Here is a 57,671-nt window from a genome sequence, read left to right as displayed (position 1 = left end):
CGCAGCAGGTAGAGGCCCCACGCCAGGGTGACCGGAACCAGCGCAATCCCGGCGCGCGATCCGGTCAGCACGGCACCGAGCACCAGCACGAAGCTGATGATGACCAGCGCGCCAAGCGCTGCGCGGCTCTTCGCGGCAGCAGCGCTCCAGCCCGCCAGCAACGCAAGAATGGCGATCAGCAACACATCGACCTGCGCGTTGCGGTTGGCCTGAAAGCCAAACAGCACCCCAGGTTCCCCGCTGCTGTAGAATTGCAGCGGCCCTTCGCCGCCGCCCGCCAGCTGTCCGGCCCCCACCGCCACCGACAACAAGCCGAAGCCCGCAATCACGCGCAGCAACAACTGACGGTCGCGCGCGCCCAGCGTGGCGACCACCAGCACGACCACAAACGGCGGCAACAATGACAATACGGCATCCAGCGTCCGCTGCGGTGCCACAGTCCAGGGCCGCCACGCAGTATCCTGACCAACCAGCGCCAACGCCTCACGCAGGGATTCGCGCCCGGGAAGCGCTTGCCAGACCGCAGGCGGCAACGGGATCAATTGCAGCAGCGGGATCGCCGCGATCAGCCCCAGAACCAGCCAAACCTTGCGGCCCACCGGCAGGCTGTCCGCACCGCGCAGCGCAAGCCAGCCGAACAATGTCACCGCCGCCAGCAACTGGCAGAGCAGTTCGCTCAACGGGGCCGGCGTTCCGCCGCCGCCCAGCACCAGCATCGAAAAGACGAAGCCGACTGCGAGCACACGCCCGTTCCGAACGCGCGTTGCACTGGTGGAATGTTGGTGAAGGATCATCATACTCCGGACAAAAAAAAGGCCCGCGCCAAAGACGGGGCCTTTTTGTATTCTTAGTGCAGTAACAACGTGCGATCAGCCGTTGCTGCTGCTCCCCAGAGCGATGGCGATCCCAATCATCGCACCGGCGCCGAGCAGGATCGGAAGCGCGCTTTCGCCTTCGCCGTCGCCCTGGCCAGCACCGTAGCAAGCACGGTCCTGCTTCAGGGTGGCGACCACGTCGTTGCCCTTGACTTCGGTCTTGCACGCATCGGCTTCAGCCGCAGCGGCAACAGCCACACCTTCGACCGCTACGGTCGGAAGGGCGGCAGCGGAGCGAGTTTCGCCCGTAGCGGCAACACCGGCGCTAACCAGCCCAGCCGCAGCAAGCACTGCAAAAAATTGTCCAGCCACAAGAATTCTCCAAATCAGAAATGCAAGAGGTAGTTAACACACGCAAGCGCATCTAGTAAAGCGCTGTTGGCATTCCGATTGTAGGAATACGACATGATCCGCGTTTTTTCGCTGCGTTGCAGCAAAATCGGGCCGAAGATGCGCCTTTTACGGCCATCGGGTCAGATCGATACCGACAATCCGCCCGCCATGGCGCACTATGCCGAATCGGCGTGAAACGGGGCAATCAGTATGCCCGATCGTGGATCACCACGCGCAATGTCCGCAGGATGATGGCCAGATCGCGCAGGATCGACCAGCCTGCCTGATATTCCAGATCAGCCTGCAAACGCTGGGTCAAATCCGCCTCCTGCTCCGTCGCACCGCGAAATCCGCGGATCTGGGCCAGCCCCGTCAGGCCCGGTTTCAGGGCATGGCGGTGCGCGTACCGCGAATCGATTTCATAAAACAACCGATCTCCGGCTTGCGAGGCCAACGCATGGGGGCGTGGGCCGACGAGGCTCATCTCGCCCTTCAGCACGTTGAACAGCTGGGGCAGCTCATCAATGCTGGTTTTGCGAAGAAAAGCCCCAAAACGGGTGATTCTGTCATCGTCGCGGCGGGTCGATTGTGCGCCCGCAGCATCGCTTGCGGCCACCCGCATCGACCGGAACTTGTAGATCCAGAAGAACTGGTTGTTCCGCCCCACCCGGCGCTGCAGAAACAACGCCGGTCCGCCGTCCTGGAAGTGGATCAGCGCCGCGATCACCAGCATCGGCAGCCCCAGCACGATCACCGCTGGCACGGTGAGCGCCAGATCAAACAGCCGCTTGAGCACGCGCGAGCGCAGGCCAAGCGGACCGGACGACACCACCACCGAACTGATCCCGTCGAGTCGGCTGGTGCCAATGATCCCCAGCGTCTCCACTTCATTGTCGACGATCTCGCCGCGCATATGCCCGCCCTTGAGCACCAGCGCCCACAAGTGACGCCGTTCTGGCGGGCAACTGACCACGACCCGGTCCATGTTCCGGATCAACTGGGCAATGCGGTTCAGCGCATGCGGATCTTCGGACGAAGGCACGATTGCGGCCTGGGCTGCATTGATCCGCAGGGCATTGGGCGCATCGAGCGGCGGTCCGCCATCGTCGATCAGCAACAGATTCTCGGCGCGCGGGCCAACCATGCTGCGGATGCGCGACTGGAGATTGACCCGCCCCCAGACGATCATGAACGCGGCGGCCAGGCAGCCCAGCCCGAACCCGGCGCGCGACACCAGCAAGCTGGAGCGCGTCAGGAACAGCAGCACGATCAACGCCAGCACTGCCAGTCCCAGCGCCGCGACCACGCGCTGCAAGCCATAGCTGCCGTTCACCAGGGCGGGAACGGAATAGGTGCGATTCGTCAGCGCAATTGCCCAGAACACCGGTAACAACAGTTGCGCGGCCGGCCACAGCGATTCATCGAATGGACTGCCAAGATAGACATAACCGGCCGCGCCAAAGCCAAGCAGCAGCAAACCCCCGTCAGCCAGCAACTGGGCGAGGTAAATTTGCAGTCGCCGCCGTTCCAGCGACGCGACAACGGGTATCGGGCGGTCTGGACCGGCAGAAGCGGCCACCGTCATGTCAGTCACGGCAAAAAATGTCCCAGTTGCGCGCCCGTATGCAGCCTAACAAGCCAAGCCGATGATAGGAACACCTAATTCTGCTTCGCGGCTGCAAACAATCGCACCGCATTGGGTCAGCGCTTGGCTGCTGCTCGCGCAATTTCGGCGAGTCCCTGTGCCAGCAGCAGCTCCGCCTGCTGGCTGTTGACGAGCAATGCCCGGTGCAGGCCGATCAGCTTTTCGACCAGTCGGGCCAGCCGCGGACCGCGCCAGCGGCGCAATTGCGCCCCGATATCGCGTTCATCCTTCCAGAAGATCCGGCGCGATGCGACTTCGGCCTTGATCAACTCACCGATATCGCCGCGCGGACCGGCCTTTGCGGCCAGTCCCGCCAATTGCGCGGCGCGGCGCTCAACCGCCAGCAACACGCCCACCGGGTTCAGCCCCAGTTCGCGCATCCGGCGCAGTTCATGCGGCAGCTTGGCGACCTCACCGCCCAGCACGGCGTTGACGATCGGCATCAGCCCATCTTCCTCGGTCCGCGCCACGATCGCCTCAAGCGCGGCGAGATCGGCATTGCGCGGAGCTTGCGGGCTGGCATCGAGGTAGAGCGCCAGCTTGGTCACTTCCGACTGCGCCAGCCGCAGGTCGAGCGCAGAGGCCCGGGCGATCCGTTCGGCCAGATCGCCGCCCAGCCGCACCCCGGCAGCATCGGCCAGATCTCGCACAGACGCGGTGAGCGTGCGCAAATCGGGCGGATAGAACATGGCGACCAGCGCATCGGGGCGATTCGCCAGCAGTTTTGCGGTGCGCGATTTGTCGGTCGCGCTGGTTGCCACGATCAGGACCGGGCAGGCCTCAGCCGTGCCGGACAGCAGCGTTTCAACCGCGTCGTGCGCTTCATCGCCGTTGGCGCGGACCCAGATGTGGCGCTTGTCACCGAACAACGAGGTGGAGCGGGCTTCATCGCCCAGCCGCACCGGATCGCGCCGCAAGTCGGCGCCGGACAGTTCCACCCGCTCGCCCGCGTCGGGCAGCAGCGCGGCGATCTGGGTGGCGGCATCCTGCACCCCGGCTTCATCAGGCCCGCAGAAAAAGAACACGCCCGCCTCACGCGCGAAGCGCGGGGCCTGGCCTTTGAAGTCTTTCTGGGTGGCCTTCACTGGCCCGAGGATTGTTCACGCGCAGCGGCGCGCAATTGCAGCGAGACGCGGGTGATGATCCGGTCTGCCACCGACTTTGAAAGATTTTCCAGCGCGGTCTGTTCGGCCGCGATGGTCGCGTATTCCGATGAAACCACGTCAATCCCGGCGTCCGAACCGGCTGTCGCGTCGAGCAGGATGTCGCCGCTGGCCAGATCGACCAGCTGGTAACGCGCCCGCAAGGTCCGGCGTTCGCGGCCGATGGTGTCATCCGACAGCAGGCCAAGCCCTTCCAGCTTGTCATCCAGCCGCACATCAAGCCGGTAGCGCGCCGGGGCGTTCTGCCCGCCCGCCGCGCCGAGCCGGTCAACCAGCGCATTGCGCATCAGCCAGCCTGCGCGCCCCTCGATCGCCGGAACCTCAACCGCCGCCAGCCCTTGCGCGACCGCGCCGCCAGCCCCGCCCGCATACATCGGCTGAAGCCCGCAAGCAGACAGCAACGCCGTTGCAACAAGGATGCACAGCCGCTTCATGCGACAAGGTTTACCAGACGGTCGGGCACCACGATCACTTTCTTCACCGGCTTGCCATCCAGCGCACGCTGCACCTTGTCAGAGGCCAGAGCAAGCGCCTCAAGTTCGTCCTTCGGCGTGCCCTTGGCAACCGTGATCGTGTCGCGCAATTTGCCCAGCACCTGGACCGCGATGGTCACTTCGTCCTCGACCAGCAGCGCCGGATCGACCGGCGGCCAGGCGGCATCGGCAATCAGGCCTTCGCCGACCTTGCTCCACGCTTCCTCAGCCAGATGCGGCATCATCGGCGCGGCCAGCAGCAGCAGCGCGCGGATCGCGGCGGAGCGGCTGGCAGACGGCGCGGCCTTGTCGGTCGCGCTGGTCAGTTCGTAGATCCGCGCGACCGCCTTGTTGAAGCTCAGCGCCTCGATATCGGCGGCAATCGCGGCGACCGTCTGGTCGCGCTTGCGGTCAAGCGCCTTGTCCTCGCCGGTCGCGGCGGCGTCATACTGCGCGAACAGCCGCCACAGCCGCTGGACGAACCGGGCGCAGCCTTCGATGCCCGCCTCGGACCACGGCAGATCGCGCTCCGGCGGGCTGTCGGACAGCATGAACCAGCGCACGGCGTCCGCGCCATACTGGTCGATGATGTCATCGGGATCGACGACGTTCTTCTTGCTCTTCGACATCTTGATGACGCGGCCGATTCTGACAGGCTCCCCCGTCTCCCTCAGCGTTGCTCCATCTGATGTGCGCTCGATCTCTGTTGGCGCTACCCAGCTAAGATCGGTCATTTCGACGCTGGGATCGAACTCGTCATCAGGCCAGAGTCGTTCGAACTCGTCTTTGGTAATCGGACGCGTTCGCTCAAGTTGATAAGTCTCATGCGTCACCATCCCTTGCGTAAACAGGCTGGCGAAGGGTTCCTTGACGTTGATCTTGCCGATCCGTTCCAGCGCGCGGGTCCAGAACCGGGCGTAGAGCAAGTGCAGAATCGCGTGTTCGATCCCGCCGATATACTGTTCCACCGGCAGCCACTTGGCGATCACTTCGGGATCGAACGGCTTGTCAGTGGGCTGGCTGGCGAAGCGCAGGAAATACCACGACGAATCAACGAAGGTATCCAGCGTATCGGTTTCCCGCACCGCAGCCTTGCCGCAACTTGGGCAATCGACGTGCTTCCAGGTCGGGTGGCGCAGCAGCGGGTTGCCCGGAATGTCGAAGCTGACGTCTTCGGGCAGCGTGACCGGCAGCTGCTCCTTGGGCACCGGCACGACGCCGCAGGCTTCACAATGGATGAACGGGATCGGCGTGCCCCAATAGCGCTGGCGCGAAACGCCCCAGTCGCGCAGCCGCCAGACGGTGGTGCCGTGGCCCCAGTTGCCGACTTCGGCGCGGCTGATCACTTCGGCCTTGGCCGCTTCGACGTCCATCCCGTCGAGGAAGCGCGAGTTTACCAGCGCGCCGGGGCCGGTGTAAGCTTCGTTGCCAACGAACACCGGATCGGTCAGGTCGCCATCGGCCACCACGCGGGTGACGGGTAGGTCATACTTGCGCGCGAAGTCCAGATCGCGCTGGTCATGCGCCGGGCAGCCGAACACCGCGCCGGTGCCGTAATCCATCAGCACGAAGTTGGCGATGTAGAGCGGCAGCTCGATCGCCGGATCGAACGGATGGGAAAGGCGCAGACCGGTGTCGTAACCCAGCTTTTCCTGCGTTTCGATTTCCGCCGCCGTCGTCCCGCCCAGCTTGCACTGCGCGATGAAGTCCGCAACCGCCGGATTGTTCGCGGCCTGCGCCTGCGCAATCGGGTGATCGGCAGCGATGGCAACGAAGCTGGCACCAAAGATCGTGTCCGGGCGGGTGGTGAACACCTCAACCTCGGCTCCGCCATCGGCGCTGTGGAAGCGGAATTGCAGGCCCTGTGACTTGCCGATCCAGTTTTCCTGCATCAGCCGGACCTTTTCCGGCCAGTTGTCGAGGTTGCCCAGCCCTTCGAGCAGTTCATCGGCAAAGTCGGTGATCTTCAGGAACCACTGGCTCAGCTTGCGCTTTTCGACCAGCGCGCCGCTGCGCCAGCCGCGCCCGTCGATCACCTGTTCGTTGGCCAGCACGGTCATGTCGACCGGGTCCCAGTTGACCGCCGATTCCTTGCGGTAGACCAGCCCGGCCGCATAAAGATCGAGGAACAGCGCCTGTTCGTGGCCGTAATACTCCGGCTCGCACGTGGCGATTTCGCGGCTCCAGTCGAGCGCGAAGCCGAGGCGCTTCAGCTGCGCCTTCATGTTGGCGATATTGTCGCGGGTCCAGCCGCCGGGGTGGACGCCCTTTTCCATCGCGGCGTTCTCAGCCGGCATCCCGAAGGCGTCCCAGCCCATCGGATGCAGCACTTCAAAGCCCTGCATCCGCTTATAGCGGGCCAGCACATCGCCCATCGTATAGTTGCGCACGTGGCCGATATGGATGCGCCCCGAAGGATAGGGAAACATTTCCAGCACATAGCTGCGCGGCTTGGGCGAATTGTCATCCGCGCGGAAGCTTTGCGCGTCGTCCCATTCGCGCTGCCAGCGCGGATCGGCGGAAGTCGGATCGAACCGACCGGTATCTTGATTGGCAGTGGTCATACCCGCCCCTCTAGCCGCACGGTGCGGCTTGTCGAGGGGGGAGTTGAGCGGAAGCGGGCTGGCTTACTTGATCGCGCCGCGGCGAAGATCGCGCGCCTTGGTCAGGATCACGTCTTCCAGTTTCTGCACGGTCGCGGCCTGGACCGGGGCGTCGACCCAAGTCCCGCCCTGTGCGACCTGACGGCTGGCGGCCACCCGCAGTGCATCGGCCCGCAGATCCTGGTCGAGAATCGTAACCGTCACCTTCATCCGCTCACCCGGATTGCTGGGGTTGGTGTACCAGTCGGTCACGATCACGCCGCCGTTGGAATCGGTTTGCAGCAGCGGCATGAAGCTGAGCGCTTCAAGGCTGGCGCGCCACAGATAGCTGTTCACGCCGATCGTGGTGACCTGCGAAGCGGCCAGATCAGCTTGCGGGCGGTTCTTCTTGCCGCAGCTGACCAGCGCCAGCGCAGCGACGGCAACCAGCCCGGCACGGCCGATCAGACGGAAAGAAGTACGGCCGGTGGTGGTTGTGGCGATCATTGCGTCAATCCAGATCCTGTGTGTTGCGGCGCGATGCGTCCGCCGCTGCCTCTATAACCAAGGCAGCACCAGCGGCAAGTGCGGACATCGCCTGCTTCTTGGGCCTTCCACCGCTGAATGCCCGCTGAATGGTATGCCGACCGGCCTGTTAAGGTGGAATTCACGGCCGTGATCCCATTTAGGCCTTGGATTGTTGCGCGTTTGGCGCGACCATTGGTAATGCGCGGCCAGAATCGCTGGCAGCGCAGCCACCGGGCGGCAAGGACCATCGGATTTATCATGCGGGCAAAGGCTATCAGGCTGGACAAGCGCGGGGGGGCCGCTGCCGCCATGCTGCTGGCCGGTGCGGTCGGCCTGCTGGCTTTGCCCAGCGCCGTGCTGGCCTTGTCCAACCGCTTTGAACCGGAACCGCTTGCCCCGCAGGCCGAAGTCGCCAGCGGGGAATTCATGCCGGCCGAAGTTGACCCGCGCCTGTCCCGCTCGATCTCGGTCCGCGCCTTGTCGAAAGGACGGATGTTCAGGTTCACCCCGGCGGCCACACCCAGCCGGCTGGACCGGTCGGTGACCGTCGCCGTGCGGCTGGACGCGAACAGCGCGCGGCAGCTGATGCTGGGCGCAAAGCAGGGGGCCAGCGATGCTGCCACCAACGGGGCCTTGCGGATTGCCCCCACCGGCTACAGCCTCGGTTCGGCGCGTGGGTATCGCAGTTTCGCGCAATCAAACGCCGCGATCGAGACCCGCGAAGGCGCGATTCCCGATCTGGCCGCGTTCAAACCCAGCACCTCCACCGTCAAGGGTGATCCCGCCCGGTTCAGCCCGCACATCGCGCTGGATGAGCGGGAAAAATCCGGTCGCAGCCCGCGCACGTTCGAACAGAACGAACAGACGGTGGACGTCGGTGGCCGCTATCGCCTGTCGCGCAATCTCAACGTCACGGCCGGGGTGCGGTATTCCTCTTCCGACCGGGACCGGCTGCTGCCGCTGACCGACGGACGGCAGGATAATCAGGCGGTTTACGTCGGCACCCAGTTCCGGTTCTGACCGGCAATCCACCCTGCCAGTCCCAGAAATTTACGTATGCGGATATCTTGCCGGAGGACGGCGGGCAGCATAGTCTTGCCGCTACGGAATACGTAGCAAGGGGAGTAGTCTGGTATGGCACGCGTCGCAATCGTCACCGGCGGAACGAGAGGGATTGGTGAGGCAATCAGCCTGCGCCTGCAGAAACAGGGCCACACCGTGATCGCCAACTATGGCGGCAACGATCAGACGGCCAAGGCCTTCACCGCCCGCACCGGCATCCCCTCGATCCGCTGGGACGTGGGCGATCATGAAGCCTGCATCCACAACTGCAACGACATTGCCGCCGAATATGGCCCGGTTGATATCGTCATCAACAACGCCGGGGTCACCCGCGATGGCGTGCTCCACAAGATGAGCTTCGACGACTGGAACGAGGTGATGCGAATCAACCTGGGTGGTTGCTTCAATATGGCCAAGGCCACTTTCCCCGGAATGCGCGAACGCGGCTGGGGGCGGATCGTCAACATCGGGTCGATCAACGGGCAGGCCGGCCAGTATGGCCAGGTCAACTACGCCGCCGCCAAATCCGGCATCCACGGCTTTACCAAGGCGCTGGCGCAGGAAGGCGCGAAGTTCGGGGTGACGGTCAACGCCATCGCGCCGGGCTATATCGATACCGATATGGTCGCCGCCGTCCCCGCTCCGGTGCTGGAAAAGATCGTCGCCAAGATCCCGGTCGGCCGCCTTGGCAATGCCGAGGAGATTGCGCGCGGCGTCGCCTTCCTCACATCCGAGAACGGCGGGTTCGTGACCGGATCGACGATGAGCATCAACGGCGGCCAGCACATGTATTGAACCAAGCGGCACCGACCTGCGCCTGACAATCACCAGGCGCAGGTCGAAGCGCTGTCAAATGCCCCAAAGCTGCACCTTGATTTTAGAAATAACCGTTTAATTTCAGATATATAGTGATTTATCGCAACGGCTGGCAGCGGGCGCCGCCCTACTTGCACCGGTCACCGGGTTCGCACACTGCGGCCGTGTAGGAAAGCATGGTTTCCGGTCCTTCCCTGTTGCAGCGCGAAGGGATAGAACCGCCGGGTGACCACACCCTTTCACCCCCCGGTCAAACGCTCGGTCGAGATTGCCGGGCACAAGACCTCGATCAGCCTTGAACCGCTGTTCTGGGAACTGCTGAAACAAGCCGCTGCGGCCGAGGGCCTGCCGATCAACGCGCTGGTGGCCCGGATCGACGCCGAACGCATCGCCGCGCCCGTCCCGCCGGGGCTGGCCGGTGCGGTGCGGGTCTGGCTGGTCGGCTGGCTGGTGTCAGAACTGGGCCAGCACCAGCCCGCCTGACGCCGCCGCCGCCAAAACCGGCAGCACGCCCCATTTCAACCGCAGCAACAAGACCGCACTGACCGCAGCAAGCAGCGCTGCGCGCCAGTCGAAACTGGCCCACACCGGCAAGTCGAACGGCAAGTCGGCGGGCGCGCCCGAATCGAACTGGCGAAACAACAGGTGTCCGGCAAACCAAAGCGCAAGGCTGGCGATCACGCCCACGACAGCAGCCGTCACCGCCGCCAGAGCGCCTTTCAGCCGAACCGCGCGCTCCAGCCGCTCGATCCACGGGGCAAACGTGAAAATCCACAGGAAGCAGGGCGCAAACGTGACCCAAGTAGTCAGCACCGCGCCCAGCAGCCCGGCGACCAGCGGACTGAACGGTTCCGGTGCACGGAATGCGGCCAGATAGCCCACGAACTGGGTTACCAGAATCAGCGGCCCCGGCGTGGTTTCGGCCAGCCCCAGCCCATCGGCCATTTCACCCGTGCTGAGCCAGCCGAGCGTGCCGACCGCCTCCTGCGCCATATAGGCCAGCACGGCATAGGCCCCGCCGAACGTCACCACCGCCAGCTGCGAGAAGAACACGCCGATCTGCCACAGCACGTGATCCCGACCCAACGTGACCAGCACCAACACCAACGGGGCCACCCACACCGCGCCCCAGACCAGGACCGCGCGCAGGCTGGCCGCCCACGGACGCGGGGGCAGCGGCGCCGGATCTGTTGCCAGCTTCAATGCCAGCCAGTCTGGCCGCAGCGCTGCAGCGGCAAAGCCCAGCGCCCCGGCTCCCAGCACCACCAGCGGGAACGGCAGCGCCAGCAACGTCAGCCCGGCAAATGCGGCGAACGCCAGCCCCTGCTTGAACCGGGTATCGAGCGCGCGCCCGGCAATCCGCAACAGCGCCTGCACCACCACCGCCAGCACCGCCGCCTTGATCCCCAGGAACAGCGCCGCGAACCAGTCCAGTTGTGCGGCCATGGCATAAAGCATCGACAGCGCCAGAATCACCACCGCGCCGGGAATGACGAACAGCAACCCCGCTGCCAGCCCGCCCCGCCAGCCGTGCAGTTTCCAGCCGATCCAGGTGGCCAGCTGCTGCGCTTCCGGCCCCGGCAGGAGATGACAGAAGTTGAGCGCGTGGAGATACTGATCTTCGCTGATCCAGCCGCGTTCCTCCACCAGTTCGCGGTGCATCAGCGCGATCTGGCCGGCTGGCCCGCCAAAACTGACGCAGCCGATCCGGGCAAATGTCCGGACCAGTGCGGGAAAAGCCGGTTGGGATGCGGTCACGCCAAACTCCATGCCTTTTCGCCCTCCCAAAGGTGGGTGATCAAGGCAACGCTTGGGCGGACACCGCCTGTCCGGGAGGTTGCTTTACCCCGGCACTTACACACCAATAAAACGCTCCAAAGCGCGGATCAATCCCCGCCGACGCGCTCAATCTGGGCACCGACCAGCGCCAGCTTTTCCTCAAGCCGCTCATACCCGCGATCAAGGTGATAGAGCCGGTGGACCTGGGTTTCCCCCTCTGCCGCCAGCCCCGCGATCACCAGGCTCATCGAGGCGCGCAGGTCGGTCGCCATGACTTCGGCGCCGGTCAGCTTTTCCACGCCGTGGACAATCGCGGTCCGACCCTTGGTCTCGATATGCGCGCCCATGCGGTTGAGTTCGGGCACGTGCATATAGCGGTTTTCGAAGATCGTTTCGGTCAGCACGCTGGACCCCCGCGCCAGGCACAGCATCGCCATCAGCTGCGCCTGCATGTCGGTGGCAAAGCCGGGATAGGGCGCGGTGCTGAGCGTGACCGCCTTGAGCGGGCCGTCCGCCGCGACATAAATGCCCCCGGCACGCGGTTCGACATGGACGCCCGCATCGCGCAGCGCCTGCACGGTGGCGTCCATTTCCTCGATCACGGCGTGCTGCAGGAACACATCGCCCCCGGTGATCGCAGCCGCGCAGGCATAACTGCCCGCCTCGATCCGGTCGGACATCACGCGATAGGTCGCGCCATGCAGGCGGGGAACGCCGTGAATCGTGACGTCGGAGGTGCCGATCCCCTCGATCTGCGCGCCCATCGCCACCAACAGGTTGCACAGATCAACGATTTCCGGTTCGCGCGCGGCGTTGTGGAGCGTGGATTTGCCGGTGCACAGCACGGCCGCCATCAGCGCGTTCTCGGTCGCGCCCACGGACACCACCGGAAAGCTGTAACGCCCGCCGGGCAGCCCGCCATCGGGGGCAATCGCCCGGACGTAACCCGCCGCCATTTCAATCTGCGCGCCCAGCGCTTCCAGCGCTTTGAGGTGCAGGTCGATCGGGCGGTTGCCGATGGCGCAGCCGCCGGGCAGCGACACGGTCGCCTCTCCCATTCGCGCCAGCATCGGGCCGAGCACGAGGATCGAGGCGCGCATCTTGCGCACCAGTTCATAGGGCGCGACCGAGGATGTGATCCGGGTGGCCGCCAGCGTCATCACCCGGCCAAAATCTTCGGGGCGCGAACCGGCAATCGTCGTGCTCACGCCGAACTGGTTCATCAGGTGCTGAAACCCGTCGATATCCGCCAGCCGCGGCAGGTTGCGCAGGGTCAGCGGCTCATCCGTCAGCAGTGCGCACGGCAACAGGGTCAGCGCTGCATTCTTTGCGCCGGAAATCGGAATCGAGCCCGACAGGCGCTTGCCGCCCGCAATGATAATCTTGTCCATAGTTTGCGATTTAGCCGGATTTCTACAAGCGGCAAGCATTGTGCAACCCTATGCACAGCTTCCATCATTCTGCCGCGCCCTGTTGCAATGCAACATCGGACCGGCTTTAACATCACTGCAACAGGGACAGGGTAGTTTTCGCCGCATGACCAACACGACTTCCCGCAAGCCAATCCGCAAAGCGGTCTTCCCCGTGGCCGGGATGGGCACCCGGTTCCTGCCCGCCACCAAGGCCATCCCCAAGGAAATGCTGCCGGTGATCGACCGTCCGCTGATCCAGTATGCGGTGGACGAAGCACGCGAAGCCGGGATCGAGCAGCTGATTTTCGTCACCGGCCGGGGCAAGACCGCCATCGTCGAACATTTCGACCATGCGTTCGAACTGGAAGCGACGATGACCGAACGGTCGAAATCGCTCGACGTTCTGGAGCCGACCCGCATCCAGCCGGGCAATCTGGTGACCGTGCGTCAGCAGGTGCCGCTGGGGCTGGGCCACGCGATCTGGTGCGCCCGCGCGATCGTGGGGGATGAACCGTTTGCAATTTTCCTCCCGGATGAACTGATGATCGGCCAGCCCGGCTGCATGAAGCAGATGGTCGATGCCTATAACGAAGTCGGCGGCAACGTGATTTCGGTGCTGGAAGTGCCCGAAGACGAAGTGTCGAGCTATGGCGTGATCGCGCCGGGCATTCGCAACGGCGCGTTGACCGAAGTGAAGGGCCTGGTCGAAAAGCCCCGGCGTGAGGACGCGCCCAGCAACCTGATCATTTCCGGCCGCTACATCCTGCAACCCGAAGTGATGCGGGTGCTGGAAGGACAGGAAAAGGGCGCTGGCGGCGAAATCCAGCTGACCGACGCGATGGCGCGGATGATCGGCACCCAGCCGTTCCACGCGGTGACGTTCGCGGGCAAACGCTATGACTGCGGCAACAAGACCGGGTTTGTCGAAGCGACTCTGGCGATCGCGCTGCAACGCCCCGACATGGCCGACGAAGTGCGCGCGATGATGCAGCGGATGCTGGCCGAAAGTTGAACGCGGCCGCGGGGCTGGCCGGTAAATGGCTGGGCACGTTTGAGAAAATCTTAACTTCCACGGCATAACAGGGACCAATCTGCCGCCACAAGAGCATCCGCCGCCCCGCCATGTCGCACCGCCGCCCCTTCCTGGACGCCTTATGGCGTGATGAACGCGGCAATATTCTGCCGATGGCGGCGTCGGGTGTGCTGGTGATGGCGGCGCTGGTGGGCGGCGCGGTGGACATGAGCCGCGCCTATCAGATCCAGAACCGGTTGCAGAGCGCGTGCGACGCAGGCGTGCTGGCTGGCCGCCGGGCCGTGACGAACTCCGGCTTTACCGATCAGGCCAAGCAGCAGGCCGAGGATTATTTCGCGATCAACTTCGACGAAGAAATCCACGGCACGCAAAACACGAGTTTCGTGCCCGAAGGCGATAACTCGGGCAACGCCATCACCGCCTCCGCCGCGACCGAACTGCCGATGCTGCTGATGCAGATTTTCGGCAAGCAGTCGATGGAACTGGCGGTCAGTTGCTCCTCAACCATGGGGGTCGGCAACAGCGACGTTACGATGGTGCTGGACGTAACCGGTTCGATGGGCACATCCCTGTCGGGCGGCGGCACGCGTCTCACCGCGCTGCAAGCGGCGATGAAGAACTTCTACACGACGGTCGCCACCGCAACCGAGGGCAGCAACGCACGCATCCGCTATGCCTTTGTGCCGTTCAGCACGACCGTCAACGTCGGCCAGATGCTGATGGACAAGGATCCCGACTACATCACCGATCAGTGGACCATCCAATCGCGCGATCCGGTGTTCAACACGATCACCGAACAGGTCCGCACCGGCTGGCAAGACCCGATCCTGACCAGCGAAACCGATTACAGCGACGTGACCGAAAGCAGCTCGGTCCGGTATAATTCAACCAATTATACCTCGCTCAGCAATTGCAACAATGCGCTGCCAGCGAACACGACCTGGACCAATAACGGCGCGCCCAGCACTTACGCCGGAACGACCATCAACGGTGCAGGCAAGCAGATTGTCACAACCACCACCGAGCAGCCGCAACGGATGCGAACGTATTACTGTGCCCGGTCGAGCAGCCGTTATCGGGCCTGGTATTACGATTCCAATCGGATTTTCTACACCCATCAGTATGCCACCAGCGATCCGATCACGGAAACCCGCACGCGGACGGAGTTTGCCCGGTTCGACTATCGCCCGGTCATCTATGACGTCAGCCTGTTCAAGACGGGCGCATCGGTCACCACCCGCACCGGTTCCAACGGGACTGACGAATCCAGCACCTGGGATGGGTGCATCGAAGAACGCCAGACGGTGTCGGATTCGACTTTCAGCTTCAACGGCCTGACCGGCATGAGCCCTGCCGACGCGTTCGATCTGGATATCGATTCCGCGCCGACCGCGGATGCAGCCACGAAATGGGCGCCGCTGTGGCGCGAAGTGGCCTATCGCCGCAGCACGCTGGCCGCCGCCACTTCGGGTAGCAAGGCCAGTTCCAGCTGCGTCCCGCGGGCACAGTTGTTGCAGGAGATGGAGCAAAGCCCGTTCAACGCCTATGCCGATTCGCTGACCGCGCAGGGCAATACCTATCTCAGCATCGGGATGCTGTGGGGCGCGCGCCTGACCTCACCGGACGGGATCTTTGGCGATCTGGTCAAGGAAGACCCCAGCAATGGCGGCGCGGTGCAGCGCCACATCATTTTCATGACCGATGGCGCGCAGGAAAGCTCCAGCTCGATCTACCACGCCTATGGCATCGAAAGCCTGGATCGCCGGATCAGTGATGACGGCAGCACCAGCCAGACCGACGCGCGGCACCTGTCACGGTTCCGGGCAATCTGCGATGCGGTCAAGGCCAAGGGGATCCGGATCTGGGCGATTGCCTTCACCACCGGCCTGACGTCCGATCTGTCATACTGCGCATCGGGCAACAGCGCCTTCACGGCCAGCAACGCGACGCAGCTGAACGCGGCGTTCCAGGAAATCGCCAAGCAGGTCGGCGAATTGCGGGTGCTGCAATGATCGCCCGGCTGCGCAAAGCCAAGGCCTGGACCGGGTTTGGGGCTGCATTGTGCGCCGACAATCGCGGCGTCAGTGCGACCGAGTTCGCCCTGATCGCCCCGGTTTTCCTGACCCTGCTGATCGGGATCATGGATGTTGGCCAGATGGCCTATGGCAACGCCGTACTGAACGGTGCCGTGCAGAAGGCGGCGCGCGATTCCGCCCTGGAGCTCGGGAATACCACCGCCTCGGACGCGATGGTCAAGCAGATCGTCGATCCGATTTTTCCGCGCGCAACCTATACCAGCCAGCGCACCAGCTATTACGACTTTGCCGATATCGGCCGCCCGGAACGCTGGAACGATGGCAACAACAACGGCACGTGTGACAACAACGAAGCCTATGTCGATGAAAACGGCAACGGTGACTGGGACGAGGACATCGGCGTGTCCGGCAACGGCGGGGCCAACGACGTGGTCGTCTATTCGGTGACCGCCAGCTATGAACCCGTGTTCAAGGTCCCGTTCCTGCCCGAAAAGTGGAATACGCGCAGCGTGACCGGCAGCGCGGTGAGAAAGAACCAGCCATTCGCCGACCAGCAGGAATACGGCACGACCGCCGGGACATGCTCATGACCAGACCCGCCCCGATCACCCAACCCTCGCGCCTGATGGCGCTGCTGCGCCGCCTGCGCCGGTCCGCAACCGGCTCCTCGACCATCGAGTTCGCGCTGGTCCTGCCGATCCTGACCACGATGGGGATGTATGGCGTGGAACTGGCCAACATGGCCGTGATTGACATGCAGGTCAGCCAGATGGCGACCGCCGTGGCCGACAACGCTTCGCGCCTGCAACAGACCAACAACAACGTCGTGGCCCCGACCCTGACTGAAAGTGACGTCGATTCGGTGATGGTCGGCGCAGCCCAGCAGGGCAGGCGGTTCCGGTTCGCCGATCGCGGCCGGATCATCCTGTCCAGCGTCGAACGCGATCCGGTGAGCGGCAAGCCGTTCATTCACTGGCAGCGCTGCACCGGCCGCGGCAATGGCCGTTCGGCCTATGGTGATGACCGCACCAACAACGGGCGCAACGGCGGGGATCTGCCGCCGATCGGCAAGGGCCAGAAAAAGATCACCGCGCCCACCGGAACGGCGGTGATGCTGGCCGAAGTCGAATACGACTATGACGGGGTGTTCGGCGACATGTTCGTCCAGAACGTCACGTTCCGCCAGGAAGCCGCCTTCATGGTGCGCGATGTGCGCGATCTGCGCGGGCCCGATCAACCCGGCATTACGGGCGGTGGCGGTCAATCCGCCTGCACCTGATCCACTGGACTGACTGTCATGCAAATCTATCTGTTCGGCCTGGTCCTGCTTGGATTGGTAGTGTTGCTGGGCTTTATCATGGTCAGGACCGCCGCCATGGTGCGCCAGCAACGCCCGCTGATCGCAGTCGGGCCGATCCAGTGGCACGGGCCGGTCGCCCGCACCGCGCACCAGCCGGCCGCGCCGCAGCCAGTGGCCGCACCCGCCGCCGAACCCGGCTTTGGCCGCGCCGCTGCGCCGGAACCGGCCGCAGCGCGCGAACCCGCGCAGGCCAATGACCCACCGCGCGAACGGATGCGCAAGCTGGTCAGCGTCAGCGAACTGGAACAGCACGAGGCCGACGCCGAACTCATCACCGCCGGGTACTACCGCGCAGTCGAAGCCCGGCTTGAGGCCGCGTTCGAGGATTTTTGCGGCGGAACGCTTGATCTCGCAGGCTACAGCGCCCTGCTGGACCGCGAATATGCCGACGCCCTGCGCGCCCAGACCCGGCTTGGGCCGCTGGCCGACGACACCCTGCACGCCGAAGCCGCCGACGCGATCGGCGCGCTCAACTGGTGCCGTGACTGGGCGCGCGAGCAAGCGGAATAACCCGCCGGGCGATCGTTTGGCCTTCCGGCCAGTGGCAATCCGGCGGCGGGGCCGTTAAGCAGGCCCATGGCGCGCCTGATCCTGTTCAACAAACCGTTCAATGTGCTGTCGCAGTTCACCGATAGCGGCACGGCTGGCGGCCCTCGCGCCACGCTGTCGGACCATATCGCGGTGCCCGGCGTCTATCCCGCCGGACGGCTGGACCGCGACAGCGAAGGGCTGTTGCTGCTGACCGATGATGGCCGGTTGCAGGCCCGGATTGCCGATCCCCGGTTCAAGCTGCCCAAGACGTATCTGGTGCAAGTTGAAGGCGATCCGGACGAGGCCGCGCTGGAACAACTGCGGCGCGGGGTGCGGCTGAACGACGGGATGACCTTGCCCGCAGCGGTGGAGCGGATCGCCGCCCCCACCATCTGGCCGCGCGATCCGCCGGTACGGTTCCGCAAGAGCGTGCCCGACAGCTGGATCAGCCTGACCATCCGCGAAGGCCGCAACCGCCAGGTCCGCCGGATGACCGCCGCCGCCGGGTTTCCGACGCTGCGACTGGTCCGCTGGGCCATCGGCGACTGGACGCTGGACGGCATCGCGCCGGGCGAATGGCGCGAGGTTGCGGCCTAATCCTCGTCCGCGAAGCCCAGGCTGCCTTGCGCCAGCAGGTCGGTAATCAGGTCCAGCGCATCCTCCGTCAGCAGATCCGCCGCCGGGTCGATCCGGTCCGCCCCGCACAGCCGCTCGGCCAGCGCGGCGGGGCAATCGAGCGCTTCGCCGTCCACGAACAGCGCATCGTCGCCGCGCACGAAGGCGAACCGACTGGCGGGATTGCGCACCAGCGCCGCGCCTTCGGTCAAGGCCTCGCGCACCTCGTCCGCCGTGAACGGCTCATCCGGCGTCCAGTCAATTTCGGGATATTTCGGCGCGGTGGTGTATTCGCCGAACCAGCGGGCAAACGCCGCCCGGTCACCCAGCCGCTCGGTAATCAGCGTGTGCAGCCCGGCCAGCGCGGCGGGCGTGATCTCGCCGGGGTTGGCTTGCGGCGTCAGGCCGGGGTCGGCGTAGCGATCATCCTCGTCCAGTTCATCCAGCACCGCCTCGCACCAGTGCGCGATCAGTTCGCCGCGTGAGGGCGCGCGAAAGCCGACCGAATAAGTCATGCAATCATCGCCCAGCGCCACGCCATCATGCGCGAAACCGGGCGGGATATAGAGGATGTCGCCGGGTTCCAGCACCCATTCCTCGGTCGGCTGAAACTCTGCCAGCAGCCGCAGATCGTCATGCGGCAACAGCGCGCTGTCGGCATCGCAGCGCGCCCCCACCTGCCAGCGGCGGCGGCCCAGCCCCTGGATCAGGAACACGTCGTACTGATCGAAATGCGGCCCCACCCCGCCGCCATCGCTGGCATAACTGACCATGACATCGTCGATCCGCCAGTCCGGCACGAACCGGAACGGCGCGATCAGCGCGGCGACGGCGGGATCGTGATGATCGACCGCCTGCACCAGCAGCGTCCACGGCGCAGCCCCCAACGCGGCAAAGCGGTCCTCCGCGAACGGCCCCTGCTCCAGCGCCCAGCTGTCCGCGTTTCGCACCACCAGCCGCGCTTCGACTTCCGCCGTGCAGGCCAGCCCGGCCAGTTCATCCGGCTCCAGCGGATTGGCCCACGCCTTCCACGGGTTGCGGATCAGCAGCGGGCGCTGTTGCCAGGCATCGCGCAGAAACGCGGCGGCATCGAAATTGTGCAGTTGCATGGTCACTCGCGAAGGAAGTCGGGGGAAGAGCACCTGCCCTTGCCCCCCACTGCCCTATTCTGCGGTGAAACGCAGCGGCAAAGTTTTCAGCCCGCCCACGAACGTGCTCTTCGCGCGCTTCGGTTCTTCGGCCAGTTCCACGCTTTGCAGCCACGCCAGATGCAGACACTGGTGCGCGCGCGCGGCGTCGAACTTGCGCTGGCTTTGGAACTGCGCAGGTTCCTGGGCATGAACCAGTCCTGCGTCAGCCGCAGCGGCCTGGGATCCTTGCTCGCGTCGGGACCACCAGCGAACTGACCGGGTTGGGGCTTTCCCCGCCCTGCTCGGCAGTGATCTGCCGGGCGAACGCTTTGCCGGGCTGGTTGGTGAACACGGCGGCGCGCGGGGCGTTGAGGAAGGTCGCGTTGTCCTTGCTGACCGTCATTGCCTCGTCATAGCCGGTGCCCAGCCAGAACGGGCGCGGCAACAGCGGCGTTCATTGCCCCTTATCCCTGTGCCTGCGCAGCTTCGTAGGCCGCCTTGTATTCATCGCGCAGCAGCCGCTTGTAGAGCTTGCCGGTCAGTTCGCGCGGCAGCTGTTCGCGGAAATCGATCTGGCGCGGCATCTTCACGCGGCTGAGCTGCGGGGCGAGGTAGGCGAGCAGTTCCTCCGCCAGCGCCGGGCCGGCATCGGCCATGTCGAGCGGCTGGACCACCGCGACCACGCGTTCACCCATTTCCGGATCGGGCGCGCCGATCACCGCGGCGTCGGCCACCTTGGAGTGCAGCACCAGCAGGTTCTCGATCTCCTGCGGATAGATGTTCACCCCGCCCGAAATGATCATGAAGCTTTTGCGGTCGGTCAGGAAGACATAGCCGTCCTCGTCCTCGATCCCGACATCGCCCAGGCTGGTCCAGCCGTGCTTGTTGCGGCTTTCGGCGGTCTTCACCGGATCGTTGTGATATTCGAACGGCGCGGCCGTGGTGTCGGTCGGCTCAAAGAAGATCTGGCCTTCGGTCCCGCGCGGCAGTTCATCGCCGTTTTCGTCACAGACCCGCACGATCCCGGTCAGCGCCCGGCCGACCGAGCCGGGGCGTTCCAGCCATTCCTGACTGGTGATGAAGGTGAAGCCGTTGCCTTCGGTCCCGGCGTAGTATTCATACAGCACCGGCCCCCACCACTCGATCATCGCGTGCTTGACCGGCACCGGGCACGGTGCAGCGGCGTGGATCGCGCATTTCAGGCTCGACACGTCATACTTCGCGCGGATTTCGGGGGGCAGCTTGAGCATCCGGACGAAGTGCGTCGGCACCCACTGGCTGTCGGTAACCTTGTATTTCTCGATCATCTGGAGCGCGGCTTCGGGTTCGAACCGTTCCATCACCACCACGGTTCCGCCCATCCTCTGGACGGTCATGCACCAGCGCAGCGGCGCGGCGTGATAGAGCGGCGCGGGCGAAAGATAGACTGCACCGGGCTGGATGCCGAACGCCATGCTGGCCAGCCCCACCAGCGCGTTCACCTGCGCAATGTCAGGGTCTTCGGGCAGCGGGATCTTCACGCCCTTGGGCTTGCCCGTGGTGCCGGACGAATAGAGCATGTCCACGCCCGCGCGCTGATCGGCAATCGGCGTATCGGGCTGCGCGGCCAGCGCGGCTTCGGCGCTCATCGCGCCGGGGGTGTCGAACCGCAACTGTTCGATTCCGGGGGCCAGCTTGGCGACTTCATCCAGCACCGGCGCCAGATAGGCCGTTCCGATCAGCAGCTTTGCGCCGCTGTCCTCAAGGATATAGGCGATTTCGGGTGCAGTCAGGCGGCTGGAAATGCAGACATAGTGCAGGCCTGCGCGCTGCGCGCCCCAGGTAACGCCGAAATACCACGGATGGTTTTCCATGCAGATCGCGATGGTATCGCCCATCCCGATCCCCCTCGACCGGACAAGCTGCGCCATCTGGTTGGAGCGCCGGTCGAGCTGCGCGTAAGTGATGGTTTCCCCGGTGCTGCCCATGATGATCGCGGGCTTGTTCGGGTTCGCCGTGGCGTGGACTGAAGGATGCATGGCCGGTAACTCTCCGCTGCGGCTGTGATCGCCGTTTGCGCAATGGTTTAACCGATCGATTAAAGGGCGCAATTCAAATCAGCGGAATGAGCGCGCAGAATCGGAAAAACAGCCGCGACCGGGCACAAGAAAAGGGCGATGGTTGCCCATCGCCCTTTTCCCAGCATCCTCCCGAAGCTGATACGCGCTCCGGGACTTCCGCCCGGATGCGCGGAAGCTGTAATCTTACTTGGAGCCGCCCAGCGCCACTTCGCTGCTGCTGCCCACATCACCCTGCATATAGGGGAGCGGGTTGACCGCGACGCCCGCGATGCGGACTTCATAGTGCAGGTGCGGGCCAGTCGAGCGGCCAGTCGAACCGACGTAACCAATGATGTCACCCTTTTTCACGACCTGACCGGCAGCGACGTTCAGGCGCGACATGTGGCCATAACGGGTTTCGATGCTGCCGCCATGCTCCAGGCTGATGAACAGGCCGTAGCTGCTGAACCAGTCGGCCCGGCCAACTACGCCGTCGGCGGTGGCGCGAATCGGCGTTCCGGTCGGCTGCGACAGGTCGATGCCCTGATGCTGGCGGCGGCCACCCAGCACGGGGTGATTGCGCATCCCGTAACCGCTGGTCAGCTTGGCACCGGCCACCGGGATCAGCGACGGGATCGAAACGGTGTTGGGGCGCAGCACGGCCGACAGCGAGGCTGCCGGCATATCGCCGGTCATGGTCGGCGCGGTGGTGTTGATGGCGAGCGAGGCGTTGCCGCCTTCCATCGACTTCCAGCTGGAGAACAACCGGCGGAATTCATCATCGCCAGTGGCAGCAGGCTTGGCCGACTGGGCCGAGCGCAGCGGAGCCGCTACATCGGCCACGGCAGCACTGCTGTTGGCAAGGGCGGGATTGGCAACCGAGAAGCTGGCGAGCGCTGCGGCAGCGCCGAGGACCGTCTTGATCTTGGCAAAAAACGAAATCGCGACCACTCAAAATACCTTGTTTTTCCAACCTGCCCCAGTTGCCGCTAGGCAGGGGCTGGGTCGGATGAACCCGTTTCTTGAGATCGTCGGAACCCCCCGCCGTCTCGCTGGTTATGGGTTAAGCCGCCCACGCCTCGGGATGCAACCCCGGTATGGAAACTGCGCGGTAAACCGGCTTTACCACGCGGCGAGTCGTTGAACGGTGGATTAACGACGCCGTAAAAGTGCCGTTCGATCAGCTTTTTCATGGGATTCGCGCCGCTTCGCCGCGCGCTGCGCAGACTGCGGTAAAACGGTTTGAGCCGAACCGGACAGGGTGGATTTCATCGTCAAGGATTCGTTGCAGCACCCGCGCGGCGACATCGCGCCGACTGATCCTTACAGCGCCTGGGCAGCGGCCAGCACTTCGGCGGCGTGGCCCTTGACCTTCACCTTGTCCCAGATCCGGGCGATGCGGCCATCCGGGCCGACCAGATAGGTCGCGCGGACCATGCCCATGTAGGTCCGGCCATACATCGACTTTTCAGTCCAGATCCCCAGCGCATCGGACAGCCCGCCAACTTCGGCATCGCTGGCCAGCGGCGCGGTCAGGGCGTGCTTTTCGATGAACTTCAGGTGCTTTTTCGGCGGATCCTTCGACACGCCCAGCAGCGCCGTTCCGGCAGCGGCGAACTGGTCGGCCAGCTCCGAAAAGTCCTTGTTCTCGGTCGTGCAGCCGGGGGTGTCGTCCTTGGGATAGAAGAACAGCACCAGCTTGCGCCCGGCAAAGGCGGAGGGGCGGAGCGCACCGCCATCGGGCGTGGTCAGCGCAACATCGGGCAGGGCATCACCAACAGCGGGAAATGGGCTCATCATCGGGTCTCCAGTGTTTCGCCGAACGTTGCCAGCCAGCAGGCGGCAACCACGCGGCGCGATTCGGTCAGGGCAATCAGCAGCGCATCCCAATCATCGCAGCCGCACGCCGTGGCGAGCACCGCCCGCGCTGCGAGCGGCGGGCTTTGCGCATCCGGAGCCAGCAGCCGCGCCGCGATCAGGAACCGGCCCAGTACCCCGTGCGCGGTGCGCAGCGAAGACGGCACAAGGCCCGCCTGTTCCAGCCCGACCAGCGCAGCGGGAATTGATGGTGCCAGCGCCAGCCCATCGCGCAGTTGCAGGTAGTGGGTGATGAACTCCACATCCACCAGTCCGCCGCGCGCCAGCTTGACGTCCAGCGGGCCCTTGGCCGGTTTATGCTCGGCCATGCGGCTGCGCATTTCCAGCACTTCGCCGCGCAGTGTTTCCGCATCGCGCGGCAAGGTCAGCACCGCATGAATAATCCGGTCGAGCGCCGCGCGCCCCTCTGCCGGGCCATAGATCACGCGGGCGCGGGCCAGCGCCATATGCTCCCACGTCCAGGCCTGTTCGCGCTGGTAACGGTCAAAACTGTCAAGGCTGACTGCCAGCGGCCCCTGATCGCCAGAGGGGCGCAGCCGGGTATCGACCTCATACAGTGCGCCTTCCGCCGTCGGCACGGACAGTGCCCCGCTGACCCGCTGCGCCAGCCGGTTGAAATAGAGCGTGGCCCCCAATGGCCGCCGCCCGTCGCTTTCGCTGGCGTGATCGCCGGTGAACAGGAACACCAGATCAAGGTCCGACGCATGGGTCAGCGCCCCGCCGCCCATCCGCCCCAGCCCCAGCGTGACCAGCTCTCCGCCCGCGATCCGCCCATGCGCGCGTTCAAACTCCGCCACAGTGGCATCGGCCAGCACGGTCAGCGCGGCTTCGGCCACGCGGGCCAGACCCTGCCCGATTTCCATCGGATCGCGCGCGCCCTCAATCAGTTGCACGCCCAGCGCAAAGCGGCGTTCGCCGACCCGGCGGCGCACCCGGTCGAGCACTTGCTGGTAATCGTCATCCGCCTCGCCGCGCGCAAATTCGGCGATCAGGGTCGGCACGTCGCCCGGCAGATCGAACGCACTGGCATCGATCAGCGGATCGAGCAGGTCCGCGCGCCGCGCCAGCGCATCGGCCAGCGGCGGGGCGAGGCTGAGGATTCGCGCCAGCAGTTCCAGCAGCGCGGGCCGTGCTTCCAGCAGGCGGAACAGGTTGACCGCCGAGGGCAGGTTGCCGAGCAATTGCTCCCAGCGCAGCAGCGCCCGTTCCGGTTCGGGCGAGGCGGCGAACGCGGTCAGCAGCGGGCCTTGAATGGCATCATAGGCCGCCCGCGCCGCTTCGGTCCGCAGCGCCCTGAGCTTGCCCTCACGCCAGCCCGCGATCCGCGCGGCGAGCGCGACCGGCTCGGCAAAGCCCAGCCGGGCGAGTTCCCCTTCCAGCGCATCGCCCGACGATGCGGCGACTGTCACGACCGTGCCTTCCTGCGCGTGCTGCGCGATCAGGCGGTCATAGCGGCGGCCGACTTCATCGGTGATCGCGGTCAGTTCCGCGACCAGCGCTGCGCCATCGGGCAACCCGTCCAGCCGGGCGGCATTGTCCAGCGCAGCGGGATCGAGCGGCAATTTATGGGTCTGCTGATCCGCCACCATCTGCAAACGGTGCTCCACCTGCCGCAGCCGGTCATAGCTCTCGCCCAGCACCGTCGCGTCGGCCGGGTCGATCAGCCCGGCCTCAGCCAGTGCATCCAGACTGGCGCGGGTGCCGCGCAGCCGCAGTGCTGGCTGGCGTCCGCCGTGGATCAGCTGATGGGTCTGGGCGAAAAACTCGACCTCGCGGATGCCGCCGCGCCCCTTTTTCAGGTCGAACCCCGGCCCCGGCACGGTCGGCCCGCTGTGGCTGGCGCGAATGCGGCCCGTCAGCCGTCCGATCTCGGCAATCGCGCCGAAATCAAGGCTCTTGCGCCACACGAACGGCCGGATCGCGGCCAGAAACGCCTCGCCTGCCGGGATATCACCCGCGCAGGCCCGCGCCCGAATGAACGCCGCGCGCTCCCACGCCAGCGCAGAGCTTTCGTAATGGCTCAGCGCCGCGTCGATGCCGATTGCCAGCGGGCTGACCTCGCTCGCGGGCCGCAGCCGCAAATCGACCCGGAAGACATAGCCTTCGTGGGTGACATGGCTCATCGTTTCCATCAGCACCCGGGCGACGCGCTGCGCCGCCTCACCGGGTTCGTCGCGCTCGCGCCGGGGCAGCAGCGCCGGATCATACAGCAGGATCGGATCGATATCCGACGAATAGTTCAGTTCCTGCGCACCGTGCTTGCCGAGCGCGAGCGCCAGGAACCCCGCAGGCTCGGCATCGGGCACGCGGCGGCGGATCGCATCGGCAATCGCAGCGTCGAGCGCGCGGTCGGCAAAGGCCGACAGTTCGCCCGTCACTGTCAGCAGCGGGAATGCCCCCGCCAGATCGCCCACCGCCAGCGCCACCGCCAGCGCCAGCTTTTCGCGCCGCAGCGCGCTGCCCACGCTCTCGCAGTCTGCCCCTGCGGCCTTGGCCCAGGCCAGCGCGCCCGCGCCGTCACCGGCGGCCAGCAGGGCTTCCAGATCGGGCAGCCGGTCCAGCCCCGTGCAAAGGTAAGGGGCATGGGTCCGCGCCCGCGCCAGCGCTCCGGTCCAGTCGGCAGTCATGGAATTGGCAGCAGTCATGGCAGCGGCGATGCCCGTTGATGGTCGGGCAATCAAGTCGTTCGTCGCGCGGGTGCTTGCGGGGGCTGCGCGGACCTGCCAATCCGGCCGCAACAATCGAATTCGTGGAGCACCCAACCCGTGAAACACCGCCTGACCCTGCTGGCCGCCACTGCGCTGGCCGTTTCCTCTCCCGCCTTGGCCAAGCCCGCGCCGATCCCCAGCATCACCCCGGTGGCGGTATCGGAAAAGACGCTGGAGGAAATGGTCCGCACGCTGTCGTCCGACGAATTCGAAGGCCGCGCCCCCAGCACCGCTGGTGAGGACAGGACGGTTGCCTACCTGATCGAGAAGTTCAAGGCGGCAGGCCTCCAGCCCGGCAACAACGGCAGCTGGACGCAGGATGTGCCGACCGTCGAAATCACCGGGCAGAACAGCGCTGGCCTTGCCGTGACTGGCGGCAAGGAAACGCTGCTGTTCGCGCCGGGCAAGGATTTCGTCGCGGGCAGTTACCGCGTCACGCCGAAGACCGACATCCGCGATGCCGAACTGGTGTTCGTCGGATACGGCATCAACGCCCCGGAACTCGGCTGGAACGACTATGCCGGGATCGACATGAAGGGGAAGATCGCGGTCATCCTCGTCAATGATCCGGACTATGCTCAGGCCGATGAAAACGGCCTGTTCAAGGGCCGCCGGATGACCTGGTATGGCCGCTGGCCCTACAAGTTTGAGGAAGCCGCCCGGCAGGGCGCGGCCGGTGCGCTGATCGTGCATGACACGTTCCCCGCCGCCTATGGCTGGAACGTGGTCGAATCGAGCTGGACCGGCGCGCAGTATTTCGTCGCCAAGCCGAACGACGCGATGGACCAGACAGCGGCGAATGGCTGGGTGCAGCTGGACGTCGCCAAACAGATCCTCTCCGCTGCCGGGCAGGATCTCCTCCAGCTCAGCGCCGCCGCGAAGGTCAAGGGCTTCAAGCCCGTGCCGCTGGGGCTGAAAGCCAGCCTGAAGTTCGACAACCAGATCCGCCGCAGCCAGTCGCGCAACGTGATCGGCGTGCTGCCGGGCAAGAAGCGTCCCGATGAAGTCGTGCTCTATACCGCGCACTGGGATCACCTTGGTCGGTGCAAGGCCGATGCGACCGGCGATGACATCTGCAACGGCGCGGTCGACAACGCCACCGGCACCGCGATGCTGGCGGCGCTGGCCGAAGCCAACGTCAAGGCCGGGCCGACCGACCGCAGCCAGGTGTTCCTGGCCGTGACGCTGGAGGAATCCGGGCTGCTGGGTTCGGAATTCTATGCCCAGAACCCGGTGTTCCCGCTGAACAAGACCGTGGGCGGGGTCAACATGGACGCGTTGATGCCGGGGCAGCCCGCGCGCGACGTGCAGGTAACCGGCGGGGACAAATCGGACCTCACCCGCTACCTCAAGGCCGCAATGGGGGCCATGAAGCTCACCCTCGCGCCTGAAGAGCACATCGAGCGCGGGTACTACTACCGTTCCGACCATTTCAGCCTGGCCAAGCGCGGCGTGCCGATGTTCTATGTCGGCCGGGGCAGCGATTGGGTGCCGGGCGGCAAGGCCATAGCCGACGCGGCAGGCGGCAAATACACCAAGGACGATTACCACCAGCCGAGCGATGAATACGACGGCAAGTGGGACTGGTCGGGCATCGTCCAGGAAGGTGAACTCTATTACCGCCTTGGCCGGATGCTGGCGATGACCACCGACTGGCCGAACTGGCACCCGACCGACGAATTCCGCGAAGTTCGCGACAAGAGCCGCGCGATGAAGCCCAAGCCGGGGAAGTAAACCGCGATGATCGACACGAACCTGCGGATGCCGCCCGAATGGCATCCGCAACAATGGCTGTGGGTGGGATTTCCGCACGATCCGGTCGAATGGCCAGGCTTTCTGGACCGCGCGCAGGAACAAGTCGCCGCGTTCGCCAGCGCAGTGGCCGACAGCGGGCAGGAAGTGCGCCTGATCGTGCGCGATGAGGCCAACGCCGCGCGGGCGCGGGCGCTGTGTTCGGGGGCCGTGCGGATCGAAACCCGCCGGTTCGGCGACATCTGGCTGCGCGATACCGGCCCGCTGGTAGTGCAGGACGGCGCGCGGCAAGTCGCGCGCCGGTTCGGCTTCAACGGCTGGGGCGGTAAATACCTGATGGACGGCGATCAGGAAATCGGCGCGGAACTGGCGGAGAGCGCCGGTTTGCCGGTCGAAACCTGCGACTGGGTGCTGGAGGGCGGCGCGCTCGACACCGATGGCACCGGGCTGGTCGTCACGACCGAGCAATGCCTGCTCAACCCCAACCGCAACCCGCACCTCAGCCGCGCCGATCTGGAAATGCGGCTGGCTCGCGATCTGGGGTTTGACCGGGTGCTGTGGCTGGGCGATGGCCTCATCAACGATCACACCGACGGCCATGTCGACAACCTCGCACGGTTCGTCGCGCCGGGCGTGCTGGCCCTGCCGCGTGCCACGGGGGCCAATGATCCCAACGCCGCGATCTATGCCGATGCGAAAGCACGCGCCGAGGCGTTTGGCGTGACGGTGCGCGAAGTCCCCTCGCCCGGACGGGTGGAAACGGACGGGCGGATCGAACCGGCCAGCTACATGAACTTTGCCATCACCACACATCTGGTCGTGGTCCCCACCGCCGGAACCGCACACGATGCGGACGGTGTGGCGGCGATTGCCGAGTTGTTCCCCGACCGCGATGTCATCGGCATCCGCGCCGATGCCGTGCTGGCGGGCGGCGGCAGCTTTCACTGCGGCAGCCAGCAGATGCCGGTGCTGTAACGCCCTCCGCACCCAACTGCCACCCACCCACACCCCAACCCCCACACCGTCCGTCCTGAGCTTGTCGAAGGACTGCCTTTCTTCCCTTGGCCGCAGCCCTGCGGCGACAAGGGAAGGACAGTGCTTCGACAAGCTCAGCACGAGCGGGTTTGGGGGGTGAAGGCGAGTCTGGGGTGAGGGCGGGTCTGGGGGTGCGCGTAACGCTCCCCCGCCTTGACTCTCCCGCTCTGCGCATTTAGTTTCAAATGCAACTTTTATCACGCGGAGCATACCCCCGATGGCTGACCTGTTCGACAACCCGCTGGGCCTGGACGGCTTCGAGTTCGTGGAGTTTTCCGCCCCCGAACCGGGCCTGCTCGAACCGGTGTTCGCCGCGATGGGCTTTACCCATGTCGCCAACCACCGGTCCAAGAACGTGCAGCTGTGGCGGCAGGGCGGGATCAACCTGATCGCGAACTATGAACCGCGCAGCCCGGCAGCCTATTTCGCGCAGGAACACGGGCCGTCCGCCTGCGGGATGGGCTGGCGCGTGCGCGATGCGGCCAAGGCCTATGCGCAAGCGATCGAACGCGGGGCCGAGCCAGTGGAAAGCCGCACCGGGGTGATGGAACTGCGCCTGCCCGCGATCCGGGGCATCGGCGGATCGATCATCTACCTGATCGACCGCTACCAAGGGCAGGAACACGGCGACCTGTCGATCTATGACATCGACTTCGTCTGGCTCCCCGGCGTCGATCGCCATCCGGTCGGCACCGGGCTGCACACGATCGATCACCTGACGCACAACGTCTATGGCGGGCGTATGGCGCACTGGGCGGCGTTCTATGAACGGATCGCCGGTTTCCGCGAAATCCGCTATTTCGACATCAAGGGCGAATATACCGGCCTCACCAGCAAGGCGATGACCGCCCCGGACGGCAAGATCCGCATCCCGCTCAACGAAGAGGGCAAGGCCGGCGGCGGCCAGATCGACGAATTCCTGCGCGCCTACAACGGCGAGGGTATCCAGCACATCGCGTTCAGCTGTGACGACCTGATCGGCACCTGGGACCAGCTGAAAGCGCTCGGCACACCGTTCATGACCGCCCCGCCCGCAACCTATTACGAGATGCTGGAAGAACGCCTGCCCGGCCACGGCGAGCCGGTGGACGAATTGCAGCGGCGCGGCATCCTGTTGGATGGCTCCACCACGGCGGGCGATCCGCGCCTGCTGCTGCAAATCTTCTCCGAAACGCAGATCGGCCCGGTGTTCTTCGAATTCATCCAGCGCAAGAAGGATGAAGGGTTCGGCGAAGGCAACTTCACCGCGCTGTTCGAAAGCATGGAGCGCGACCAGCTGCGGCGCGGCGCGCTGCAAGTCGAAGGAGCCGGTCAGTGAGCCCGCCCCCCGCGCTCAAGCGCATCCACCACGTCGCCTATCGCTGCCGCGACGCCAAAGAGACGGTCGAATGGTATTCCCGCGTGCTGGGGATGACCTACACCACCGCCTTTGCCGAGGATCACGTGCCCTCCACCGGGGCCTATGATCCCTACATGCACGTGTTCCTCGATTGCGGCGGCGGCAACGTGCTGGCGTTCTTCGAATTGCCGGAGCAGCCCGAAATGGGCCGCGATGCCAACACCCCTGAATGGGTCCAGCACCTGGCGTTCGAGGTCGAAGACCTGAACGCCCTGCTCGCCGCCAAGGCCCACCTTGAGGCGCAGGGGATCGAAGTACTGGGGCCGACCTATCACGGCATCTTCCGCTCGATCTATTTCTTCGATCCGAGCGGCCACCGGCTGGAACTGGCCTGCAACATCGGCACGCCCGACCAGTACGCCGAACTGCGCGCGCTGGCCCCCGTCATGCTCAACGAATGGGCCGCCACCAAACGCGCCCCCCGCCACGCGGCGTGGCTGCATGAGGATCCGGCGGAGCGGGGCGAGGGTTAGGCCGCAGGGGCGCATGACTTGCCGATTTGTCAGGCACTGCAACCCCTCAACCAACCTCCGTCCGTCCTGAGCTTGTCGAAGGACTGATTTTCCCTCCATGCATCCAGAGCGTGGCACGAAGAAAAGGACAGTCCTTCGACAAGCTCAGGACGGACGGGTTATAGTGAGATTATACCTGACATTGGCGATCCGGTTGGCTGGGTTTGGCCCGGGGTGAGTCTCACGGGCTTGGCGGCATGGTCTGCTTTCAGCAGGTCAAGCTAGGCGCCCGGACGGAGTAGCTTGAGTGGTTTTCTGACAATATGCTGGAAGGCTGATGAGGTCGACAGCGTAGATTAGCGGCACACGAGGCATTACGATTTCAGATCGAGTTTAGCGCCTTTCTCATTGATGATCCGCGAAATGGATTCGTCAGCGAAGAAGGGCAGGAAATGGACAAGATAACCGCTCGGCGAGAGTGAACTAGCTTCCGATTTGCTGACTCTTGCTTGACTGCTACGCTCGTAAAGATCGAGGAAGTGCTGACAGTAGAGGGTGATATATCGACCATTCACATCGAGCCTCGGTTGGAGCTTCTCCATAGATCTCTGGAGCTTACGGCGTGCTTCATCGCCAAACCCTTCCAACATCGAAATACGAGCATCAAACGCATCGGCGAAATCGGGAGCTGTTCGCAATCGCGCCAAGGCAGTCTGGAACTCTGCCCTCGCCCTCCGGGCGTTAGACCTCTTCGCGAAGTAGAGCGCACGGAAGAGCGAGGCATATCCTAGTGCATTCCTGACCATCTCAATGGCCAATAAACCTCGCGACATGCGGCAGCAATCGTCTTCGCTTTTGATTTGCGCTTAGAGTCCGATTCGCTGTCGTATCCGGAACGGCGGCTTCCAGAATAAACAGAGCGCAAAGCCGCACCCCACCTTCCCGTCATCCCGGGCTTGACCCGGGATCCCGCTGTTCTTTCGCAACCCCGTCCAGAGCCGCCACGGCGCGGAAGGTAGCGGGACCCCGGGTCAAGCCCGGGGGGACGACATATGTCAGAGTCGCCTGATTATTAAATCCTGGTGCAACGCGAAGTTACGCCCAGACCAACCCTCACCCCTCGTCCGGCACCTTCACCCGCAGCATCGCCGCCGCCGCCAGCACCAGCGTTCCGGCGGCAAAAGCCATCGTCCAGATCGGCTGGTCGGGGAAGAACGCCTTCATGATCGAACCCATCACGGTCGCCACCAGCAGTTGCGGGACCACCACGAACACGTTGAACAGCCCCATGTAGATGCCCAGCTTCGCCTGCGGCAGGCTGCTCGCCAGGATCGCGTAGGGCATGGCGAGGATCGAGGCCCAGGCGATGCCGACGCCGATTTCCGCGAACAGCAGGTGTGCCGGGTCGGTCAGCACGAAGAAGCTGGCATAGCCAACCGCGCCCGCCAGCAGGCAGGTAACGTGGGTTTTTGCCTTGCCGATCCGGCGGGACAGCCACGGCAGCAGGGTCAGCGCGGCGATGGCTGCAACGCCATTATAGACCGAGAACAGCACCCCCACCCAGTTGCCGCCTTCCTGATAGGCGGCGCTGGCGGGATCGGCCGAACCGAAGAAGTTCTGCGCCACCACCGGGGTCGTGTTGATCCACATGATGAACAGCGCCGACCAGCTGAAGAACTGCACCAGTGCCAGCCGCTTCATCAGCTCCGGCATCCCGGAAAAGTCGCCAACGATGCTGGAAAGCATATTCGCGCCTTTACCAGCACGGGCAAGCCGGATCGCGATGTGGCTGATCAGGCCGTAGCCGATCAGCAGCAGCGCCAGCAGATAGACTTCCTTTTCCAGCGCGAATTCCTCGGTCACCAGCGCCAGCAGACCGCCCGCCGCGATCCACCAGAACGGGGCGGCGCTGGTGCGGGCGGCAAGCGACGCGCCGGAATCGGCGGGGGCCGCCTCATCGCCAAAGCCGCGCAGTTCCTCCGGCGAATATTCGCGCGTGGTCAGCACGGTCCACAGCACGGCGGCGAACAGCGCCGCGCCGCCCGCCCAGAAACTGTAGCGCACCGTATCGGGAATGCCGCCCGCCACCGCCGCGTTCGAGACGCCAAAGTGATCGAGCAAATAGGGAAACAGCGATCCCACCACCGCACCCGCGCCTATGAACGCGGTCTGCACCGCGTAACCGGCGGTGTGCTGGTCCTTGCGCAGCATATCGCCCACGAAGGCGCGGAACGGCTCCATCGAGATGTTGAGGCTGGCGTCCAGCACCCACAGCAGCACCGCCGCGATCAGCAGCGCATCGCTTTGCGGCATCGCGAACAACGACAGCGCCGCGAGCACCGCCCCCAACAGGAAATACGGCCGCCGCCGCCCCAGCCGCCCCAGCCACGTCCGGTCCGACAAGTGCCCGACTATCGGCTGCACCAGCAGGCCGGTCAGCGGCGCGGCGATCCACAGCGCGGGCAGATCGTCCAGGCTGGACCCCAGCGACTGGAACACCCGGCTCATGTTCGCGTTTTGCAGCGCAAACCCGATCTGGATGCCGAAGAACCCGAAACTGATGTTGAACAGCCCTGCCCAGCCCTGCCGCGGCTTTTCCATGCCTTGCCCTCGATCCCTGAAATTATGTCCCCTGCGTTACACGGCGGGAGCCGGGGGACAACACGCATACGAATACGTTCTTGTTGGGGTGCGCTATTCGCCTCCGCGAATAGCTTGCGGCACCAGCCCGCTCCCCCACCCGGCCACCCATTCAGGATACACTTCCGTGGGTGGCCGGGTGGGGGAGCGGGCTGGTGCCGCAAGGACAGGCCGGATGGCCTGTCCGCACCCAGCAAATGGCGTCCAAAACCCGCACTTGCCGCCAGCCCGGCGCACGCCTAGTCTGCGCCCGGTCCTGCAGGCGGAACGGCGCCATCGGGGCAGGGAGGGCGCATGGGCCGCAAGCCGTCGAGCAAGCCGACGAGTTTCGATATCGCCTATCTGGCGGGCGTGTCACAGCCCACCGTCAGCCGCGCCTTGCGCGGGTCGCGCTCGGTCAGTCTGGCGACGCGTGAGCGGATCGAGGCGATTGCCCGCGAACTGAACTATTCGGTCGACAAGAACGCGTCCTCGCTGCGCTCGCAGCGCTCCAACACCATCGCGCTGCTGTTTTTCGAGGAGCAGACGCCCGACGAATCCAAGATCAACCCGTTCTTCCTGGCGATGCTGGGATCGATCACCCGCAGCTGCGCCAATCGCGGGCTGGACCTGTTGATTTCGTTCCAGAAAATGGAGGACGACTGGCACGTCCGCTATCAGGACAGCCACCGCGCCGACGGGCTGATCCTGCTGGGGTATGGCGATTACACGCTGTATGAAAAGCGGCTGACTGAACTGGTCGGCCACGAAACCCATTTCGTCCGCTGGGGATCGGTCCGCGCTGACAACATCGGCGCGACGGTCGGTTCGGACAACGTCGGCGCGGGACGGCTGGCCGGGGAGCACCTGATCGCGCAAGGCCGCCGCAGAATCGCGTTTCTGGGGCAGGCGGACGATCACTACCCCGAATTCGCCGACCGCTATCGCGGGCTGTGCGATGTGCTGACAGAAGCGGGGATAGCCGCCGATCCGGCCCTGCAGATCAATGCGATCAGCTATGAGGATGCCGGCCAGCGTGCGGCGGAGCAGCTGCTCGCCAGCGGGGCGGCGTTCGATGCGATCTTCGCCGCCAGCGACCTGATCGCCATCGGCGCCCTGCGCGCCTTGACAACGGCGGGGCGCACCGTGCCCGACGACATCGCAATTGTCGGCTTCGATGACCAGCCCGGCGCCAGCATGACCAACCCGCCGCTCACCACGCTGTCGCAGGATCTGAAAGGGGCCGGTGAATTGCTGGTCGAAACGCTGCTGGCGCAGATCGAGGACCGGCCGGTCAGCAACCGCACCATTCCCGCGCGGTTGATCGTGCGGAAAAGCAGTTGCCGGTAGGTCCGTAAATACTACGCACCGCATACAAACCGCGGCTTTGCCGTCACATCCGCCCCCCTTGCATAATATGCGTATACGTATGCCATCTTCCTGCCAGCCCCCTGCCCGCCGTATTGGCCCACTCCCAAGCAGGTGAGACCGGGACTGGACTCCGCCTGCCCCAAGGGGGTTTGCCGCCGGGCCTTTGCAATTCCGGCGGGTTTAGGGAGAGTGATCGTGGCACTTCGCACCAAGATTTCTGGTGGCCTTGGCGTATCCGCCATTGCCATCGCCATCAGCGCCGTGGCGCTGCCGGGCGCGGCGTTCGCGCAGGATGCAGCGGCTGAGGAAACCGCTGCTGACGCTGACGGCGCTATCGTCGTCACCGGTTTCCGCGCCGCGCTGGAAAGCGCCGTCAACAAGAAGAAGACCGCCGATCAGGTGGTCGAATCGATTTCGGCGGAAGACATCGGCAAGCTGCCCGATGCCTCGATCGCGGAATCGATCGCCCGCCTGCCGGGGCTGACCGCGCAGCGTGTTTCGGGCCGCGCCAACTCGATCTCGATCCGCGGGTTCGCCCCGGACTTTTCGACCACGCTGCTCAACGGGCGCGAACAGACCTCCACCGGTGACAACCGCGCGGTGGAATACGATCAGTATCCGTCCGAAGTCGTCAGCCAGGTCAACGTCTACAAGTCGCCGATGGCCTCGCTGGTGGGTCAGGGCCTGTCAGGCACGGTCGACATGCGCACGATCCGTCCGCTTGATGCGGGCAAGCGGATCGTCTCGGTCGGCGCGCGCGGGTCTTATGCGGATCTGGGCAAGCTGAACGCCGGGTCGAAGGAATTCGGCTACCGCGTCAACGGCATCTATGTCGATCAGTTCGCCGATGACACCGTGGGCATCACGCTGGGCGCCAGCTATGTCAACGAACCCTACCAGATCCAGGAATTCAACGCCTGGGGCTATCCCGGCACCGGCAACGGCGCGGTGATCGGCGGGTCGAAGTCGTACAACACCTCGACCAACCTGACCCGCTTCGGCCTGAACGGCACGCTCCAGTGGAAGCCGGCTGACAGCTTCACAACCACGCTCGATGCGTTCTATTCCGATTTCAAGGACGATCAGGTCAAGCGCGGGATCGAACTGCCGCTGTACTGGTCGGCCGCACAGCTGAGCGGCGCGCAGGTCAACAACGGGTTCGTCACCGCTGGCACGTATACCGGCGTGAAGGGCGTGGTCCGCAACGACATCTTCCAGCGCCACGCGAAGCTCTATTCGTTCGGCTGGAACAACAAGTACGAAGGCGACGACGGCTGGAACGCCCTGTTCGACCTGTCGTATGCCAAGACCGACCGCAACGAGCTGTCGATGGAGAGCTATTCGGGCACTGGCCGCAACGCGGTTGGCGCGACCGACACCATCGGCTTCACCAGCGGCGCCAGCGGCACCGTGTTCAAGCCGACGCTGAACTATGGCGATTACAACCTGATCCTGCTGACCAGCCCGCAAGGCTGGGGGGGCAACCAGATCGCGCCGAACGGCACCACGATTCTCAACGGCCAGGACGGGTACTACAACAACCGCCTGATCAAGGACCGGATCTGGCAGGCCCGCGCCGAAGTGAAGAAGGACATGGAAGGGTTCGTGTCCTCGCTCCAGCTCGGCGTGAACTACACCGACCGGTCGAAGTCGCTGACCCCGGACGAAGCGTTCCTGGGGCTGGCCGCCAACACCGATGGCCTGACCAGCGTCGCCGTGCCGTCGCAATACCGGCTGGGCACCACCAATCTGGCCTACCTCGGCCTTGGCCCGATGATCAGCTATGATCCGCTCGCGCTGCTCAACGGCGGGATCTACAAGCTGGTCCCCAATGCCTATGGCGACGTGGTGGTGAAAAGCTATTCGATCAGCGAACGGCTGTTCACGCCTTATCTGCAAGCCAACCTGAAGGGCACGCTGGGTTCAGCCGACCTGACCGGCAACATCGGCGTGCAGGCGATCCTGACCGAACAGAAGTCGACCGGCGCAAGCGCGGTTTACCTCGGCACGCTGGCCAACGGCGCGCCGAACATCGGGGCCGCCGCCCAGACCGACAGCGTCACCTACACCGACTGGCTGCCCAGCCTGAACCTGTCGCTGCGCTTCCCCAGCGATCTGGTGGTGCGGTTTGCCGCCGCGCGGGAAATCATCCGTCCGCGCATGGATGACATGAAGAACTCGTTGAGCTTCGGTTACACCTATGCCGTCGTGGCGGGCGTGCCAACCGCATTCATCACCGGTGGTTCGGGCAACCCGGCGCTGCGCCCGTGGCGGGCCAACGCGGTCGATCTGACGGTTGAGAAATACTTCGGCAGCAAGGGCTATGTCGCGCTTCAGCTGTTCTACAAGGACCTCAAGAGCTACGTCTACAATCAGGACGTGACCGTGCCCAGCAGCTCGCTGGTGCTGGCTCCGCCGCCCGCCGGGATCGCCGTCAGCCCGACCGCGATCATCAATCGGCCGGTCAACGGCACGGGCGGTGAACTCTATGGTGCGGAACTGGCCGGGACCCTGCCGTTCGGCGCGATCACCCCGGCGCTGGAAGGGTTCGGCCTGACGGGCGGCGTGTCTTACACCAAGACGAAGATCGCCCCGACTCCGGGCGCTCCGGCGGAAGACCTGCCCGGCTATTCGAAGTGGGTGGCCAACGCCACGCTGTTCTTCGAACAGGGCGGGTTCAACGTGCGCGGTTCGATGCGGTATCGCTCCACCTTCGTGGGTGAAGTTTCGGGCTTTGCCGCCAACCGCGTCCGCCGCCGGGCCGCGCCGGAAACGATCTTCGACGCGCAGATCGGCTATGACTTCCAGGACGGCAGCGCGCTCCAGGGTCTGTCGCTCTATATCCAGGGCCAGAACCTGACGAACGAACCGTTCGTCACCACCAACCCCGGCGACGTCCGCCAGGTGATCGACCACCAGAGCTATGGCCGCCGGTTCCTGGCCGGGTTCTCGTACAAGTTCTGATGAACCACGGGCGGCGGGGTGTCCGGGAAACCGGCCCCCGCCCCCTCAACTACCCAATTCCCCGCTTGCCCTCCTGCCCCGATTGGGGCGACCCTTGCCCAAAGGAGTGCGCATGACCGCCCAGCAGCAGACCTATAACGTCGTCATCATCGGCGGCGGAACCGCAGGCTGGATGGCCGCAGCGGCGCTCGCCCGGTGTGCGCCGCCGGCCTATCGCATCACGCTGGTGGAATCCGAAGAAATCGGCGCGATCGGCGTCGGCGAAGCGACAATCCCCGCGATCCGCGTGTTCAACGCCGCGCTGGGCATTGACGAGGGCGATTTTCTGCGCGCCACCAGCGGCTCGTTCAAGCTGGGCATTTCCTTCGACGGCTGGCTCGCGCCCGGTCAGAATTACATGCACGCCTTTGGCGAGATCGGCCGACCGTTCGGGCTGGTGCCGTTCCGCGATCACTGGGCGCGGGCGCACGCCGCCGGGTTTGCCAGGCCGCTGGCGCACTACAGCGTCAACGAACTCGCCGCGCGCACCGGTCGGATGCCGCATGGGCCGCAGGGCGATGGCCAGATCGAAGTCCCCTACGCCTACCACTTCGACGCGGGCCGCTATGCCGCGTTCCTGCGCCGCTTTGCCGAAGGGCTGGGCGTGACGCGGATCGAGGGGCGGATCACGCAAGTCGAGCGCGACGGGACCAGCGGCGATATCGCCGCCGTCAAGACCGAGGCCGGGCAGCGCCTGCCCGGTGACTTTTTCCTCGACTGTTCCGGCTTTCGCGGGCTGTTGATCGAACAGGAATTGCAGACCGGTTATGAAGACTGGTCGCACTGGCTGCCGTGCGACCGGGCGATGGCCGTGCCGTGCGAGGCCGGGGGCGATTTCACGCCCTTCACCCGCTCCATTGCGCGCACCGCCGGGTGGCAGTGGCGCATTCCGCTGCAACACCGGATCGGCAATGGCATGGTCTATTGCAGCCAGTTCATGAGCGACGACGAAGCCGCTGCCACGCTGCTGGCCAATCTGGACGCCGCGCCGCTGGCCGATCCGAAGCCGCTACGCTTCGTCACCGGCAAGCGCAGCAAGCTGTGGCACCGCAATTGTCTGGCCGTCGGCCTGTCCAGCGGGTTCATGGAGCCGCTGGAATCGACCAGCATCCACCTGATCCAGTCGACCATCGCCCGCTTCCTGCGGATGCTGCCGCGCGGCCCGGTCGCGCCCGCGCTGGTCGATGAATTCAACCGGCAGGCCGATTTCGAATTCGCCAGCATCCGCGATTTCCTGATCCTGCATTACAAGGCCAATGGCCGGGTCGGTGAACCGTTCTGGGACCACTGCCGCGCGATGCAGATCCCCGACAGTCTGGCCGCACGGATCGAACAGTTCCGCAGCGGCGGCTTCATCCACCACCATCACGAGGAACTGTTCACCGAAGTGGGCTGGTTCCAGGTGCTGGTGGGGCAAGGCGTGCTGCCCGAAAGCTGGAACGCTGCCGCCGATGCCATGGGGCAAGACAAACTGCGCGAATTCATGGCCCTGCTGGAAGGCAGCGCGATCGAGCAGGCCCGCCCCGCCGCGCAGCACATCGACCTCGTCGCGCAATTGTGCGCTGCCCCCCAAACTGCCGGAGTAGCCGCATGATCCGCTCTTTCCTGTTGGCCGCCAGCGCGCTTGCGCTCAGCGTTCCCGCCTCCGCGCAAGTCCCCGCAGCGGCCGATTTCCGCGCCCGCACGCCCGAACAGGAAGTGGTCTATTTCGTCCTGCCCGACCGGTTCGAGAACGGCGATCCGAAGAACGACAAGGGCGGGCTTAAGGGCGACCGGCTGTCCACCGGATACGATCCCACCGCCAAGGGGTTCTACCACGGCGGCGACCTGAAGGGGCTGACCCAGCGGCTGGATTATATCCAGGGCCTTGGCGCCACGGCGATCTGGTTCGCGCCGATCTTCAAGAACAAGCCGGTGCAAGGGCCAAAGGGCGATGAAAGCTCCGGCTATCACGGCTATTGGGTGACCGACTTCACCCAGGTCGATCCGCATTTCGGCACCAATGCCGAATTCAAGGCGTTCGTCGATGCCGCTCACGCGCGCGGCATGAAAGTCTACATGGACATCATCGCCAACCACACCGCCGACGTGATCCGGTACCGCGAAGGTGACGCGGCCAGCTATGCCTATCGCGGCAAGGCGGACTATCCGTTCTCAAGGCGGGGCGGGCTGAAGGGCGCGGCGATCAATCCCGGCTTTAACGGCGATGCCGATTTCAGCCCCGAAAACTGGGCGAAGCTGACCGACCCCACCTTCGCCTACACCCCCTATGTGCCCAAGGACGAGGAGACGATCAAAGTCCCCGCCTGGCTGAACGATCCGATCCATTACCACAACCGCGGCGATAGCAACTGGGTCGGTGAAAGTTCGCTCTATGGCGATTTCGTCGGGCTGGACGATCTGGCGACGGAAAATCCGCGCGTCGTGCAGGGAATGATCGAGATCTATGCCAGCTGGATCGAGCGGTTCGGGATCGACGGCTACCGGATCGACACTGCCCGCCACGTCAATCCGGAATTCTGGCAGGCGTTCGTCCCCGCGATGCTGGAAACGGCGCGGGCGAAGGGCATTCCCAACTTCCACATCTTCGGTGAAGTTGCGACGCAGGAAGTCGATCCCGCGCTGACCGCGCGCTGGACGCGGATCGCCGGATTGCCCAGCAACCTCGACATGGCCTTTGCAGCCGCCGCGCAGCGGGTGGTTTCGGGCAAGACCGGGACCGACGTCTTCGCCCGGATGCTGGAGGATGACGCCTTGTATGAAGGCGGCGCCCCCGCCGCCGTCCGCCTGCCGACGTTTCTGGGCAACCATGATTTCGGGCGCTTTGCGATGTTCGTGAAGCAGGCCAACCCGGCGGCCGACGACGAGGAACTGCTGGCCCGCGTCGCGCTGGGCCATGCCATGCTGCTGACCCTGCGCGGGGTGCCGGTGATCTATTACGGCGACGAACAGGGCTTCGTCTCCGACGGCAACGACCAACTGGCGCGCGAGAACATGTTCCCGTCGAAAGTCGCGGTCTATAACGACAACGACCTGATCGGGACCGACGCCACCACCGCACAGTCAAACTTCGATCCCGCCCACCCGCTCTATCGCCACATCGCAGCGCTGGTGGATGTGCGCCAGTCCACCCCGGCGCTACAATCCGGCCTGACCCGCATCCGTCACTTTTCCGACAAGCCGGGGCTGCTGGTGGTATCGCGGTTCGATCCGAAGACGAACCGCGAAGTGCTGCTGGCCTATAACAGCTCTGCCCAGCCGGTCACGAATACGGTTGCAATCGAACCCGCCAGCCTGAAGTTCGCTCCCCTTGCCGGGCAATGCCCGGTAGAAGCGAATGCACCCGGCAGCGTGACTGTCACCCTGCCCGCGTTCGGCTTTGCCGTCTGCGCCGCGAAGGACTGATCCCGACCGCCATGAACCGCATGACCCGCCTTGACCCTGCTGTCCCCGCCGCCGTCCAGTGGTGGAAGGGCGCTGCGATCTATCAGATCTATCCGCGCAGTTTCGCCGATGCGAACGGCGACGGGATCGGCGATCTGAAAGGCGTCACCCGCCACCTCGATTACGTCGCGGCATTGGGCGTGGACGCGATCTGGCTGTCGCCGTTCTTCACCTCACCGATGAAGGATTTCGGCTATGACGTCGCCGATTACTGCGATGTCGATCCGATCTTCGGAACTCTGGACGATTTCGACGAACTGATCCGCGAAGCCCACGCGCGCGGGCTGAAAGTGACGATCGATCAGGTCTATGCCCACACCTCGGACCAGCACGCCTGGTTCGCTGAAAGTCGCTCCAGCCGCGACAACCCCAAGGCCGACTGGTACGTCTGGGCCGATCCCAAGCCCGAAGGGTCACCGCCGTCGAACTGGCAATCGGTGTTCGGCGGCCCGGCGTGGACCTGGGACGGGCGGCGCGGGCAATATTACCTGCACAACTTCCTGACCAGCCAGCCGCAGCTGAATTGCCATTCGCGCGCAGTGCAGGACGCGCTGCTGGGCGTGGCGCGGTTCTGGCTGGACCGGGGCGTCGACGGCTTCCGGCTGGATGCGCTGAATTTCACCATGCACGATCCGAAGCTGACCAATAATCCGCCCGCCCCGGATGACGGCACGCCGCGCACCCGCCCGTTCGATTTCCAGCTGCGCAAGTACAACCAGTCGCACCGCGACGTTCCGCACTTCATTGAGCGGATCAGGGGCGTGCTGGACGAATACGGCGCAATCTTCACCGTCGCGGAAGTCGGCGGGCAGGACGCGCTGCGTGAGATGCAGCTCTACACCCACGGGCAAAAGCGGCTGAACAGCGCCTATGGCTTCGATTTTCTCTATGCGCCCGCGCTGACGCCGGAGCTGGTCGCCACCGCGCTGGCGGACTGGCCGGACACCCCCGGCATGGGCTGGCCCAGCTGGGCGTTCGAAAACCACGACGCCCCGCGCGCGCTGTCGCGCTGGTGCAAGCCGGATGAGCGCGAGGCCTTTGCCCGCCTGAAGATCGCGGTGCTGACCGCGCTGCGCGGCAACGTGATTGTCTATCAGGGTGAGGAGCTGGGGCTGACCCAGGTCGATATCCCGTTCGAACTGCTGCAAGACCCCGAAGCCATCACCAACTGGCCGCAGACCCTGTCGCGCGACGGCGCGCGCACGCCGCTGCCCTGGCAGGCGCAGGACGAACATGGCGGGTTCACCAGCGCCGCGCCGTGGCTGCCGCTGGGCGAGGAAAACCTGGCCCGCGCGGTTGACCGGCAGGACGCCGACCCGGCCTCGCTGCTCAACCTCACGCGCGAATTGCTGGCCCTGCGCCGCGCCCATCCGGCGCTGCGCCATGGGGCCTGCACGGCCGTGCTGGCTGACGATGCGCGACTGGTGCTGCGGCGTGAGGCCGATGCTCAGACGATTACAGCGGTGTTCAACATGACCGCACAGCCTGCCGCATGGCCCGCTGATCTGGCACAGACCGGAGCGGTCCTGCTGGCAATCAATGGCGCGGCACCAGGGCATCTGCCGCCCTTTGGTGCCGTGCTGATCCGGGAGAAGGAATAGTCCCCATGCAACTGCTGCGTTCCATCACGGCGGGAGTCCTGCTCTCCGTCGCCGCCCCCGCTTTGGCCCAGACAGCGCAGCCCGACCGGCCGAGCGTGACCGCCACTTCGCCCGATGGCAGCATCGTGCTGACCGTCACGACCGACAACGATGCCCGCCCGCACTGGTCGATCAGCCGCAAGGGCAAGCTGCTGATCGCGCCGTCGAAGCTGGGCTTCATCATGGCCGACCGGATCGGCCTGCAACGCGGCTTTGCGATCACGGGCGAGGAACGCGGCAAAGGCGACAGCATCTGGGAACAGCCGTGGGGTGAGCGCCGGTATGTCCGCGACCACTACAACGAAGTGCTGATCCGCTTTCGCCAGTCGGACGAATGGGGCGGCCACCTGCTGAACGTGCGGTTCCGGCTGTTCGATGGCGGGGTCGGCTTCCGCTATGAGCTGCCTGAGCAGCCGAAGATGAAAACCGCCAAAATCGCCGACGAAATCACCGAATTCGACATCGCGCCGGGGGGCACGGCCTGGTGGGTTACCGGCGGCGAATGGAACCGGTATGAGCAGCTCTATCAAAAGACCGCGATCGACGCCGTGGCCACCGCGCACACCCCGATCACGATGAAGCTGGACGATGGCACGCACCTGGCGTTCCACGAAGCCGCGCTGGTCGATTATGCGGGGATGTGGTTCAAGCGCGCCGACGGGCAGAAGTTCCGCGCCACGCTCTCCCCCTCGTCGCACGGCCCCAGCGTGGTCCGCGAGTTGCCGTTCGCCACGCCCTGGCGGACGCTGCGCATTGGCGATAACGCGGCCGCAATCGTCGAGAACGATCTGGAGCTGAACCTCAACGAACCCAACAAGCTGGGCGACGTGTCGTGGTTCAAGCCGGCCAAGTACATCGGCATCTGGTGGGGCATGATCCGGGGCGACTGGTCTTGGGCCGAAGGGCCAAAACACGGCGCAACCACCGAACGCACCAAACAGTATATCGATTTCGCTGCCAGGCACGGCTTCCGGGGCGTGCTGGTCGAAGGCTGGAACAAGGGCTGGAACGGCAACTGGTTCGGCACCGGCGACCAGTTCCGCTTTACCGAGGCCACCCCCGATTTCGACCTGACGGCGGTGACCGACTATGCCCGTAAAAAGGGCGTCCACCTGATCGGCCACCACGAAACCGGCGGCAACATCAAGGTCTATGAAGAGCAGCTCGACGACGCGATGAAGCTTTATGGCTCGCTCGGCGTCGATGTGGTCAAGACCGGCTATGTCGCCGACGCGGGCGGGATCATCGCGGCGGGCGCGGTGCCGGGCGAAACCCGGATGGAATTCCACGACGGGCAGGTGCAGGTCCGCCACCACCTGAAGGTCGTGGAAACGGCAGCGAAGTACAAGGTGGCGGTCAATCCGCACGAGCCGGTCAAGGACACCGGCCTGCGCCGCACGTATCCCAACTGGGTCGCCCGCGAAGGCGCGCGGGGGATGGAATACAACGCCTGGGGCCAGTTCGCGAACGGCCCCGCGCACGAGGCGACGCTGGTCTATACCCGGATGCTGTCCGGCCCGATGGACTACACCCCCGGCGTGCTCAGTCTGGTCGGCGCGGAAGGCGTGCCGCACGCCTCGACGCTGGCGAAACAGCTGGGGCTCTATCTGGCGATCTATTCGCCGATCCAGATGGCGGCCGACTTCATCGAAACGCTGGCCGCGCACCCGAAAGAGCTGGAATTCATCAAGGCGGTCCCGGTCGACTGGTCCGAAAGCCACCTGATTTCGGGCGAAGTGGGCGAACACGCGATCTTTGCACGCAAGGACCGCAGCAGCGCCGACTGGTATGTCGGCGGGGTGGGCGGCGAGGCCGAACGCACGCTGACGCTGACCTTCGACTTCCTTGAGCAGGGCAAGGCTTACAAGGCCACCATCTACAAGGACGGCGAAGGCGCAACCTATCTGACCGAAGCGCGCCACAACATCGCCTATGAGACCCGCACCTTCCGCAAGGGCGATACCTATACCCTGCGCCTCGCCCCCGGCGGCGGCGCGGCAATGCGGCTTGCGGCGGGCAAGTAACTCTGGACTACGACGGCCGCGGCAACGCGGTCGTCGATTTCATCCGTTCCATCGAGAACGTCGAACTGACATCCGACAGGTCCGGCACGGCGGCAATCAGCTTGCGGTAAATCCGGTCGTAGTGGGCGATATCGCGCACCGCCAGTTTCAGCAGGTAATCGACATCGCCCGCCATGCGGTGGCATTCGACAATCTCGTCAATCGCCGCCACCCCGCGCGAAAATGCGGCGATCCATTCAGGATTGTGGCGGCCCGCGCGGATCGCGACGAACACCGTGGTCGCCAGCCCCAGCTTGGCCGGATCGACCAGCGCCACGCGGCCCGCGATCACCCCGGCATCTTCCAGCCGCTTGATCCGCCGCCAGCAGGCATTGCTGGACAGGCCGACCCGGTCGCCCACTTCGTGGACGGGAATCGAAGCATCCGCCTGCAACACCCTCAAGATGGCCCAGTCAATCGAATCAAGTTGCGCAATTTCCGTATCCATTGGGATAATCTAATCGCATCAGCTGCATTTGGCCAGAAATTAGGTGATGATTTCGCACAAGCACGCTTATAATATTGCGCCAACCAAGGAGCACCCCCCGCCATGCCGCTGACCAAGCTGTTCACCGAACACCCCGCCACTGTTGACGAGACCTATGGCGAGCATCTGGTGATGGCGGGCGGATTTGGCCTGCGGATGATCCTGGGCGGATTGGCCTGCCTGATCCATGGCCTGCTGCCGTTCCTGTTCGTGAAGACCGGCAGCCAGCAGATCGGCACGCTGCACGAACGGATGGTGACCAAGCGCAACCGCAAGAAGCAAATGCCCGCGATCCTTGATTTCGTGATCTGACTTTATAATCCTCCCCGCCCCCGCAGGGGAGGAGGGGCTGGCTTGAGCCGTCGGGTCGTTTCGTGCCGCTCGCCAGCCCCACTTTTTCCGGCTGATGGCCTGCCCCTGGCATTCCGGTTGACCAGACCGCGCGCACCTTCCCCAAACGCAAGCGGGGCCGGACTTTCGCCCGGCCCCGCCCTGCTTGCAGCAATCCGCTGCGATCACTTCATGCCCAGCGCCTTGTCTTCATGCGCGCGGGCGATGACGTAGTGGCGGATACTTTCCGACTGCGCATCCGTCAGCTCGTTCTTCCAGCTGACCATGCCGTTCTGCGCCAGCGCGCCACCGATCACGATCTGGTTCCACATCTTGGGATCGCCCAGCGAACCGGCGCGGCGCAGGTCGCGCGTCACGCCCGTGCCGATGGCCGCATCGCCGTGGCAGACGCCGCAGAACTGACCGAAGTTCTTCGCGCCGTCAGCCACTTGTTCCGGCGTGCCCTTGGCCACCGGCGGATCGAGCGGAGGCATCGTGTGTTCGCCGACTTCCGGCAGCTTGGCTTTCCCGCCCAGCTTGAACACCAGCAGGCGCGAGTGGTTGCGCACCGGCCCCAGTTGTTCACCGACATAGCCCGAAGCCAGCGGCCATGCGCCGCCCCAGCCCGCCAGCACGGCGACGTACTGCTCACCCTTGACCCGGAAGGTCGAGGCCGGAGCGACCACGCCCGTCTGGGCCTGGAACGACCACAGCTTTTTACCCGTAGCGGTATCCATCGCGTTGAATTCGCCCGCCGCGTTGCCCTGGAACAGCAGGTTGCCGCCCGTGGCCAGCAGACCGCCATTCCACGCCGCCGGATACTTGACCGTCCAGCGGGCCTTCTGCGCGACCGGATCCCACGCGATCAGTTCACCGGTGGTCGCCGCCATCGCCGCATCGCGGATTTTCTGGTCAGCCGGCATTGCCCCGGCGGACAGGTCGAGCCCGACGTTGAAGCCCTGCTTGTTGGCCTTCCAGTCCGGCTTGTGAATGAACGGGAACGCCGAATTGATCGCCGGGATATAAACCAACCCGTTCTTCGGATCGAACGCCATCGGGTGCCAGTTGTGCGCCCCGATCGGACCGGGCGAACCCAGCCAGACCTTGCCGGTCTTGTAATAGCGCGCATCCGGGTTCTCGATCGGGCGACCCGTCTTCAGGTCGAAGCCCGTAGCCCAGTTCACCGGCACATAGTTGTCGGCCGAGATCAGCTTGCCGTCGGTGCGGTCCAGCACGAAGAAGAAGCCGTTCTTGGGCGCCTGCATCAGCACCTTGCGCTTGGCCCCGCCAATGGTGAGGTCAGCCAGCATGATGTGCTGGGTGGCGGTGTAATCCCACGTTTCGCCCGGCGTGGTCTGGAAATGCCAGACATACTCGCCAGTCTTGGGGCGCAGCGCGACGATGGACGAGAGGTAGAGGTTATCGCCCTCGCCCTGGCTGCGGAAATGCTGGTTCCATGGGCTGCCGTTGCCGACGCCGACATAGAGCAGGTCCAGTTCCGGGTCATAGGCCATGGCATCCCACATGGTGCCGCCGCCGCCGTTCTTCCACCATTCACCCTTCCAGGTGGCTTCGGCCTTCTTGAGGTGTTCTTCCTTGTTCTTGCCCGGTTCGTCGGGGACCGAATAGAAGCGCCACAGTTCCTTGCCGGTGTCGGCATCGTAAGCGGTCAGAACCCCGCGCACGCCCATTTCGGCGCCGCCGTTGCCGATCAGCACCTTGCCGTCGATCACCCGCGGCGCGCCGGTGATGGTGTACGGCTTGGACTGGTCAATCGTGACGACGCTCCACACTTCCTTGCCAGTGGCGCGGTCCAGTGCGACCAGCCGCCCGTCGAGCGTGCCCAGGAACAGCTTGTCGCCCCACGCGGCCATGCCCCGGTTGACGACGTCGCAGCACGCGGCCACCGCGCGCTCACCCGGCACCTTGGGGTCGTATTCCCACAGGAGCTTGCCGGTCTCCGCGTCATAGGCCTTGGCCTTGGACCAGGCGGTGGTGATGTAGATCTTGCCGTCGATCGCCAGCGGCGTCGCTTCCTGCCCGCGCGCGGTGTCGAGGTCCGCGAACCATGCCAGCCCCAGATCCTTCACGGTTTCGTGGTTGATCTGGTCCAGCGGGCTGTTGCGCTGCTCATCATAGGTGCGGCCATAAGACAGCCAGTCATCGGGGTTTGCCGCCGTGATCCGCGCGGCATTCACCGCGCCCGGCCGCTCTGAACTTGGTTGCTGCTTGCACGCGGCAAGCGGCAACAGCACGGCTATCGCCAAGGCCTTCAATCGCATCCTTTGCCCTCTCTCTATCCCGCCCCGGTATCGTCCGGGTTCGGGCTCAGTTCACCATTCGGTCGGAACCACCCCAGTATGGACGGCGCAATTCCTTCTTGTCCATCTTGCCCGCTGCGGTGCGCGGAATCGAGTCTATAAATGCAACTGATTTCGGTGCCTTCACGCCGCCCAGCCGCGCCTTGGTATGGGCGATGATCGCGGCCTCATCGATCCCGTCGGCCACAACCACCGCGTGGACCTGTTCACCCCACTTTTCGTGGGGCACGCCAAACACGCAGCATTCGCGCACTTGCGGCAACTCGGTGATCGCGGCCTCGACCTCTGCCGTGAACACGTTGAAGCCGCCGGTGACGACCATGTCCTTCTTGCGGTCGACGATATAGAGATACCCATCGGCGTCGAACTTGCCGACATCGCCGGTGTGGTGCCAGCCAAACTTGCGGATTTCGGCGGTTTCCTCAGGCTTTTCGAAGTAGGAATCCGATACCAGCACGCCACGCACGCAGATTTCGCCCGCTTCGCCCAGTGGCACCTGATGCCCGTCATCGTCCAGCAGCGCGACCTTGATCGATCGGGTGACCTTGCCGCAGCTGGCCAGCTTTTCCGGTGCGGACTTCGCAAACCGCGCGACGTCTTCCGGCGGGAACCACGCGACGATCATCGGGCATTCGACCTGGCCATAGGACTGGCACATGCACGGCCCGAACACCTCCACCGCCTGCCGCAGCTTTTCCGGGCTGCACGGGCTGCCGACCAGAATGAAGATTTTCAGGCTGGAGTAATCGTGGCTGCCGATCTCTGGCGAGGCGAGCAGCTGGTAAAGCGCGGTCGGCGGCAGGTACATGTGCGTGACCTTGTAGCCCGCGATGGTGCGCAGCACGTCTTCCGCATCGAAGCCGGGCAGGATCACCTGCGTAGCGCCAAGGCTGAGCGTGGACAGCGCAATCGGCCCCGCCGCGTGGGTGATCGGCGCGGACACCAGCGCGACCGGGCTGGCGGTGCGCCCGCCCATGCCATCGGCGGCGGTTTCGATCATCGTCCCCCAGCCGAGGTTGGTCACGTTCGCGCCCTTGGACGGGCCGGTCGTGCCGCCGGTCGGGAAAATGCCGACCAGTTCCATCATGTTGCCGAACGCGTCGATGTCCGGCTCGACAAAGTCGGCGGCGGAAACCCCGGCCATGAACTGGTCCAGGCTGGGATCATCGCCCATCGGCTGGTCCAGGCAGACAAAGTGCTTCATCGTCGGACACAGCGCGCGCAGCTGCGCCACTTCATCGGCCTTGGACGAATGATAGAACAGCCACTGGCAGCGGACATAGTTGATGTACCCCGCATTCGCCTCGATCGCGTTGCGGGTGTTGACCGGGATCCACTTGCCGTTCGCCCGCCACATCGCCAGCAGCACCACCAGCAGCATCCCGTCATTCGGGCCGTACAGCCCCAGCAGGTCCTGATTCTGGAAGCCCCCGCGTTGCAGCGCGGCGGCAATCCGCTCGGTCAGTTCCTTGACCTCGGCGAAGGTCAGCTTCAGCCCGCTGGCGGTATCAATGATCGCCAGGCGCTGCGGATCGCGGTCATGCCCGCGGTCGAAATAGTCGATGGCACGCATGATGGCTTATCCCCAACGGTTGATTTCAGGACCCGGCGCCCAGCTGGACTGCGGATTTGGCACGGATGCCAGCGCCAATGCGGATTGCACCGACGGGCGGGCGGCCACGCGCGCCAGCCAACCGGATACCCGGTCCTTGCCAGCAAAGGCATCCGGCACAAGGTCCACCATTCCGGCCAGCCAGCCATAGGTTTCAAAGTCGGCAATGGTCAGATCGCCCATCAGCCAGTCGCGCCCGTCGGCCAGCTGGTCCTCGACCATTTTCGCGGCGTCGGTGACTTTGGTCACGCTGTCGGCCACCTGCTCATCCGGGAAGGTCCCGGCCCGCACTGCGCCCCAACGGGTGCGCAGGTCTTCGCTGGCGATCGTGGCGGACAGCGCGGCGAACGCGCCATCATCCATCCCCGCCAACACCGGCTGCGCGCTGGCTTTGCAGCCGAGGAACGCAGCGGCAGGGGCGCAACGCTCGGTAATCCGGCGGCACCACATCAGCATTTGCCAGTGGGCATAGGCGTCCTTGGGCTGGAGCGTGTTCGAGCCGCTTTCATCCAGGAACTGGGCGATGAACACGCTTTCGGTCATCGCTTCGCCACCCGCCACCAACACCGGGCCTTCGCCTTCGACGCCCATGTCGCGGGCCAGCGGCTCGGTTACACCGGCCAGCGTGTGACGTTCACCCGCCAGCAGGTCGATCCGGCGGCATTCGACGTCCAACCCGCTTTCGCCCAGCGCGGCCAGCACCGCCAGCGACGGGCCGTTCGGCTCACCATGATAGAGGATCATCGCCATGTCAGCGCACTCCGCTCGTAATGCCCTCGGACTCGTCGCGGGGCGGGATGTAGTCTTGTTCCAGAATTGCCACGCGGCTGGCCATCGGCGTGCGGCCCAGCTTCCAGCATTCGCGCGTCGCCGGGCGGCGATAGATCGCGCGCAGCCAGCGCATGATGTTGGGGGTCACTTCATCGTTGGCCAGATGCGGCTGCGACAGCGGCATCGCATAGGCCAGGTTGAAGCCGTTGACATCGGCGAGGCTATACTGGTCGCTCGCCAGCCATTCGCGCTTGGTCAGTTCGTCTTCCAGCATCCGGATGCCGACGCTGATCCGGCGGCCGCTTTCGGCCATTTCCGCTTCGCTGAACAGGCCGAACACCGCCTTGCGCCAGGCCAGCTGCCGTTCGGGCAGCGGGATCTGTGCGATCTGCGCCTCGATCTTGTCCTGCCCGTGCGCGGCGAGCGCATTGGGGCCGACAAAGAACTTCCAGCCGAACATCGAAAAACTGGGGGCCAGCCACTGGTCCATGAATTTCATCCACCAGCGGATGCGCCAGTGATCCTGCGCGGTGCCGGGCATCAGGTCCGGCCCGTCGAATTCGGCGTTCACGTATTCCATGATCGCGGTCGATTCGACGAGGACGCGGCTGCCCAAGGAACCTGCACGATGCGTCATCGCCGGGATCGTGCCTTGCGGGTTGATCGCCAGGTATTCCGGCTTGTGCTGATCGAAGTTCAGCATATCGATGTAATGGCTGTCGAATTTGACGCCCTTTTCCATCAGCGCAAGCATGGGCTTGCCGGAATTGGCATTCGGCTCCCAATGATAGAGGGTGACTTCGCCCATCCCGGCTCTCTCCTGTTTTTTGTATGTAAGGCATACTAAAACCGGTTGAGGTCAGGTCAAGCGCGATGTTAGGTTGCCAGCGAAAAGATCACACGGAGAGGACGCACCATGAGCGATATCGTAACCGAGGACTGGACCGGCGAAGTCGGTAACCGCTGGCTGGCCCATATCGACCAGTTCGAATCGATGATTGCGCCTGTTGGCATGGCGCTGCTGGCGGCGGCGGACTTTCAGCCGGGCGAGCGGATCGTCGATGTCGGCTGCGGCGGCGGACTGACCACGCTGGAAATCGCTCGCACCGTCGGGCCGGACGGCCGGGTTGCCGGGATCGACATTGCGCCGCAGCTGATTGCGCTGGCCAACCGGCGGCGCGATGCGGCGGGCCTGACCAACTGCACGTTCCAGTGCGCCGATGGTCAGGTCGCCGCCGCTGAAGGTGCCCCTTTCGACCGGCTGACGTCGCGGTTCGGGGTGATGTTCTTTGGCGACAGCACCGCCGCGTTCAGCAACATGCGCAGCTGGCTGCGCCCCGGCGGCGAAGCGGTGTTCGCGTGCTGGGCATCGCCCATGCTGAACCCGTGGATCGGGATTGTCGGCGCAATCATCAACCGCTTTGCCGATGTGCCCCAGCGCGATCCCGATGGCCCCGGCCCGTTCCGGTTTGGCGATGCGGACCAGACCACCGCGATGCTGAACGCCGCTGGTTTCAGCGATGTGGAGATGACCCTGCATCAGGCCGACCAGCCGCTCGGCGGCAGCGGTGCCAGCGTGGCTGAGGCGGTGTCATTCGTGCTCGATGCCATGGCGATGCGCGATGTGCTCAGCGCCGCTGGCCCCGATAAACTGGCCGAGGCCGAAGCTACGCTGATCGAAGCGCTGGGCGGTTATGTCCGCGATGGTTCGGTGATGATGCCGGGGGCCAGCTGGTTCGTCCGGGCGCGCAATCCGGGCTGAGGGTTACGGCCCATCCCCTGACACCCCGTTCGTGTCGAGCGAAGGCGAGACACGTTGCCCGCTGTGCGCGGTGTCTCGCCTTCGCTCGACACGAACGGGCTTGGGGGTTGATACATTGGCTTGTCAGCGCCGCGTCATGCTCCAGCGCAGCAGGCGCTGGCGCGGCGCGGCGACCTGTTCGGACGTTACCCGCCAGCCGTGGCTTTCCAGTTCGCTGCGCAGCGAGACCCAGTCGCTCCAGCGGGTCAGCCCTTCCAGCGATTTGCCGTGCGGCACCCCGCTGCGGATGGTGGCGAAGTGCGCGCCTTGCTCGGCGGCAAGGTCCAGTGTGCGAACGGCTCCGGCAGTGCGGACAAAGGCCAGCGATTCGGGCAGGCGGCTGTCAAACACCACCAGCCCGGCCTGCCGCAGCGCGGCGGCTCCGGCCGGGACAGCCACCGCCGCCCCGGCAAGTGCGCTGCCTTTCAGCAGGGTCCGGCGGGTCAGCCCGGTCATTTCGCCTTCCCCAGATAAAGCGCGACTGCATCCAGTTCAGCGTCGGTGATGTCGACCCTGGTCTGCTGCGGCATGGCGTTCTTGCCCATCCGCACGACCTGCCTGACATAGTCTGCCGTCAGGTCGGTGCGATTGGTCAACAGGCCGTTTTCGGGTGGCTCGCCCGCCATCATCCGCTGCTTGGTCAGCAGGTTGGTGCCCATGCCGCCGGTCAGGTGGCAATAGCCGCAGTGGACTTCATAAGCGCGCTGGCCGTCGCTGGCGGCCAACCGGCTGCCAGTCGCGGCCTCTGGCCGCATCTGGTAGGGCGGCGGCGGGGGCGGCCCGCCCTTTGCGGCGGCTTGCGGCGGCGGCGGGGCGGCCTCCTGCTGGTTGCATGCCGCCAGCAACAGCGCGGCGGCGATGGTCAGACCGCGCTTCATACCCGGCCCTCCTTCGCCTGATCACGATAGGCTGATGGCCAGACGCCCTGCTTGCCCGGCGCGATGATCCCGTTGGGATCGATCGCGTCCTTCACCTTTTCATTGAACCGGCGGAATGCGTGGTCGTTGAAATCGAACGTGTCCATCACCCGGTCCATCCAGCCCAGATGGGTGCGATATTCACCGAACCCGGCCTTGGCGGTTTCATCGATCAGCGCGTTGAACAGCTTTTTCATCGTCTCGATCTGCTGCGGCTGGTCACGGTCGAACATCAGCATGTTGACGTTGTTGGCGAACCGCCCGCCGATGGTGAAGCTGGCGTAGAAATCGACATCGAAGCTGTCGATGATCTTGCGGGACAGCTTCATCTGTTCCAGCACCGCCTTGCCCGTGGCCGGGACCACCGGCGAAAAGCCCATGTGTGCGCCGCGCCCGCCGATCCAGTCGCTCATCTGGAGTGGCACGGCCGAAGGCACGCCCATCGTGGTTTCATAGGCGTTGATCGGATCACCCGTGCGCCACCAGTTTTCGACCGGCGCGGCTTTCAGGTTGCGGGCCATCGCCGCCTTGATCACATCGGCCCTGGCCTTGACCACCGGTTCCTCGCCGTAGAGCCGCAGCGCGACCTGCCAGTAGCCCAGCTTGTGCTCTTTCAGCAGTTCGGCCACGCGCCATTCGGGGATCGCGGAGGGCTTGTCCCAGAAATCCTTGCGCTGGCCTTTCAGCACCATCTTGCCCAGCCAGCTGGGAATGAACACGTTTTGGTCAATCAGGCCGGAAATCTTGAGTGGCGCGATCGTGTCGATCACCCAGCCGATATCGTCGGCCTCAGGAATGTCGAACACCAGTTCCAGCGAGGTTTCGGGCGCGGGTTGCAGCCAGACCCCGGCCTTGGTCACCACCCCGAAGTTCGATTGCGTGAACGCCAGATCCCAGGTCGGGCCATAGCCCATCGGGAACAGGTGCCAGGCCGGATTGTCCTTCATCGCGCCCATTCCGGTGCGCACCAGATCGCCATCGGGCAGCACGGCTTCGACACCGCAAAGGTTGCGCGCGTGCAGGCCGTAGGACGTGTAACCGATCCCGTGTTCCAGCGCGTTGCCCATCACCGAACCCCAGGCATTGCCCGGCACCGACAGCCACAGCGGCAGCTTGTCGCGCTGGATCGCTTCGTACAGATCAAAGTACCCGACGCCCGGTTCGACCACGCAGTAAGCCAGCGTGGGATCGAGTTCGAGGATCCTGTTCATCCGCCCCAGATCCAGCACCACACTGCCCGCCATGCGCGGGGCCGATGTGCCGTAACCCAGGTTCTTGCCGCGCGCGACCGGCCACAGCGGGGTCTTGTGCTCGTTCGCCAGCCGCACGATGGCCTGCACTTCCTCGACCGAGGCAGGGGCAACTGCGGCGCCGGAGGGCCACTGTTCCTGCGGGCCGGGGGCATAGGTATCGGCATAGGCCGCGCGGTCAGCATCGCTGGCCATGACCCAATCCTTGCCGACCACCCCGGCAAAGGCCTGCATCGCGGTATCGAACGCTTGCGGACTGACCCGCGGCGGTGTGACGAGCTTCACGCGCTCTCCCCTTCATTTTTATAACAATTGTTATGATTGAAAGCACAGTTTGCAGGTTGAAGCAAGCCAATCTCCCCCTCCTCTTCAGAGGAGGGGGCCGGGGGGTGGTGGCCGCTGGCGCACAGCGTGCCTGACCAGCACCACCCCCAACCCCCTCCTCTGAAGAGGAGGGGGCTTCAGGTTCAGGTCAGCGCGTAATAGCGGACATAGTTCCCATCGGGCTTACGCTCACCAATCCCGATCCAGACGTGGCGGGTCAGCCATTCGTACTTGCCCTTGGGCGCCTCGAACGTCGGCTGCGCGCGCAGGTAGTATTCGGCGTGGGGCACCGGCTCGCCGCCTTCGAACGCCCACTTGCGCAGCTTGGCCATCGTGTCCGGCTCACGCCCCCACAGGAAGCCCTTGTTCTGCATGTAGATCGTCACGCCATCATCGGTTTCCAGCATGTAGCGCGCGTCGAATACGGCGGTGTCGTCAGGGCGAAAGTGGGCATAATCCCCGCCGGAATTGGGCACCGCGCGGCCCTTCATCCGGGGGCCGTCGATTTCCCCGCCATCGACATAGACCGCGCTGCGCCAACCACCGCTGGGGATATCAGGCACCATGCTGGTGCGGGTGAACCACAGCCGGATCGCGAAGGCGAATTCCAGCTGGGGGTTATCCATGGTCGAGATCATCGTGTCCTCCCCTGCACCCTGCAGCGCGATCAATAGTTCGACAGGATCGCCAGGCTCGGCGCATCCAGCGCCAATCCGGCTTTCACCTTGGCCAGTTCATCCCGCCGGGTCGTGACCTGCAGGTCGATCAGGTAGGCATGAACCGCCGCCGCCTCGGCCGGTTTGAGCACATCGTTCCAGCGCGGCATCCCGTTCGGCATCAGCGCGCCGTCCAGCACGATGGCGTTGAACGCGTCGTGCGTACCGGGCTGCATCCGCCGCAGGTCGGGCGTGATCGAGCGGTGCTGGTTGGCGTGGCAGATCGCGCAGTTGGCGAAGAACAGCCCGCGCCCCTGCGCGATGGTGTCGGGCGTGACGCCGGGAGCCTGCTCTGGCGGCTCTGGCGCTACTTCGAGCGGCGGCAGCTCAGGCGGGATCGGCACTGCGCCGCCATCCAGCCGGAACACCAGCAGCCGGCCCGTGTTCCCGCGCTTGTAGGCCGCGGCATAGCGCGGGACATAGGGATAACCGCCCCCGCCCCACGCCGCCATCACCGCGATATATTGTACGCCTTTCACCTTGTAGGTCATCGGCGCGGCGAGGATCGTGGTGCCGGTATCGATGGTTTTCAGCACTTTGCCCGTCTTTGCCGCGCGCACCACCAGTTGCCCGCCGACCGTACCGTGGACCAGCAGGCCGGACGCGGTGGAGAGCACCCCGCCCCGGTCCTGCCAGCCTTCCATCGGCTGCGCCCAGACGGTCTTGCCGGTCAGCGGATCGATTGCGCGCATTTCGGCGCGGCCCGGATCCTTCAGCACATCCTGAAACGCGGGCAGCGCCTTCACCCCCGCTGCGACCGGCGGCGGCAGCGTGGGCAGCGCGGCGACCAGATCGGGCGTGAAGATCAGCGCCGCGTCGTTGTTCAGCCCCTTGGCCTTGAACGGCTTTTGCCCCGGCGTCTGGAACATCAGGTTGCCCATATCCAGCACCGAACCGAAGAACAGCCCGCTGACCGGATCATAGGCCGCCGGGAACCAGTTGCGCGCACCCGGGGTGCCGGGGAACACGATCTTGGCGGCTTGGGAATAATCCGCCGCGTCGCGGTCAATGATCGGCGCGCCGGTTTTGGGGTCGATCCCCTTCATCCAGTTGACCCGGACAATCGGGTTGGCGCGCAGCAGTTTCCCGTCGCGCCGGTCGATCACATACAGAATGCCGTTCTTCGGCGCGTGGAGCAGCACCGGGCGGTCCTCGCCGTCCACTTTCATCCGGGTCAGGATCATCGGCTGGGTGGCGGTAAAGTCCCAGCTGTCACCCGGCACTTCCTGATAGTGCCACTTCACCCGCCCCGTTTTCACATCGAGCGCGACGAGCGAGGAGAGGTAGAGGTTGGTGCCGCCGGCGGGCGAGCGCTTTGACAGGTCATACGGCCCGCCGTTGCCGGTGCCGATGATGACCAGCCCGGTTTCGGGGTCATAGTTGATCGCATCCCACGGGGTGCCGCCGCCGCCGATGTCCCAGCGGCTTTTCGGGTCCCAGGTCTTCGCGGCGGGTTCAAGGTCGGGGTGGTCCTGCGGCCCCAGCGCCGGATCGCGCGGGACGGTGTGGAACCGCCATTTCAGCTCACCCGTGGCCAGATCATAGGCCGAGACATAGCCGCGCACATCGTATTCCGCGCCGCCATTGCCAATCACCACCACATCGCCCGCCACTTCGGGCGCGCCGGTGGAATTGATCCCGCGCTGCTTGTCATCCACGGTATCGGCCTGCCAGACGATCTGGCCGGTCTTCGCGTCGAGCGCGTAAAGCTGCGCGTCGAGACTCGCGACATAGACCTTGCCATTCGCCAGTGCGATGCCGCGATTCGCCATGTCGCAGCAGACCGTGCGGTTGACCTGCATGTCGACCGGCGGCTCGAACCGCCACAGCTCCTTGCCGGTCGCCGCATCGAAGGCATAGGCACGGCCCGCCACGCCGCTGGTGTACATCACCCCGTCGACCACCACCGGGGTCGCTTCCAGCACGCGGTTGGTGCCAAGCTTCGCCTCCCACGCCAGACCCAGCCGTTCGACGTTGGCGGGAGTGATGTCGGTCAGCACCGAATGCCGGGTCTTGCCCGCATCGCCGCCGGGATTGGTCCAGTTCTCGCCCGCCTCAGCCTGCTGCGGCGGCGCGGTTTCGCTGGCCGAACAGGCGGCCAGCGCCAGCGAGAGCAGCAGGGTAAAGCGCTTCAACATGGCTGCTCCGCTCATTGGCCGTCCCACGGGCTTTTCATGTGATAGGGCACGGTGATGAAATTCGCCTCGATCTGGCGGATCATCCCGGCATCGATGCGGAACAGTTCCGCCAGATAGAAGCTGTGCGGATAGCGTACCGGCGATTGCACGGTGCGCCCGTCGGTCAGCTGGTATTCCTTGATCCGTCCGCAATGGTCGATGAACCCGAACGCCATCACGATGCCGCGT

General features: G+C 65.0%; 50 protein-coding genes (2 of these 50 only partly in view). 22 read left to right on the top strand and 28 right to left on the bottom strand.

The genetic code is table 11. The features are described from left to right. Positions 1–743 carry the 5' portion of an O-antigen ligase gene (locus Q8Q53_RS05410; protein ID WP_305700725.1) on the bottom strand. 583 nt of this gene lie to the left of the window's left edge, so only the first 743 of its 1,326 coding nucleotides appear in the window; the start codon lies at positions 741–743; the stop codon falls past the left edge of the window. Positions 744–869: 126 nt separating this feature from the next. Beyond that, positions 870–1,187, bottom strand: coding sequence for a hypothetical protein (locus Q8Q53_RS05405; RefSeq protein ID WP_305700724.1), 318 nt, complete (start codon positions 1,185–1,187; stop codon positions 870–872). 93 nt (positions 1,188–1,280) lie between these two features. On the opposite strand from Q8Q53_RS05405, the gene Q8Q53_RS05400 reads away from it, so the two are divergent. Continuing rightward, complete coding sequence (locus Q8Q53_RS05400) at positions 1,281–1,403, top strand: hypothetical protein (protein ID WP_305700723.1); 123 nt, start codon at positions 1,281–1,283, stop codon at positions 1,401–1,403. Positions 1,404–1,413: 10 nt separating this feature from the next. On the opposite strand, the gene Q8Q53_RS05395 is transcribed toward Q8Q53_RS05400, so the two are convergent. The 5 genes from Q8Q53_RS05395 to Q8Q53_RS05375 all read right to left on the bottom strand — a co-directional run bounded on the left by Q8Q53_RS05395 (position 1,414) and on the right by Q8Q53_RS05375 (position 7,578). Beyond that, entirely contained in the window at positions 1,414–2,793 is a 1,380-nt protein-coding gene (locus Q8Q53_RS05395) for a sugar transferase (protein WP_305700766.1), read from the bottom strand. A gap of 116 nt (positions 2,794–2,909) precedes the next feature. After that, complete coding sequence (holA, locus tag Q8Q53_RS05390; RefSeq protein WP_305700722.1) at positions 2,910–3,938, bottom strand: DNA polymerase III subunit delta; 1,029 nt, start codon at positions 3,936–3,938, stop codon at positions 2,910–2,912. Beyond that, positions 3,935–4,450: an LPS assembly lipoprotein LptE gene (gene lptE, locus Q8Q53_RS05385; RefSeq protein ID WP_305700721.1), complete on the bottom strand. Its 516-nt coding sequence runs from the start codon at positions 4,448–4,450 to the stop codon at positions 3,935–3,937. Before lptE ends, holA begins: the two co-directional genes overlap by 4 nt. Next, positions 4,447–7,053 carry a leucine--tRNA ligase gene (leuS, locus tag Q8Q53_RS05380; protein WP_305700720.1) on the bottom strand — a complete coding sequence of 869 codons (2,607 nt, stop codon included), beginning with the start codon at positions 7,051–7,053 and terminating at the stop codon, positions 4,447–4,449. The genes lptE and leuS overlap by 4 nt, the downstream gene beginning before the upstream one ends. A 63-nt stretch (positions 7,054–7,116) precedes the next feature. Further along, positions 7,117–7,578: a DUF3576 domain-containing protein gene (locus Q8Q53_RS05375; protein WP_305700719.1), complete on the bottom strand. Its 462-nt coding sequence runs from the start codon at positions 7,576–7,578 to the stop codon at positions 7,117–7,119. A gap of 279 nt (positions 7,579–7,857) precedes the next feature. Between Q8Q53_RS05375 and Q8Q53_RS05370 the strand changes: the two genes are divergently transcribed. From Q8Q53_RS05370 to Q8Q53_RS05360, 3 genes are all read left to right on the top strand, one after another. Further along, positions 7,858–8,619, top strand: a complete 762-nt coding sequence (locus Q8Q53_RS05370; RefSeq protein ID WP_305700718.1) for a hypothetical protein — start codon at positions 7,858–7,860, stop codon at positions 8,617–8,619. Positions 8,620–8,733: 114 nt separating this feature from the next. Then, a complete protein-coding gene (phbB, locus tag Q8Q53_RS05365) occupies positions 8,734–9,456 on the top strand; it encodes an acetoacetyl-CoA reductase (RefSeq protein ID WP_305700717.1) in 723 nt (240 codons plus the stop codon). Between the two features lie 246 nt (positions 9,457–9,702). Beyond that, positions 9,703–9,960 carry a ribbon-helix-helix domain-containing protein gene (locus Q8Q53_RS05360; RefSeq protein WP_305700716.1) on the top strand — a complete coding sequence of 86 codons (258 nt, stop codon included), beginning with the start codon at positions 9,703–9,705 and terminating at the stop codon, positions 9,958–9,960. Here the strand turns inward: Q8Q53_RS05360 and chrA are convergent. Beyond that, complete coding sequence (gene chrA, locus Q8Q53_RS05355; RefSeq protein ID WP_371136511.1) at positions 9,931–11,247, bottom strand: chromate efflux transporter; 1,317 nt, start codon at positions 11,245–11,247, stop codon at positions 9,931–9,933. The genes Q8Q53_RS05360 and chrA overlap by 30 nt on opposite strands. 116 nt (positions 11,248–11,363) lie before the next feature. After that, complete coding sequence (gene murA, locus Q8Q53_RS05350; RefSeq protein ID WP_305700714.1) at positions 11,364–12,647, bottom strand: UDP-N-acetylglucosamine 1-carboxyvinyltransferase; 1,284 nt, start codon at positions 12,645–12,647, stop codon at positions 11,364–11,366. Positions 12,648–12,792: 145 nt separating this feature from the next. On the opposite strand from murA, the gene galU reads away from it, so the two are divergent. The 6 genes from galU to Q8Q53_RS05320 all read left to right on the top strand — a co-directional run bounded on the left by galU (position 12,793) and on the right by Q8Q53_RS05320 (position 18,225). After that, complete coding sequence (gene galU, locus Q8Q53_RS05345) at positions 12,793–13,680, top strand: UTP--glucose-1-phosphate uridylyltransferase GalU (protein WP_305700713.1); 888 nt, start codon at positions 12,793–12,795, stop codon at positions 13,678–13,680. Between the two features lie 110 nt (positions 13,681–13,790). Continuing rightward, positions 13,791–15,713 (top strand): TadE/TadG family type IV pilus assembly protein, encoded by a 1,923-nt coding sequence (locus Q8Q53_RS05340; protein ID WP_305700712.1) that lies wholly within the window; start codon positions 13,791–13,793, stop codon positions 15,711–15,713. Next, a complete protein-coding gene (locus Q8Q53_RS05335; protein WP_305700711.1) occupies positions 15,710–16,327 on the top strand; it encodes a TadE/TadG family type IV pilus assembly protein in 618 nt (205 codons plus the stop codon). The genes Q8Q53_RS05340 and Q8Q53_RS05335 overlap by 4 nt, the downstream gene beginning before the upstream one ends. Then, a complete protein-coding gene (locus Q8Q53_RS05330) occupies positions 16,324–17,016 on the top strand; it encodes a TadE/TadG family type IV pilus assembly protein (RefSeq protein WP_305700710.1) in 693 nt (230 codons plus the stop codon). Before Q8Q53_RS05335 ends, Q8Q53_RS05330 begins: the two co-directional genes overlap by 4 nt. Positions 17,017–17,034: 18 nt before the next feature. After that, positions 17,035–17,607, top strand: a complete 573-nt coding sequence (locus tag Q8Q53_RS05325; protein ID WP_305700709.1) for a hypothetical protein — start codon at positions 17,035–17,037, stop codon at positions 17,605–17,607. Positions 17,608–17,673: 66 nt separating this feature from the next. Then, positions 17,674–18,225, top strand: coding sequence for a pseudouridine synthase (locus Q8Q53_RS05320; RefSeq protein WP_305700708.1), 552 nt, complete (start codon positions 17,674–17,676; stop codon positions 18,223–18,225). Here the strand turns inward: Q8Q53_RS05320 and Q8Q53_RS05315 are convergent. The 6 genes from Q8Q53_RS05315 to Q8Q53_RS05290 form a co-directional block, all read right to left on the bottom strand. After that, the gene (locus tag Q8Q53_RS05315) at positions 18,222–19,352 is read right to left on the bottom strand and encodes a cupin domain-containing protein (RefSeq protein ID WP_305700765.1); all 1,131 of its coding nucleotides are present in this window, start codon (positions 19,350–19,352) and stop codon (positions 18,222–18,224) included. The two genes, Q8Q53_RS05320 and Q8Q53_RS05315, sit on opposite strands and share 4 nt — an antisense overlap. Before the next feature lie 244 nt (positions 19,353–19,596). Continuing rightward, complete coding sequence (locus tag Q8Q53_RS05310; protein WP_305700707.1) at positions 19,597–19,818, bottom strand: hypothetical protein; 222 nt, start codon at positions 19,816–19,818, stop codon at positions 19,597–19,599. A gap of 19 nt (positions 19,819–19,837) precedes the next feature. Then, positions 19,838–21,391 (bottom strand): acyl-CoA synthetase, encoded by a 1,554-nt coding sequence (locus Q8Q53_RS05305; RefSeq protein WP_305700706.1) that lies wholly within the window; start codon positions 21,389–21,391, stop codon positions 19,838–19,840. Between the two features lie 225 nt (positions 21,392–21,616). Then, positions 21,617–22,363, bottom strand: coding sequence for a M23 family metallopeptidase (locus Q8Q53_RS05300; RefSeq protein ID WP_305700705.1), 747 nt, complete (start codon positions 22,361–22,363; stop codon positions 21,617–21,619). Positions 22,364–22,735: 372 nt separating this feature from the next. Further along, entirely contained in the window at positions 22,736–23,209 is a 474-nt protein-coding gene (locus tag Q8Q53_RS05295) for a peroxiredoxin (RefSeq protein WP_305700704.1), read from the bottom strand. After that, the gene (locus Q8Q53_RS05290) at positions 23,209–25,917 is read right to left on the bottom strand and encodes a bifunctional [glutamine synthetase] adenylyltransferase/[glutamine synthetase]-adenylyl-L-tyrosine phosphorylase (RefSeq protein ID WP_305700764.1); all 2,709 of its coding nucleotides are present in this window, start codon (positions 25,915–25,917) and stop codon (positions 23,209–23,211) included. Before Q8Q53_RS05290 ends, Q8Q53_RS05295 begins: the two co-directional genes overlap by 1 nt. Positions 25,918–26,055: 138 nt before the next feature. On the opposite strand from Q8Q53_RS05290, the gene Q8Q53_RS05285 reads away from it, so the two are divergent. From Q8Q53_RS05285 to Q8Q53_RS05270, 4 genes are all read left to right on the top strand, one after another. Continuing rightward, positions 26,056–27,732, top strand: coding sequence for a M28 family metallopeptidase (locus Q8Q53_RS05285; RefSeq protein WP_305700703.1), 1,677 nt, complete (start codon positions 26,056–26,058; stop codon positions 27,730–27,732). Positions 27,733–27,738: 6 nt separating this feature from the next. Further along, positions 27,739–28,725 (top strand): agmatine deiminase family protein, encoded by a 987-nt coding sequence (locus Q8Q53_RS05280; RefSeq protein WP_305700702.1) that lies wholly within the window; start codon positions 27,739–27,741, stop codon positions 28,723–28,725. 277 nt (positions 28,726–29,002) lie between these two features. Next, a complete protein-coding gene (gene hppD, locus Q8Q53_RS05275; protein WP_305700701.1) occupies positions 29,003–30,103 on the top strand; it encodes a 4-hydroxyphenylpyruvate dioxygenase in 1,101 nt (366 codons plus the stop codon). Next, positions 30,100–30,657, top strand: coding sequence for a VOC family protein (locus Q8Q53_RS05270; RefSeq protein ID WP_305700700.1), 558 nt, complete (start codon positions 30,100–30,102; stop codon positions 30,655–30,657). Before hppD ends, Q8Q53_RS05270 begins: the two co-directional genes overlap by 4 nt. 353 nt (positions 30,658–31,010) lie before the next feature. On the opposite strand, the gene Q8Q53_RS05265 is transcribed toward Q8Q53_RS05270, so the two are convergent. Together Q8Q53_RS05265 and Q8Q53_RS05260 are read right to left on the bottom strand one after the other, a co-directional pair. Next, a complete protein-coding gene (locus tag Q8Q53_RS05265) occupies positions 31,011–31,454 on the bottom strand; it encodes a hypothetical protein (protein WP_305700699.1) in 444 nt (147 codons plus the stop codon). Between the two features lie 295 nt (positions 31,455–31,749). Then, positions 31,750–33,237, bottom strand: coding sequence for an MFS transporter (locus tag Q8Q53_RS05260; protein ID WP_305700698.1), 1,488 nt, complete (start codon positions 33,235–33,237; stop codon positions 31,750–31,752). Between the two features lie 333 nt (positions 33,238–33,570). On the opposite strand from Q8Q53_RS05260, the gene Q8Q53_RS05255 reads away from it, so the two are divergent. The 6 genes from Q8Q53_RS05255 to Q8Q53_RS05230 all read left to right on the top strand — a co-directional run bounded on the left by Q8Q53_RS05255 (position 33,571) and on the right by Q8Q53_RS05230 (position 44,737). Beyond that, positions 33,571–34,605: a LacI family DNA-binding transcriptional regulator gene (locus Q8Q53_RS05255; protein WP_305700697.1), complete on the top strand. Its 1,035-nt coding sequence runs from the start codon at positions 33,571–33,573 to the stop codon at positions 34,603–34,605. A 216-nt stretch (positions 34,606–34,821) separates the two neighbouring features. Beyond that, positions 34,822–37,590 carry a TonB-dependent receptor gene (locus Q8Q53_RS05250; RefSeq protein WP_371136510.1) on the top strand — a complete coding sequence of 923 codons (2,769 nt, stop codon included), beginning with the start codon at positions 34,822–34,824 and terminating at the stop codon, positions 37,588–37,590. 112 nt (positions 37,591–37,702) lie between these two features. Then, entirely contained in the window at positions 37,703–39,223 is a 1,521-nt protein-coding gene (locus tag Q8Q53_RS05245) for a tryptophan halogenase family protein (protein WP_305700696.1), read from the top strand. Beyond that, positions 39,220–41,034 carry an alpha-amylase family glycosyl hydrolase gene (locus Q8Q53_RS05240; RefSeq protein WP_305700695.1) on the top strand — a complete coding sequence of 605 codons (1,815 nt, stop codon included), beginning with the start codon at positions 39,220–39,222 and terminating at the stop codon, positions 41,032–41,034. Before Q8Q53_RS05245 ends, Q8Q53_RS05240 begins: the two co-directional genes overlap by 4 nt. A gap of 11 nt (positions 41,035–41,045) precedes the next feature. Continuing rightward, complete coding sequence (locus tag Q8Q53_RS05235) at positions 41,046–42,674, top strand: alpha-amylase family glycosyl hydrolase (RefSeq protein ID WP_305700694.1); 1,629 nt, start codon at positions 41,046–41,048, stop codon at positions 42,672–42,674. A 5-nt stretch (positions 42,675–42,679) separates the two neighbouring features. Then, on the top strand, positions 42,680–44,737 hold the full coding sequence (locus tag Q8Q53_RS05230) for a glycoside hydrolase family 97 protein (protein WP_305700693.1): 2,058 nt from the start codon (positions 42,680–42,682) through the stop codon (positions 44,735–44,737). 7 nt (positions 44,738–44,744) lie between these two features. Here the strand turns inward: Q8Q53_RS05230 and Q8Q53_RS05225 are convergent, their stop codons facing one another. Continuing rightward, the gene (locus Q8Q53_RS05225; RefSeq protein ID WP_305700692.1) at positions 44,745–45,224 is read right to left on the bottom strand and encodes an Lrp/AsnC family transcriptional regulator; all 480 of its coding nucleotides are present in this window, start codon (positions 45,222–45,224) and stop codon (positions 44,745–44,747) included. Positions 45,225–45,326: 102 nt separating this feature from the next. Between Q8Q53_RS05225 and Q8Q53_RS05220 the strand changes: the two genes are divergently transcribed. After that, on the top strand, positions 45,327–45,575 hold the full coding sequence (locus Q8Q53_RS05220; RefSeq protein ID WP_305700691.1) for a DUF6356 family protein: 249 nt from the start codon (positions 45,327–45,329) through the stop codon (positions 45,573–45,575). 203 nt (positions 45,576–45,778) lie between these two features. Here Q8Q53_RS05220 and Q8Q53_RS05215 read toward each other — a convergent pair whose 3' ends face one another. Genes Q8Q53_RS05215 through Q8Q53_RS05200 form a run of 4 tightly spaced genes read right to left on the bottom strand, consistent with a single transcriptional unit; the run spans position 45,779 to position 51,105 of the window. Continuing rightward, a complete protein-coding gene (locus Q8Q53_RS05215; protein WP_305700690.1) occupies positions 45,779–47,875 on the bottom strand; it encodes a PQQ-dependent dehydrogenase, methanol/ethanol family in 2,097 nt (698 codons plus the stop codon). 46 nt (positions 47,876–47,921) lie between these two features. Further along, entirely contained in the window at positions 47,922–49,487 is a 1,566-nt protein-coding gene (locus tag Q8Q53_RS05210; protein WP_305700689.1) for a class I adenylate-forming enzyme family protein, read from the bottom strand. 6 nt (positions 49,488–49,493) lie between these two features. After that, positions 49,494–50,276, bottom strand: a complete 783-nt coding sequence (locus Q8Q53_RS05205; RefSeq protein WP_305700688.1) for a glutathione S-transferase family protein — start codon at positions 50,274–50,276, stop codon at positions 49,494–49,496. A 1-nt stretch (position 50,277) separates the two neighbouring features. Continuing rightward, a complete protein-coding gene (locus Q8Q53_RS05200) occupies positions 50,278–51,105 on the bottom strand; it encodes a glutathione S-transferase family protein (protein WP_305700687.1) in 828 nt (275 codons plus the stop codon). A 108-nt stretch (positions 51,106–51,213) separates the two neighbouring features. Between Q8Q53_RS05200 and Q8Q53_RS05195 the strand changes: the two genes are divergently transcribed. Next, entirely contained in the window at positions 51,214–52,059 is an 846-nt protein-coding gene (locus Q8Q53_RS05195; protein ID WP_305700686.1) for a class I SAM-dependent methyltransferase, read from the top strand. A 123-nt stretch (positions 52,060–52,182) separates the two neighbouring features. On the opposite strand, the gene Q8Q53_RS05190 is transcribed toward Q8Q53_RS05195, so the two are convergent. From Q8Q53_RS05190 to Q8Q53_RS05165, 6 genes are all read right to left on the bottom strand, one after another. Further along, complete coding sequence (locus tag Q8Q53_RS05190) at positions 52,183–52,554, bottom strand: twin-arginine translocation signal domain-containing protein (RefSeq protein ID WP_305700685.1); 372 nt, start codon at positions 52,552–52,554, stop codon at positions 52,183–52,185. Continuing rightward, the gene (locus tag Q8Q53_RS05185) at positions 52,551–52,976 is read right to left on the bottom strand and encodes a cytochrome c (protein ID WP_305700684.1); all 426 of its coding nucleotides are present in this window, start codon (positions 52,974–52,976) and stop codon (positions 52,551–52,553) included. The genes Q8Q53_RS05190 and Q8Q53_RS05185 overlap by 4 nt, the downstream gene beginning before the upstream one ends. After that, complete coding sequence (locus tag Q8Q53_RS05180) at positions 52,973–54,550, bottom strand: FAD-binding oxidoreductase (RefSeq protein ID WP_305700683.1); 1,578 nt, start codon at positions 54,548–54,550, stop codon at positions 52,973–52,975. The genes Q8Q53_RS05185 and Q8Q53_RS05180 overlap by 4 nt, the downstream gene beginning before the upstream one ends. A gap of 182 nt (positions 54,551–54,732) precedes the next feature. Beyond that, positions 54,733–55,227, bottom strand: a complete 495-nt coding sequence (locus Q8Q53_RS05175; protein ID WP_305700682.1) for a DUF3237 domain-containing protein — start codon at positions 55,225–55,227, stop codon at positions 54,733–54,735. A gap of 29 nt (positions 55,228–55,256) precedes the next feature. Continuing rightward, positions 55,257–57,458 carry a PQQ-dependent dehydrogenase, methanol/ethanol family gene (locus tag Q8Q53_RS05170; protein WP_305700681.1) on the bottom strand — a complete coding sequence of 734 codons (2,202 nt, stop codon included), beginning with the start codon at positions 57,456–57,458 and terminating at the stop codon, positions 55,257–55,259. Further along, positions 57,455–57,671, bottom strand: the 3' portion of a protein-coding gene (locus Q8Q53_RS05165) for a hypothetical protein (RefSeq protein ID WP_305700680.1). The gene runs 641 nt beyond the window's last position; only the last 217 of its 858 coding nucleotides appear in the window; the start codon falls outside the window, past its right edge — the gene reads right to left on this strand; the stop codon is at positions 57,455–57,457. The genes Q8Q53_RS05170 and Q8Q53_RS05165 overlap by 4 nt, the downstream gene beginning before the upstream one ends.

Source organism: Novosphingobium sp. (assembly GCF_030699305.1).
Taxonomy (GTDB): domain Bacteria; phylum Pseudomonadota; class Alphaproteobacteria; order Sphingomonadales; family Sphingomonadaceae; genus Novosphingobium.
This window is presented reverse-complemented; position numbering and strand designations above follow the sequence as displayed.

What these genes read in the sequence shown, in the direction of transcription:
- Q8Q53_RS05215 (WP_305700690.1), bottom strand. Translation starts at nt 47,875, where the DNA reads ATGCGATTGAAGGCCTTGGCGATAGCCGTGCTGTTGCCGCTTGCCGCG.
- hppD (WP_305700701.1), top strand. Translation starts at nt 29,003, where the DNA reads ATGGCTGACCTGTTCGACAACCCGCTGGGCCTGGACGGCTTCGAGTTC.
- Q8Q53_RS05330 (WP_305700710.1), top strand. Translation starts at nt 16,324, where the DNA reads ATGACCAGACCCGCCCCGATCACCCAACCCTCGCGCCTGATGGCGCTG.
- murA (WP_305700714.1), bottom strand. Translation starts at nt 12,647, where the DNA reads ATGGACAAGATTATCATTGCGGGCGGCAAGCGCCTGTCGGGCTCGATT.
- Q8Q53_RS05235 (WP_305700694.1), top strand. Translation starts at nt 41,046, where the DNA reads ATGAACCGCATGACCCGCCTTGACCCTGCTGTCCCCGCCGCCGTCCAG.
- Q8Q53_RS05295 (WP_305700704.1), bottom strand. Translation starts at nt 23,209, where the DNA reads ATGAGCCCATTTCCCGCTGTTGGTGATGCCCTGCCCGATGTTGCGCTG.
- Q8Q53_RS05195 (WP_305700686.1), top strand. Translation starts at nt 51,214, where the DNA reads ATGAGCGATATCGTAACCGAGGACTGGACCGGCGAAGTCGGTAACCGC.
- Q8Q53_RS05305 (WP_305700706.1), bottom strand. Translation starts at nt 21,391, where the DNA reads ATGCATCCTTCAGTCCACGCCACGGCGAACCCGAACAAGCCCGCGATC.
- Q8Q53_RS05185 (WP_305700684.1), bottom strand. Translation starts at nt 52,976, where the DNA reads ATGAAGCGCGGTCTGACCATCGCCGCCGCGCTGTTGCTGGCGGCATGC.
- phbB (WP_305700717.1), top strand. Translation starts at nt 8,734, where the DNA reads ATGGCACGCGTCGCAATCGTCACCGGCGGAACGAGAGGGATTGGTGAG.
- Q8Q53_RS05200 (WP_305700687.1), bottom strand. Translation starts at nt 51,105, where the DNA reads ATGGGCGAAGTCACCCTCTATCATTGGGAGCCGAATGCCAATTCCGGC.
- Q8Q53_RS05255 (WP_305700697.1), top strand. Translation starts at nt 33,571, where the DNA reads ATGGGCCGCAAGCCGTCGAGCAAGCCGACGAGTTTCGATATCGCCTAT.
- Q8Q53_RS05290 (WP_305700764.1), bottom strand. Translation starts at nt 25,917, where the DNA reads ATGACTGCCGACTGGACCGGAGCGCTGGCGCGGGCGCGGACCCATGCC.
- Q8Q53_RS05315 (WP_305700765.1), bottom strand. Translation starts at nt 19,352, where the DNA reads ATGCAACTGCACAATTTCGATGCCGCCGCGTTTCTGCGCGATGCCTGG.
- Q8Q53_RS05240 (WP_305700695.1), top strand. Translation starts at nt 39,220, where the DNA reads ATGATCCGCTCTTTCCTGTTGGCCGCCAGCGCGCTTGCGCTCAGCGTT.
- Q8Q53_RS05230 (WP_305700693.1), top strand. Translation starts at nt 42,680, where the DNA reads ATGCAACTGCTGCGTTCCATCACGGCGGGAGTCCTGCTCTCCGTCGCC.
- Q8Q53_RS05225 (WP_305700692.1), bottom strand. Translation starts at nt 45,224, where the DNA reads ATGGATACGGAAATTGCGCAACTTGATTCGATTGACTGGGCCATCTTG.
- Q8Q53_RS05190 (WP_305700685.1), bottom strand. Translation starts at nt 52,554, where the DNA reads ATGACCGGGCTGACCCGCCGGACCCTGCTGAAAGGCAGCGCACTTGCC.
- Q8Q53_RS05370 (WP_305700718.1), top strand. Translation starts at nt 7,858, where the DNA reads ATGCGGGCAAAGGCTATCAGGCTGGACAAGCGCGGGGGGGCCGCTGCC.
- Q8Q53_RS05375 (WP_305700719.1), bottom strand. Translation starts at nt 7,578, where the DNA reads ATGATCGCCACAACCACCACCGGCCGTACTTCTTTCCGTCTGATCGGC.
- Q8Q53_RS05170 (WP_305700681.1), bottom strand. Translation starts at nt 57,458, where the DNA reads ATGAGCGGAGCAGCCATGTTGAAGCGCTTTACCCTGCTGCTCTCGCTG.
- chrA (WP_371136511.1), bottom strand. Translation starts at nt 11,247, where the DNA reads ATGGAGTTTGGCGTGACCGCATCCCAACCGGCTTTTCCCGCACTGGTC.
- Q8Q53_RS05335 (WP_305700711.1), top strand. Translation starts at nt 15,710, where the DNA reads ATGATCGCCCGGCTGCGCAAAGCCAAGGCCTGGACCGGGTTTGGGGCT.
- Q8Q53_RS05280 (WP_305700702.1), top strand. Translation starts at nt 27,739, where the DNA reads ATGATCGACACGAACCTGCGGATGCCGCCCGAATGGCATCCGCAACAA.
- galU (WP_305700713.1), top strand. Translation starts at nt 12,793, where the DNA reads ATGACCAACACGACTTCCCGCAAGCCAATCCGCAAAGCGGTCTTCCCC.
- Q8Q53_RS05320 (WP_305700708.1), top strand. Translation starts at nt 17,674, where the DNA reads ATGGCGCGCCTGATCCTGTTCAACAAACCGTTCAATGTGCTGTCGCAG.
- Q8Q53_RS05395 (WP_305700766.1), bottom strand. Translation starts at nt 2,793, where the DNA reads ATGACGGTGGCCGCTTCTGCCGGTCCAGACCGCCCGATACCCGTTGTC.
- Q8Q53_RS05245 (WP_305700696.1), top strand. Translation starts at nt 37,703, where the DNA reads ATGACCGCCCAGCAGCAGACCTATAACGTCGTCATCATCGGCGGCGGA.
- Q8Q53_RS05220 (WP_305700691.1), top strand. Translation starts at nt 45,327, where the DNA reads ATGCCGCTGACCAAGCTGTTCACCGAACACCCCGCCACTGTTGACGAG.
- leuS (WP_305700720.1), bottom strand. Translation starts at nt 7,053, where the DNA reads ATGACCACTGCCAATCAAGATACCGGTCGGTTCGATCCGACTTCCGCC.
- Q8Q53_RS05260 (WP_305700698.1), bottom strand. Translation starts at nt 33,237, where the DNA reads ATGGAAAAGCCGCGGCAGGGCTGGGCAGGGCTGTTCAACATCAGTTTC.
- Q8Q53_RS05325 (WP_305700709.1), top strand. Translation starts at nt 17,035, where the DNA reads ATGCAAATCTATCTGTTCGGCCTGGTCCTGCTTGGATTGGTAGTGTTG.
- Q8Q53_RS05205 (WP_305700688.1), bottom strand. Translation starts at nt 50,276, where the DNA reads ATGGCGATGATCCTCTATCATGGTGAGCCGAACGGCCCGTCGCTGGCG.
- Q8Q53_RS05175 (WP_305700682.1), bottom strand. Translation starts at nt 55,227, where the DNA reads ATGATCTCGACCATGGATAACCCCCAGCTGGAATTCGCCTTCGCGATC.
- Q8Q53_RS05400 (WP_305700723.1), top strand. Translation starts at nt 1,281, where the DNA reads ATGATCCGCGTTTTTTCGCTGCGTTGCAGCAAAATCGGGCCGAAGATG.
- lptE (WP_305700721.1), bottom strand. Translation starts at nt 4,450, where the DNA reads ATGAAGCGGCTGTGCATCCTTGTTGCAACGGCGTTGCTGTCTGCTTGC.
- Q8Q53_RS05210 (WP_305700689.1), bottom strand. Translation starts at nt 49,487, where the DNA reads ATGCGTGCCATCGACTATTTCGACCGCGGGCATGACCGCGATCCGCAG.
- Q8Q53_RS05340 (WP_305700712.1), top strand. Translation starts at nt 13,791, where the DNA reads ATGTCGCACCGCCGCCCCTTCCTGGACGCCTTATGGCGTGATGAACGC.